The 55,917-nt window shown below is 63.1% G+C and carries 61 protein-coding genes; 14 read left to right on the top strand and 47 right to left on the bottom strand.

What is annotated here, in order from left to right; all coding sequences use genetic code 11:
• Positions 1-6 precede the first annotated feature (6 nt).
• Positions 7-2,424, top strand: a complete 2,418-nt coding sequence (locus HPY44_16185; protein NSW57549.1) for a hypothetical protein — start codon at positions 7-9, stop codon at positions 2,422-2,424.
• Positions 2,425-2,459: 35 nt separating this feature from the next.
• On the opposite strand, the gene HPY44_16180 is transcribed toward HPY44_16185, so the two are convergent.
• Both HPY44_16180 and HPY44_16175 read right to left on the bottom strand, forming a co-directional pair.
• Positions 2,460-3,617 (bottom strand): hypothetical protein, encoded by a 1,158-nt coding sequence (locus HPY44_16180; protein ID NSW57548.1) that lies wholly within the window; start codon positions 3,615-3,617, stop codon positions 2,460-2,462.
• Complete coding sequence (locus tag HPY44_16175) at positions 3,618-4,904, bottom strand: Gfo/Idh/MocA family oxidoreductase (protein NSW57547.1); 1,287 nt, start codon at positions 4,902-4,904, stop codon at positions 3,618-3,620. It abuts the gene before it with no gap.
• 1,065 nt (positions 4,905-5,969) lie between these two features.
• Here HPY44_16175 and HPY44_16170 point away from each other — a divergent pair.
• On the top strand, positions 5,970-7,415 hold the full coding sequence (locus tag HPY44_16170; GenBank protein ID NSW57546.1) for a hypothetical protein: 1,446 nt from the start codon (positions 5,970-5,972) through the stop codon (positions 7,413-7,415).
• A gap of 52 nt (positions 7,416-7,467) precedes the next feature.
• Positions 7,468-7,719, top strand: a complete 252-nt coding sequence (locus tag HPY44_16165) for a GlsB/YeaQ/YmgE family stress response membrane protein (GenBank protein NSW57545.1) — start codon at positions 7,468-7,470, stop codon at positions 7,717-7,719.
• 166 nt (positions 7,720-7,885) lie between these two features.
• Here HPY44_16165 and HPY44_16160 read toward each other — a convergent pair whose 3' ends face one another.
• From HPY44_16160 to HPY44_16150, 3 genes are all read right to left on the bottom strand, one after another.
• Positions 7,886-9,949 (bottom strand): DUF5107 domain-containing protein, encoded by a 2,064-nt coding sequence (locus tag HPY44_16160; GenBank protein NSW57544.1) that lies wholly within the window; start codon positions 9,947-9,949, stop codon positions 7,886-7,888.
• 226 nt (positions 9,950-10,175) lie between these two features.
• The gene (locus tag HPY44_16155; GenBank protein ID NSW57543.1) at positions 10,176-12,083 is read right to left on the bottom strand and encodes a carbohydrate ABC transporter permease; all 1,908 of its coding nucleotides are present in this window, start codon (positions 12,081-12,083) and stop codon (positions 10,176-10,178) included.
• A gap of 63 nt (positions 12,084-12,146) precedes the next feature.
• Positions 12,147-14,933 (bottom strand): extracellular solute-binding protein, encoded by a 2,787-nt coding sequence (locus tag HPY44_16150; protein NSW57542.1) that lies wholly within the window; start codon positions 14,931-14,933, stop codon positions 12,147-12,149.
• Positions 14,934-15,321: 388 nt separating this feature from the next.
• Here HPY44_16150 and HPY44_16145 point away from each other — a divergent pair, with 388 nt between their 5' ends.
• On the top strand, positions 15,322-16,602 hold the full coding sequence (locus HPY44_16145; protein NSW57541.1) for a DegT/DnrJ/EryC1/StrS family aminotransferase: 1,281 nt from the start codon (positions 15,322-15,324) through the stop codon (positions 16,600-16,602).
• A gap of 54 nt (positions 16,603-16,656) precedes the next feature.
• Here HPY44_16145 and HPY44_16140 read toward each other — a convergent pair whose 3' ends face one another.
• Positions 16,657-17,001, bottom strand: coding sequence for a hypothetical protein (locus tag HPY44_16140; GenBank protein NSW57540.1), 345 nt, complete (start codon positions 16,999-17,001; stop codon positions 16,657-16,659).
• Between the two features lie 175 nt (positions 17,002-17,176).
• Here HPY44_16140 and HPY44_16135 point away from each other — a divergent pair, with 175 nt between their 5' ends.
• Complete coding sequence (locus HPY44_16135; GenBank protein ID NSW57539.1) at positions 17,177-18,424, top strand: anaerobic sulfatase maturase; 1,248 nt, start codon at positions 17,177-17,179, stop codon at positions 18,422-18,424.
• Between the two features lie 12 nt (positions 18,425-18,436).
• Here the strand turns inward: HPY44_16135 and HPY44_16130 are convergent, their stop codons facing one another.
• The 5 genes from HPY44_16130 to HPY44_16110 all read right to left on the bottom strand — a co-directional run bounded on the left by HPY44_16130 (position 18,437) and on the right by HPY44_16110 (position 25,304).
• A complete protein-coding gene (locus tag HPY44_16130) occupies positions 18,437-19,297 on the bottom strand; it encodes a dienelactone hydrolase family protein (GenBank protein NSW57538.1) in 861 nt (286 codons plus the stop codon).
• A 1,130-nt stretch (positions 19,298-20,427) separates the two neighbouring features.
• Complete coding sequence (locus HPY44_16125) at positions 20,428-21,630, bottom strand: radical SAM protein (protein ID NSW57537.1); 1,203 nt, start codon at positions 21,628-21,630, stop codon at positions 20,428-20,430.
• Positions 21,627-23,195 carry a uroporphyrinogen-III C-methyltransferase gene (cobA, locus tag HPY44_16120; GenBank protein NSW57536.1) on the bottom strand — a complete coding sequence of 523 codons (1,569 nt, stop codon included), beginning with the start codon at positions 23,193-23,195 and terminating at the stop codon, positions 21,627-21,629. The genes HPY44_16125 and cobA overlap by 4 nt, the downstream gene beginning before the upstream one ends.
• Positions 23,192-24,007, bottom strand: a complete 816-nt coding sequence (ccsA, locus tag HPY44_16115) for a cytochrome c biogenesis protein CcsA (GenBank protein ID NSW57535.1) — start codon at positions 24,005-24,007, stop codon at positions 23,192-23,194. Before ccsA ends, cobA begins: the two co-directional genes overlap by 4 nt.
• The gene (locus HPY44_16110; protein ID NSW57534.1) at positions 24,000-25,304 is read right to left on the bottom strand and encodes a glutamyl-tRNA reductase; all 1,305 of its coding nucleotides are present in this window, start codon (positions 25,302-25,304) and stop codon (positions 24,000-24,002) included. The genes ccsA and HPY44_16110 overlap by 8 nt, the downstream gene beginning before the upstream one ends.
• A gap of 181 nt (positions 25,305-25,485) precedes the next feature.
• On the opposite strand from HPY44_16110, the gene HPY44_16105 reads away from it, so the two are divergent.
• The 9 genes from HPY44_16105 (at position 25,486) to HPY44_16065 (ending at position 33,446) form a co-directional block, all read left to right on the top strand.
• Entirely contained in the window at positions 25,486-26,124 is a 639-nt protein-coding gene (locus HPY44_16105; GenBank protein ID NSW57533.1) for a bifunctional precorrin-2 dehydrogenase/sirohydrochlorin ferrochelatase, read from the top strand.
• 22 nt (positions 26,125-26,146) lie between these two features.
• Complete coding sequence (hemB, locus tag HPY44_16100) at positions 26,147-27,133, top strand: porphobilinogen synthase (protein ID NSW57532.1); 987 nt, start codon at positions 26,147-26,149, stop codon at positions 27,131-27,133.
• Positions 27,127-28,140 (top strand): putative heme d1 biosynthesis radical SAM protein NirJ2, encoded by a 1,014-nt coding sequence (gene nirJ2 / locus HPY44_16095; GenBank protein NSW57531.1) that lies wholly within the window; start codon positions 27,127-27,129, stop codon positions 28,138-28,140. Before hemB ends, nirJ2 begins: the two co-directional genes overlap by 7 nt.
• A complete protein-coding gene (locus HPY44_16090; GenBank protein ID NSW57530.1) occupies positions 28,133-28,594 on the top strand; it encodes an Lrp/AsnC family transcriptional regulator in 462 nt (153 codons plus the stop codon). The genes nirJ2 and HPY44_16090 overlap by 8 nt, the downstream gene beginning before the upstream one ends.
• On the top strand, positions 28,591-29,085 hold the full coding sequence (locus HPY44_16085) for an Lrp/AsnC family transcriptional regulator (GenBank protein NSW57529.1): 495 nt from the start codon (positions 28,591-28,593) through the stop codon (positions 29,083-29,085). Before HPY44_16090 ends, HPY44_16085 begins: the two co-directional genes overlap by 4 nt.
• On the top strand, positions 29,072-30,373 hold the full coding sequence (gene hemL, locus HPY44_16080; protein NSW57528.1) for a glutamate-1-semialdehyde 2,1-aminomutase: 1,302 nt from the start codon (positions 29,072-29,074) through the stop codon (positions 30,371-30,373). Before HPY44_16085 ends, hemL begins: the two co-directional genes overlap by 14 nt.
• On the top strand, positions 30,366-31,322 hold the full coding sequence (gene hemC / locus HPY44_16075; protein NSW57527.1) for a hydroxymethylbilane synthase: 957 nt from the start codon (positions 30,366-30,368) through the stop codon (positions 31,320-31,322). The genes hemL and hemC overlap by 8 nt, the downstream gene beginning before the upstream one ends.
• 519 nt (positions 31,323-31,841) lie before the next feature.
• A complete protein-coding gene (locus tag HPY44_16070; protein ID NSW57526.1) occupies positions 31,842-33,092 on the top strand; it encodes a DegT/DnrJ/EryC1/StrS family aminotransferase in 1,251 nt (416 codons plus the stop codon).
• A gap of 108 nt (positions 33,093-33,200) precedes the next feature.
• Positions 33,201-33,446 carry a hypothetical protein gene (locus HPY44_16065; protein ID NSW57525.1) on the top strand — a complete coding sequence of 82 codons (246 nt, stop codon included), beginning with the start codon at positions 33,201-33,203 and terminating at the stop codon, positions 33,444-33,446.
• Between the two features lie 82 nt (positions 33,447-33,528).
• Here HPY44_16065 and HPY44_16060 read toward each other — a convergent pair whose 3' ends face one another.
• The 36 genes from HPY44_16060 to tuf form a co-directional block, all read right to left on the bottom strand.
• Complete coding sequence (locus HPY44_16060) at positions 33,529-35,547, bottom strand: hypothetical protein (GenBank protein ID NSW57524.1); 2,019 nt, start codon at positions 35,545-35,547, stop codon at positions 33,529-33,531.
• Positions 35,548-35,804: 257 nt separating this feature from the next.
• A complete protein-coding gene (gene rpsI / locus HPY44_16055) occupies positions 35,805-36,197 on the bottom strand; it encodes a 30S ribosomal protein S9 (GenBank protein NSW57523.1) in 393 nt (130 codons plus the stop codon).
• Positions 36,198-36,260: 63 nt separating this feature from the next.
• Positions 36,261-36,674, bottom strand: coding sequence for a 50S ribosomal protein L13 (gene rplM / locus HPY44_16050; GenBank protein ID NSW57522.1), 414 nt, complete (start codon positions 36,672-36,674; stop codon positions 36,261-36,263).
• Between the two features lie 90 nt (positions 36,675-36,764).
• Entirely contained in the window at positions 36,765-37,505 is a 741-nt protein-coding gene (truA, locus tag HPY44_16045; GenBank protein ID NSW57521.1) for a tRNA pseudouridine(38-40) synthase TruA, read from the bottom strand.
• A 72-nt stretch (positions 37,506-37,577) separates the two neighbouring features.
• Positions 37,578-37,931, bottom strand: coding sequence for a 50S ribosomal protein L17 (rplQ, locus tag HPY44_16040; protein ID NSW57520.1), 354 nt, complete (start codon positions 37,929-37,931; stop codon positions 37,578-37,580).
• Between the two features lie 70 nt (positions 37,932-38,001).
• On the bottom strand, positions 38,002-38,973 hold the full coding sequence (locus HPY44_16035) for a DNA-directed RNA polymerase subunit alpha (GenBank protein ID NSW57519.1): 972 nt from the start codon (positions 38,971-38,973) through the stop codon (positions 38,002-38,004).
• Between the two features lie 123 nt (positions 38,974-39,096).
• Positions 39,097-39,732, bottom strand: coding sequence for a 30S ribosomal protein S4 (rpsD, locus tag HPY44_16030; protein ID NSW57518.1), 636 nt, complete (start codon positions 39,730-39,732; stop codon positions 39,097-39,099).
• 102 nt (positions 39,733-39,834) lie between these two features.
• A complete protein-coding gene (rpsK, locus tag HPY44_16025; GenBank protein ID NSW57517.1) occupies positions 39,835-40,224 on the bottom strand; it encodes a 30S ribosomal protein S11 in 390 nt (129 codons plus the stop codon).
• Positions 40,225-40,338: 114 nt separating this feature from the next.
• Complete coding sequence (gene rpsM, locus HPY44_16020; GenBank protein NSW57516.1) at positions 40,339-40,722, bottom strand: 30S ribosomal protein S13; 384 nt, start codon at positions 40,720-40,722, stop codon at positions 40,339-40,341.
• Between the two features lie 27 nt (positions 40,723-40,749).
• Positions 40,750-40,863 (bottom strand): 50S ribosomal protein L36, encoded by a 114-nt coding sequence (gene rpmJ, locus HPY44_16015; protein NSW57515.1) that lies wholly within the window; start codon positions 40,861-40,863, stop codon positions 40,750-40,752.
• An 83-nt stretch (positions 40,864-40,946) separates the two neighbouring features.
• Positions 40,947-41,195 (bottom strand): translation initiation factor IF-1, encoded by a 249-nt coding sequence (gene infA / locus HPY44_16010; protein NSW57514.1) that lies wholly within the window; start codon positions 41,193-41,195, stop codon positions 40,947-40,949.
• Between the two features lie 55 nt (positions 41,196-41,250).
• Positions 41,251-42,039 carry a type I methionyl aminopeptidase gene (map, locus tag HPY44_16005; GenBank protein NSW57513.1) on the bottom strand — a complete coding sequence of 263 codons (789 nt, stop codon included), beginning with the start codon at positions 42,037-42,039 and terminating at the stop codon, positions 41,251-41,253.
• Positions 42,039-42,707 (bottom strand): adenylate kinase, encoded by a 669-nt coding sequence (locus tag HPY44_16000; protein ID NSW57512.1) that lies wholly within the window; start codon positions 42,705-42,707, stop codon positions 42,039-42,041. The genes map and HPY44_16000 overlap by 1 nt, the downstream gene beginning before the upstream one ends.
• A 37-nt stretch (positions 42,708-42,744) precedes the next feature.
• Positions 42,745-44,079: a preprotein translocase subunit SecY gene (gene secY, locus HPY44_15995; protein ID NSW57511.1), complete on the bottom strand. Its 1,335-nt coding sequence runs from the start codon at positions 44,077-44,079 to the stop codon at positions 42,745-42,747.
• A 2-nt stretch (positions 44,080-44,081) separates the two neighbouring features.
• Entirely contained in the window at positions 44,082-44,531 is a 450-nt protein-coding gene (rplO, locus tag HPY44_15990) for a 50S ribosomal protein L15 (protein ID NSW57510.1), read from the bottom strand.
• 43 nt (positions 44,532-44,574) lie between these two features.
• The gene (rpmD, locus tag HPY44_15985) at positions 44,575-44,766 is read right to left on the bottom strand and encodes a 50S ribosomal protein L30 (protein NSW57509.1); all 192 of its coding nucleotides are present in this window, start codon (positions 44,764-44,766) and stop codon (positions 44,575-44,577) included.
• A 37-nt stretch (positions 44,767-44,803) separates the two neighbouring features.
• The gene (locus HPY44_15980) at positions 44,804-45,172 is read right to left on the bottom strand and encodes a 50S ribosomal protein L18 (GenBank protein NSW57508.1); all 369 of its coding nucleotides are present in this window, start codon (positions 45,170-45,172) and stop codon (positions 44,804-44,806) included.
• Between the two features lie 111 nt (positions 45,173-45,283).
• Positions 45,284-45,832: a 50S ribosomal protein L6 gene (gene rplF, locus HPY44_15975; GenBank protein ID NSW57507.1), complete on the bottom strand. Its 549-nt coding sequence runs from the start codon at positions 45,830-45,832 to the stop codon at positions 45,284-45,286.
• 52 nt (positions 45,833-45,884) lie between these two features.
• Entirely contained in the window at positions 45,885-46,280 is a 396-nt protein-coding gene (gene rpsH, locus HPY44_15970; GenBank protein NSW57506.1) for a 30S ribosomal protein S8, read from the bottom strand.
• A gap of 107 nt (positions 46,281-46,387) precedes the next feature.
• Complete coding sequence (locus tag HPY44_15965) at positions 46,388-46,573, bottom strand: type Z 30S ribosomal protein S14 (protein NSW57505.1); 186 nt, start codon at positions 46,571-46,573, stop codon at positions 46,388-46,390.
• A gap of 56 nt (positions 46,574-46,629) precedes the next feature.
• The gene (gene rplE / locus HPY44_15960; protein NSW57504.1) at positions 46,630-47,196 is read right to left on the bottom strand and encodes a 50S ribosomal protein L5; all 567 of its coding nucleotides are present in this window, start codon (positions 47,194-47,196) and stop codon (positions 46,630-46,632) included.
• Positions 47,197-47,274: 78 nt separating this feature from the next.
• On the bottom strand, positions 47,275-47,619 hold the full coding sequence (locus tag HPY44_15955) for a 50S ribosomal protein L24 (protein NSW57503.1): 345 nt from the start codon (positions 47,617-47,619) through the stop codon (positions 47,275-47,277).
• 51 nt (positions 47,620-47,670) lie between these two features.
• A complete protein-coding gene (gene rplN, locus HPY44_15950; GenBank protein NSW57502.1) occupies positions 47,671-48,039 on the bottom strand; it encodes a 50S ribosomal protein L14 in 369 nt (122 codons plus the stop codon).
• Between the two features lie 76 nt (positions 48,040-48,115).
• Complete coding sequence (locus HPY44_15945) at positions 48,116-50,203, bottom strand: elongation factor G (protein ID NSW57501.1); 2,088 nt, start codon at positions 50,201-50,203, stop codon at positions 48,116-48,118.
• A 39-nt stretch (positions 50,204-50,242) separates the two neighbouring features.
• Positions 50,243-50,497: a 30S ribosomal protein S17 gene (rpsQ, locus tag HPY44_15940; protein ID NSW57500.1), complete on the bottom strand. Its 255-nt coding sequence runs from the start codon at positions 50,495-50,497 to the stop codon at positions 50,243-50,245.
• A gap of 12 nt (positions 50,498-50,509) precedes the next feature.
• Complete coding sequence (gene rpmC, locus HPY44_15935) at positions 50,510-50,749, bottom strand: 50S ribosomal protein L29 (GenBank protein ID NSW57499.1); 240 nt, start codon at positions 50,747-50,749, stop codon at positions 50,510-50,512.
• A gap of 2 nt (positions 50,750-50,751) precedes the next feature.
• The gene (rplP, locus tag HPY44_15930) at positions 50,752-51,165 is read right to left on the bottom strand and encodes a 50S ribosomal protein L16 (protein ID NSW57498.1); all 414 of its coding nucleotides are present in this window, start codon (positions 51,163-51,165) and stop codon (positions 50,752-50,754) included.
• Positions 51,166-51,172: 7 nt separating this feature from the next.
• Positions 51,173-52,039 (bottom strand): 30S ribosomal protein S3, encoded by an 867-nt coding sequence (gene rpsC / locus HPY44_15925; protein ID NSW57497.1) that lies wholly within the window; start codon positions 52,037-52,039, stop codon positions 51,173-51,175.
• Positions 52,040-52,075: 36 nt separating this feature from the next.
• Positions 52,076-52,426: a 50S ribosomal protein L22 gene (gene rplV / locus HPY44_15920; protein ID NSW57496.1), complete on the bottom strand. Its 351-nt coding sequence runs from the start codon at positions 52,424-52,426 to the stop codon at positions 52,076-52,078.
• A gap of 62 nt (positions 52,427-52,488) precedes the next feature.
• On the bottom strand, positions 52,489-52,773 hold the full coding sequence (gene rpsS / locus HPY44_15915) for a 30S ribosomal protein S19 (GenBank protein NSW57495.1): 285 nt from the start codon (positions 52,771-52,773) through the stop codon (positions 52,489-52,491).
• A gap of 65 nt (positions 52,774-52,838) precedes the next feature.
• On the bottom strand, positions 52,839-53,669 hold the full coding sequence (gene rplB / locus HPY44_15910) for a 50S ribosomal protein L2 (GenBank protein ID NSW57494.1): 831 nt from the start codon (positions 53,667-53,669) through the stop codon (positions 52,839-52,841).
• A 51-nt stretch (positions 53,670-53,720) separates the two neighbouring features.
• A complete protein-coding gene (rplW, locus tag HPY44_15905; protein NSW57493.1) occupies positions 53,721-54,017 on the bottom strand; it encodes a 50S ribosomal protein L23 in 297 nt (98 codons plus the stop codon).
• Positions 54,018-54,024: 7 nt separating this feature from the next.
• Positions 54,025-54,669, bottom strand: a complete 645-nt coding sequence (gene rplD, locus HPY44_15900; GenBank protein NSW57492.1) for a 50S ribosomal protein L4 — start codon at positions 54,667-54,669, stop codon at positions 54,025-54,027.
• 21 nt (positions 54,670-54,690) lie between these two features.
• Entirely contained in the window at positions 54,691-55,311 is a 621-nt protein-coding gene (gene rplC, locus HPY44_15895; GenBank protein NSW57491.1) for a 50S ribosomal protein L3, read from the bottom strand.
• Between the two features lie 66 nt (positions 55,312-55,377).
• Positions 55,378-55,704, bottom strand: a complete 327-nt coding sequence (gene rpsJ, locus HPY44_15890; protein ID NSW57490.1) for a 30S ribosomal protein S10 — start codon at positions 55,702-55,704, stop codon at positions 55,378-55,380.
• An 86-nt stretch (positions 55,705-55,790) separates the two neighbouring features.
• On the bottom strand, positions 55,791-55,917 hold a 127-nt coding region (tuf, locus tag HPY44_15885; GenBank protein ID NSW57489.1), incomplete at its 5' end, for an elongation factor Tu.

Raw genomic sequence — 55,917 nt, 5'->3', positions numbered from 1 at the left:
ACACCCATGAAAACCCGGCTTGCACGAACGCTCGCAGCCTTTGCAGTCACTACCGTCTTCACACCTGCGATTGCCCAGGACGATCCATCCGCCTTCTGGCGTCCCGGGCAGGTGCGCGAACTGTTCATCTCGGGCCTTCCGGCGGATGCAGGGGGCCTGGAGATGTGGGCGCAAAACGGCGTCAACTGCGTCACCGGCGTCAACCCGGAACTGGCCCATGCGGCAGGCCTGAAGACCCGCACCTGGTTCACCATGAACTACATGGACAGCCGCTGGCTGCCCGAAGAGCGCATCAAGGCCATGGCGGCGGTTCACGCGGACGGATCCTTCGCCCGCCCCTTCGACCCCCTCTTCCCTACCGTCGGGCAGTACGGCTGGACCGCCTGCATCAATAACCCCCTGTGGATCGAGCGCTCGCAGGAAGAGTTCCGCAAGAAGGCCCGCGACGGTTACGACGGCTGCCACATCGACTTCGCGTCCCATTACGAGAACTGCTTCTGCGACCACTGCAAGGCCGCGTGGGCAGACTGGGCGCCCAAACACGCCATCGAAGGTCTGGACCTGCTCGCCGCTTCCAATTCCGGTGATCTGCGGGTGCGCATGCTCCTGCGGGAGTTCCGCATTCAGCGCGTCATGGCGTTCCTGAAGGGCCTTGAGCGCGCTGCGCGCGAGATCAACCCCGCTTTCGCCAATGACGGCACCTGGCACCACGACAATGGCAGCACCTACCAGTGGGCATACGGCGATCACTTCGACCTGATGTGCATCGAGGGCACCACCTGGGGGCCGTTCCCTCCCGCCAGCACCCAGATTCCGTGGCTCAAGCTGGCCCATGTTCTCTCTCGCCGCCCCGACCGCGAACCGGTTGCGATGTCTGTCACCTACCACCTCCTGCCCGACGAGAAGGGCACCATCCACCACGGACGCATGGCTGCCGACCGGGTGCGCGTGGCACTCAGTGAGATCATCAGCGAAGGCGCGGTCTCTTGGCTGGGACTTGGAGGCCCCGGCACCGGGAATCTTCTCAAAGAGCACCAGGAGCTCGTCAAAGCCTACTTCCGCACCGCGCGAGATCTGCAACCCGCGCTCACGGGCGCCCGGGAGATTGCCGAAGTCGGCCTGCTCTTCTCCGCGAAGTCGTACCTCCTCAGCAGCGCCTCACGCACCCAGTTGTACGCCTTCACCCAGGCGTTGATGAAGCGCCACATCCCGTACCGGATCGTCTCCGATGTGGGCCTGACCGCTGAAGTCTTGGGCGACCTGCCGGCCCTGGTTCTCCTGGACAGCCGCGTGCTCAGCGACGAAGCCTGCGCCGCCGTGAATGAGTACGTCCGCGATGGAGGGCAGGCTCTTGTTCTCGGCGACAACGCCGCCACTCTTACCCCTGACTGGCAGCCCCGCGAAAACCGCCCCGAGTTCGCCATCGCCCCGGCTACCGATGAGCCTCGCGCTAGACGCGACCTGGGCAAGGGCAAGGTGTACTACTCCCTGGAGAAGCTGTTCGAGGTCAAGCAACTGGGCGCTTCGCAGAATGTAATCCTGAACCACACCGAGCCGGTCAAGTATGCCATTGAGGGCTGGTCGAAGTCCGAGGGCGTCACGGGCACTCGGGACAGCAACTACTCCCTCTATGTGGACTTCACCCGTGCTGACGGCTCCAATCTCTGGGGCCAGGTGGCCACCTTCGACACCGGCACCCACGACTGGCAGTTCTCGCGCACCATCATCGCAGACGAGCGGCCCATGCGCAGCGCCAACGTGCACATTCTCTTCCGCGGCCATGGTGGCACCGCGTGGTTCAAGGATGTGCGCTTCGGCGTCTGGGACGAGGAAAAAAAGCAAATCACCGAGAACCTGCTGGGCAACCGCTTCCAAGACAAAGAAGGCAAGGTCTTCGGGGCAGCGGAGTCCGACGGCGCCGGTGTCTGGTACCCATACCAGGAGGGCTACGAACTCGAGAATATGCTGGAGCAGGGCTGGTGGGTGAAGACCTCCGCTGCACGCGGACTAAGCGTCGCCCCGATGAACCAACCCTTCGGCCCGGATGAAGAGGCCATCCTTGGGCTGCTCCAGCCGCTGCTCCCCGAAAGTCGCTCCCTTGAGATCTCCGGCCAGGGCGCCGATCTCGTCTGCGCCAATCTCACCCGCAGCGGCAAGCGAATCGCGCTGCATCTCATCAACTACGCCGCCGAGCTTCATCCGGACCTGCCCGAGCTCGAGCAGCAGGCCCAGGAGCACAGCGTTCCGGCGAAGGACCTGGTCATCCGGCTCAGCCTGCCGGGGGTCTCCCTGCGGGCCGAAAGCGCGAAACTGCACTGCCCGGAGGGCGAACCAGCGGTGGAGTTCCACGCGGTGCCCAACGGAGCGGAAGTCCGCTTGAGCGAACTGGCCCAGTACGCCGCCCTGACCTGGGAGGCCGAGTAGTCCGAGGCCAATTGCGGCGACAGTATGTCTCGCGATTACACCCGCGGGAACTCGCCCTCGGGATTGTTGCAGACCTCATGCAGCAATGTCATGAACCTGCACAAGGCCGGAAATGTGACCAGCGGCTGGATGCCGTGGTCTCCATTGGGGAAGTAGCCTCCCCGTGCCAGCAGCGGCGGCACTTTGCTCATGATCTCCGCTTCGATCATGGCTTCATTGCCCTCGTTGACGCTCTCCTTCTCAAGCCATCCAAACAGAACGAAGTCGGGGTGTCGCTGCCTCAATGCGAACAGGTCGTTGCCCGCTTTCACCTCATACGGGTACATGCCATTCACGCCGTATGAGGCCGCGACGCCGGTGAACTCCATGGCATTTCCGTCAGTATCAACCGCAACAAGGTCCGCGCCGTTCGCATGGGCGCAGTCGCACACTGCCTGGTAGTGAGCGCCGAAGAACTCATGGAACTGCGTGGGGGACAGCAGCATCCCGTGGTTGTAGCACAGGTCTTCGCCTATCGCCACGATCTCCGGTCGCAGGCGCTCGATGAGCGGGAACACATCGCGTCGCAACTGCTCCAGTTGCCAGCCCACCATGTCGTGCACCAGTTCCGGGTCATCGTAGAAGGCCAGGCTGGCCGCCGCCGGGCCCATCAATCCGCGCACCATCCCGTATCCGCCGCCGGCCCCGATGCACAGCGGCCTATCCCGCTGGTCGAACCGCCGGCAGTTAGCTTCCATGTCCTCGCTGGACATGAACTGCGTCGGCGTGTGTCGCTTCTTGTACAGCTCCCAGGAGTCACGGTCCCGCACCGGGTAGCGCACGAACTCCGGCATGCTGTAGGTGATGTCATTGTCGATGACCTGCCGGGTCACTGACCCGTCCTCGCACTCGATGATCTCGAACCCGTCCTCCACGCGCTTCGTAGACCGAAACCCCTCGGCACCCCAGGAAAGCCCAAAATCGATCCCGATCGGCCCCGTTGTGCCCCAGTAGCGCATCCAGCCCTCGGGACTGTGGTACTGCCAGCCGTGGAAGCTTCCGCCTATGTCGGGCATGCCGGTGGCGAGAAGCCGCTCATAGGTCAGGCGCATGCAGCCCCAACTCATACCAGGCGCGCCGGGGAAGCCGAAGATCGGCACGTAGTCGGGCTGCTCGAAATGCGCCACCGCCTTGAAGCGCTCGAGATCAGTCATTCACTGCCCCCCGTAGCCGTGCTTCTGCCAGACCTCGCGCGCATGGGCGAGGGCTTCGAAAGACGGTTCGATCAGACCGCGGATCGACGGCGGCGGCTGGCCCGGTCCGGCGTCTTCCGGGTACGGCGACCAGTGGTCGTCCTCCACTGCCGTGCGCTGCTCTTCGGATCGAAAGTCCGGTAGTTGGAAGGGCTTGCCGTCTTCCAGGCAGGAGCGCCAGCCGAGGATTCCCACCGCAGCCATCGCGACCCCGCGATACACGTCGAGATAGGGTGGCTCGCCGGAGCGGATGGCGTTGGCGAAGTGGAAATTCATCCAGAAATCGCCGCCCCCGTGCCCTGCTGCCCGCGCAAGATCCCCATGCTCCGGCCAGTCGGCCTGATAGGTCCTGTCACCCTCATCCTCAGCCCTGCGAAGCCAAGGCTCGTGGTGGACGCGCACATGGCTCCAGTGATCAGGCTCGGCGGTGGCAATGTATCCCCGGTCTCCGTGCACCTCATACTTGACCCGGTGGATGGAGCTCATCGACAGGCCCCAGATGCGGAACACCGCGCCATTGTCCATGCGCGTCAGGATCACGCTGCCCACATCCGAGACCCTCACGGTATACGGCGACTGTGTGCGCTCTTCGGTGATAGCCAGCGCATTGACACTCACCGGCATGGTGTCGGTGATGCACATGAGTGGCGCCAGGGCGTGGGAGCAGTAGTACGTGGAGGGGAGCCAATTTCGCCAGTGTTTCGCACCCGGCGAGATAGACAGCCGCCAGTCCTCTTCGCCCGGGTGGTTGTACTCGCCCTCGGCGTAACGCACATCGCCGATTTCCCCGGCGCGGTACAGCCTGCGAAGCTCCTGGTTCGCCGCGGAATACGGGTAGTTCTCTGCGAACATATAGATGCGCCCGCTCTTTTCAACCGCCCGGCACAAAGCCGCTCCCTCGCCGAGGGTCTTGCAGGCGGCGGTTTCGCTCATCACGTGCTTGCCGGCTGCAAGGGCCTTGATTGCGAAAGGCGCGTGCTGGTGGAAATAGTTCGCGAGGACCACCGCGTCCATGTCATGTTCCAGGAACCGGTCATAGTCCGTGTACGTGGCCACCCCGTAACGCTTGCCCACCTCCAGGAGCCGCTCTTCCCAGGTGTCGCACAGGGCCACAAGTTCCATCCCAACCGTCTCGGTAGCTCCCCCAGCGAAACTCTGTCCCCGGCCAACACCTAGCACCCCCACGCGAATCGGCCTCGCACCTTTGTGCACCGCGGCGTTTCCCCCGGCATTGGAGCCATCAGTCATCATACAGTCTCCCGTTCTCGTGTGGTTGTCAGTCAGAGCGAGACCGCTCTGCAGGTCGCCGCTCCCCAACACCCGCAAGTGACCTGCGCCGCCCCGGGCGTCGGGCGGTCTGCTAACAATTCGCCACGTCCGCCTGCACTCCTGCCTGACAACGCCAAGCGAACGCCATGTCGGGCCTTCCGGTTCAATACTCAACGGTGCAGATGGCCCGAAGTGGTTTTTCCCTTTGGGAACGGGAGTTCCGCGAGACTGGAACGTTCTGGTATTTGCCACAGTCATACTCTCAAATTACACTTCGAACCTGATTCAGACTGAAAAAGCAGGACTGGATTGGCGGATTATGGGGTAAACATGAATTTGCAGTACGGTCCGCAAAGTCCGCCGAGATCATTTACACCTCGAACGACAGTATCGAAGAAGCCGGCTGTGAGGCGATCCAACGGCCCCGACAGACGGCGGGGCATCGTGTGCCTAAGATCAAGTGGCAGAAGGCGCGCATTCATAAGCACGCGATCCGATCGTAGGAGGTCACGCTTCTTGCCACCTTCCTGCTCCATCAGTGACCTGTTACCGGTTCCTGCCCTCGCGGCTGTTGCGGGCGGCGGAACCGAAAGAGCAATGCAGGGGCGGCGCGTTTCGGGGACATAGGGCGTGTCCCGGCGCGCGGGGAGAGAAGGGGCTGTGATATGGATGCCGCAGTATGACGATTCGGCGTGGTTGCGGGAGATCAAAGAGTATTGGGCCCAGGTCAGTGCGAAACCGAGTAGCTTCCCGGTCATGGTGAAGGAGCCGGCGTCACCCGGCTCAGCTCAAAATCATTCGTCGCTGAAGAGTGAAGTAGCGCCCGAACAAGGTGAACCTGCCAGCACGTGATTCGGAAGGGCCGATCCAGCGCTCAAGGGGAGCAGTCGGATCGGCCCTTCTGCCTGTCTGCCCGACAGGACGGAGTATACCACGCATCGGTCCACGTCGCCCGAACTCGCGAAGGAATCTGCGCCGGTCGCAGCGCATATCACGCAGACTGTTCAGTCCAGAGCGCTCGACGCACCCCAGGAGGACCGGCGCATGCCCGGGAATGTGACCGACCCGACCACGCACGACCCATACCAGTACCGTATCGCCTTCGGCTGCTGGATCAATGACATGCGCAACTCCGCCCTGCCTCTGCAGAATTGGCCTGCCCCTCACTGCGACGATCGCACCGTGGAGGGTGTCGTGCGCACCCTCGATGTCATCAGCGAAGCCGGATACCAGTTCCTGGACTCTTTCGGGCTGTATGCGACGGGGGAATACCCGCCGGACATCGTCAGTGCCTTCGGCGACGAAGAGCGCAACCGGCAGCTCGACATCATCTTTCGGGCAGCGGAAAGCAGAGGCATTCGCATGTCTCTGCCCCTGGGGCTCATGACCTGGGGCTACGACCGCATCATCCGCGAAGACCCCGCGGTGCGCGGACTGGATCAGACAGGCAACCCGCATCCACACGCCATGTGCGGTGCGAAAGAAAAGTCCTGGCGCTACGTGGAAAAGATCATCGACACCATGTTCCAGCGCCACGACTTCGGAGCCGTGCATCTGGAATCAGCAGACCTGGGCTACTGCATGTGCCCCGAATGTACCGGTCAGTACGGCGTTGTCGGCTACAACGCGCGCATCAACGCCCGTGCCGCCGACTACATCAAGAGCCGGCACCCGGGAGTCGTCGTCTACAGCTGCCCCATCAGCTGGGCGCCATTCACGATCGACGAGACAGGGCAGCAGCCGAAGCTCGCCGGTGATGATCTGGCCCATATCATTGAACTGAGCGATCACATCGACATTTTCATGGATCAGGGCCACCACGGCCGGCACATCTCCTGGGATGATGTATCCCGTCTGAACTGCGCGTACGGGACATCGGGCGGGCTGTGGTCCTATCACGGCTCGCGGCAGGACCGCCTGTCCTACTTCCTCGCCTACCCGTTGCGCGCGGCGAACCATCTCAAGGACCACCACGCGCACGGCACACGCGCATGCCTCTACTATCAGGGCCCGATGGTGAACCCGGCCGTGGAAGTCAACAGCTCAGTCGCCGGACGAATCATGTGCGATCCGGGGAGGGACGCCAGAGACGTGCTGGAGGAAGTCATCGAGGTCTACTACCGACCTCACAGCGCCGACGTCCGCCGCAAGCTGGCGGAAGTTTTCATCGCTGTCGAGGAGGCCTACTTCGGCCAGTGGAAGGCGGAAGCGTTCCACCACACCTGGCACCTGGAGATGCCCGGCGAGTTCATCGTCGGCAACCTGTTCGGCACCCAGCCCGACGCCGCCACGTTCCTCGCCGAGCCCTACCTGGATGCTCCCGGGCGGGTGGCCTGCGGGGCCGGCATCCGAGGGGCGCTGGCCGAACTGCAGCCCCTCCTTGGCCAGGCGGAAGACGAAGGCCGCATAGAGCGCATGATCCGCGCCCTGTCAGTCATGCACCACCTGCTGGCCACCGTCATGATGGCACGCGGTGAGCCCTGGTGCTGACCAAGGCGCCGGGCCGGGCAGGAACTGGGGATGCGCGGAGAGGTGGATGATTATGAGCATCCTGGGCTGGATCATACTCGGGGGAGCAGCGGGCTGGATCGCCGCCCTGATCACCGGTGCACGCTCCGGCCTGCTCGCGAACATCGCCATCGGCATCGTCGGCGCCTTCATCGGCGGCTTCGTTTTCTCTCAGCTTGGGGCAACCGGCTTCACCGGGTTCAACGGCTGGAGCCTGTTCGTGGCGGTAGTCGGCGCCGTGATCTTCATCCTCATCGCAGCGGCCATCCGCGGGAGAAGGCGCTGAGCGTCCGGCCGCTCATCCACTGCCCCACTCTTCAACGCGCTCTTCTGGCGGCAATCGTCTCATGCCCCGGCCTGCGCGCAGCGTGCCGGGTTCTCGAGGCCGAACCCGCATCAGAACCAGACGCAGGTGAGGGCTTTCATCATCGCCTCCAGGCCGAACACCAGGCTCACTCTGGAGTTCTTCCGCAGGCGCCCGAGCAGCGCTGCGCCTGTGGTGGTATGTACTTATCGTCACCCTCGGCAGACATACGGAAATCGATGGCGTACGGCGGTGGGAAGTCCCGCCTCACTCGTGCCCTGAGCTCGTCGTCGATCTCAATCCCTTCGGACAATGCCAGCTTGCGCTCCTGCAGCCCGAACCACAACTCGCTGAGCGTCAGTTCGCCCTCCTGGATCGTGGCGAATTCGCCCGACAGAATCTCCTCGACCTCCCCGAACCTGCCCGCGTGGAGCGCTGCCCAACCGGCTGCAAGTCTCAACCGTTCGGCCTGCCTGACCTCCTCGGGCAGGCTCCGCAGCAGAGCGTCGATGGCCTCAAAATCCTTCCGGCGCGAGAGAACCGCGACATACTCGGCCACAAGCGCGGGAACGGCTGGACCGGTCTTCACCGCTCGTGCCAGCAGCTCCGCCGCCGCATCGTCTCGACCGGCGCGGGTCTCGATCACCGACAGATTGCGTAATGCCCAACCGTTTGGGGTGCGCTCGAAAGAGGTCTCCCAGGCTGCCTTTGCCTCTTCGGTGTCGCCCGCCTCCATGGCCATGACGCCCAGATGGAGCCAACCCAACCAGTGGTCACTCGCCCCCTCGTCCACCGACTTCCGCAGCAACGCTTGCCACTCGGGCTGAATCTGAAACTGGCCGGGGTCTTCCTTCGGGTCGCGGGCCGGAAAGGTGCCGGTCCGCAGAAGCTGAAGCCATGGCTCTTGATCCGGGCCAAGGTCGCCTTCATCGAAGGGCAATTCCGGTGGTATGCCCGTCTCATCACCTGCTGCCTGTGCGCGCAACTGCTCCAACGCCGCCCAGCCGTGACCCCGGAACAGCACTTCTTCCGGCACTCGCTCCGCAGTCCGGGCGAACTCGGCGTCAAGACGTTCAAGTTCGTCGCCAGGCAGCATGGCTTCGAGTACCCGCTCGCCCTCTGAGTACGCCTCTTGCCAGTTCTCGGAATGCAGCCGCGTCGCGTCGCCCTCGAAGTACCCCATCGCTTCCGTCCAGGTCCACTGGGTCCTCGCAGGCATCCGGGCGCTGTGGGACTGCGTGTACATGAGCCCCGCCTGGATCTCCATGTGGGGCTTGCCTGGAACCGCCAGGTACTCGCTCCAGCGCCGTCCGCCCTGAGCCATTCCCCAGGCAAATAACTTGCGCCCCTTGAGCCGCGCGGTGGATGTGTGAACATAGCCGCACCCGTCGCGGTCCACGTAAATCTCCCATGGGCGGCGCTCCGGCGGGATGCGGAAGAACAGGTCATACGCTCGGCGAACCTGGGTCGGATAGCTGTAGTCCAGGCCCTTGATCACCGGGCAGTCGTGCACGGTAATTCCGTGGTAAGTGGTATCCGCGGGGGCGATGACCCGTCCGCCCTCAAGCTCAACCATCCCGGTGTTCGACCACCAGTACATGGGCAGTTCGTGGTCGTGGGGATTGATGAGACGCACCCGAGCGAACAGAAAGGGCGAGTCCGGCGGCAGGTGCAGGTCGATGTGGTACGGGAACCGCTTCACCCGCTCCCAGGCGTAGATGCGCAGCACCGGGCTGCCGTCGGGGCCATCGACTCGCGCGCAGTGCACCGGAGAGCAGGCCAGGTAATGATGCCCGATCTGCGCGGTGTTCCACTCGATCCCGCCGCTGGTCCAGGCATTGCGCAGCGCCAGGTTTCCTGGCTGGAACACAGGATTGCGGTAGATCAATTCCCGCTGCAGCGGCTTGTGGTAAATGTCTGCCACCTTCCCACCCACGCCCGGCAGCACCCTTACCCTCAGGACCTCGTTCTCCAGCACGAAAGAGGGCAGTTCACGGACCTCGCGGCGGCGCGAGTACCCGTCCTGCATCCGCCACGGTAGCACGCGAAAACCCGTGGCATACCCCAGGCCGTCCAGGTCTTCCGGCGGGATATTGTGGGCAGCGGGGTCGATCTTCGAGTCGTGTTGCGGCGAGCGGAAGTTGGGCAGCGGATTCTCCGGCCCGACCTCGGCAGCTGGGAGGCGATACGGCTCAAAGCGTAGTTCAGTCATTGTCTGGTCTCCGACGGAATTCGTACGTCGAACGTCATCGCGCACCAGGCACATTGGCGTCGGGCGGTATATCCCCCCGCATGCTTTTCGCCTGCTTGCGAGGCATTTGGTGAATCGCCGGGCAGTTCCTCAAACCGACGACCGGCACGAATACGCTTCGGCCCGACGTGTCTGCCACACGCGCGCCGGGACGCAACGCTTCCGGAAGACCGGGCCGGCCTGTCCCCTATTTTTCCACCGGCACCACGATCCCGCGCATGATCACATTCTGGCACAGCGCGAAGATCACAAAGGTCGGGATGGCGGCAATCAGCAGGGACGCGAAAATCACGCCCTGACCGCTACGTTGCTGAAGCTGGTAGAGCCATGGCATGAGGGTCCACATGCGCTCGTCCTGGCAGATGAGCAGTGCCATCATGAAATTGCTGTAAGCGTGGGTAAAGGCCTGCAGGGCGATGACCGCCAGGATCGGCTGGCTTAGCCGGATAGTGATCTGCCAGAAAATGCGCAGCTCGCCCGCGCCGTCAAGCGCTGCACTCTCGTACAGCTCTTGGGGCAGCGAATCGAAGAACCCCTTGAGCAGGAAGATCATATAACCGTTGGCAAGTCCGGGCAGCAGCAGTGCCCAGAAAGTGTTGAGCAGGTTGAACTCGCGCAACATGAGGAACACGGGGATCTGCGTCACCATCGGTGGGAAGGCCATGGTGAGCATCAGAAACAGCAGCACCTTGTATGACCAGGGTGGTCGGTACCGGCTCAGTGCGTAGGCAGCTAGCGGGTTGACGATCAGCGCTGCGAGAATCGCCAGCGTGCAGTAGACCACCGTATTGAAGATACCACGGCCGTGACGGATCACGTAGTCGCCCACGGTCACGAAGTTCCGAGTCATGAACTCCTTGCGCAGGGGCCTTTTCATGGCCTGGAAGGCCTCCAGGTGCCAAGCCTGCTGCGGGGGCAGGATATCCAGCCAGGAGGCTGCCCGAAGCCCCAATTCGGAATTGGCGCGTTCAAGCGTCCCGAACTTGCGCTCCAGGTAGTCGCGGAACATGAAGTCCACGCTGTGGACGGAGATCATCGACACCGGCAGCTTGTGCTCCTGCCCGGTATCCGGGTCTTTCCAGCCCTGCACGAAAGCGTCCCAGTCCGAGAGCACCAGGCCCTCAGTTGGCAGCTCATCAAACAGCCGCACCTCCGCGAAGGACTTATAGTTCGTCTCGTAATTGCGGTTCAGGTGCGCGATGTCCTGGTACTTGCTGTGCAAGAAGCGCTGGTAGAAAGGTTCGGCCTCGGGGTCCGCTTTGATCCAGAGCATGTTCAGAATCGTGCGGACGAAGGTCTCCCAGTCCTCGCGCTCCTTTGCCGTGCCCTGGGGCAGGCGTCTGCTCAGGTGAATCTCGTCCCAACTTGCGTACTTCGTCCCGTGCTCCTTGTTGTAGGCCTCAATGTCGTCTGTGTACTGGCTCTTGAGGAAGGACTTCTTATAGAAGCCTTCGATGCTGAAGTAGGTGCGCTGTTCCACAGGGAGGGTCTGCTTGAACTCGCGGAAGGCCAGATCAAGCGGCCCATTACCCGGCTTGTTGCGCCGTAGCGTGTAGTCCTCTGGGAGCATCCAGAAGGCATTCCAGTTGACGAACTCCGTCCCCAGCTCCCGGTTCATTTCGGTGATGTCATCGTTGAAGCGCTCTATGAGCTGTGCCTTGAACTGGCGCAGTGCGCTTGGCAGCACCCCGCGGGAGACCGGAGCGTGCAGGTAACCCACGGCGTACGAGTAGAACGGTGGCTTCTCCTCGTCCAGGAACGCCCGCCACTCAGAGACCAGCTTGGTGTTCACGTCCGTCGGCATCTCCAGCGTGAGAAATGAAGTCGCCGGGACGCCATAGGCGATGAGCATCTGCTCCAGGGACTCATTGAACAGTCCCTCTATGTGCTTGCGGTAGAGCGCTTCGTCATCCACCAGGAACCTGGGGATAATCACGTTGTGCGGAAAGTCCACCGCGCTCTTCGTGCTCCCCGCGAGCATGAGACCGAAGGGGTACAGCATCGTCACTGCCCCGGCGCTCAGCACTATGTAGATAAAGCCGATGAGCAGCCGGGTCTTGGGGCTCTTGCGGTCTATCTTTGAGATGATTGGCATGGGTATGTTCTGACCGTTCTAGGTTGATTGCTAACGATGGGCAGGCCGATCCTCCGGCCAGTCTTACTCCTTGGCGCCGGTAGTGCGGAACTCCAGGCGCGACAGCATGCGAAGCTGATGCAGCGTGAAGCCGATGAGCATGAATCCCAGGACCCACGCCATCGCCGTGGCGGGGCCGAATTTCAGGAATGTGAATGCCTTGAACCAGATATGCAGGTCTACCACTTCAGTCCCCGCACCACCGCCGGTCATCACCAGGATATTCCCGGCGCCGGAGTACCAGGAGGCGATAAAGGCGCCCACGAAATTGATGGTGATCAGCGGGCGCAGGATCGGGAACACCACGTGAATGATGCGATCCATGAAATTGCCCCCATCGATCTCCGCCGCTTCGAAGTACTCATCCGGAATGCCCTTGAGAGCCGCAAGGTAGATGAGACAGCCGGGGCCCATCCCTGCCCAGACCATGGGGATTACACACGACAGCATCGCGGATTTTGGGTTGCTGAGCCACCGGTACGGCTCCGGCACCACCGCGAGCAGGCGCGAGGGAATCAGCAGGATGCTCTGCATCAGCGTCTCGTCAGATCGGAACAGAATCGGGGCGGCCAGCGAGACACAAGTGGCCAGCAGGAGAAGGCCCGCGGCCACGAAACACGCCGCACCCACACGCATATCGTGATACAGCAGGCGGCGGGCGAAGGTTACCGCCAGAGCGAGGATAGTCAGCCCCACGGCCAGGTACACAATCGCCGGGATGTGCATCACCACGGCATTCAGCGTCCCGGTCTCCGAAGGTTCATAAAACTGCTTCCAGAGCAAAACGGTAACCAGGCCGCTGATGACAGCCGGCAGATAGTAGATGGTTCGGAACAGGAGCGTTGCGCGGGGGACTTCCTGCAGCATGATCGCCAGCACGATGGGCGGCAGGAAAGTCAGCGCCAGCACCAGGAAACTGTAGCGCACCGAGTTCCACACTGCGGTCCACCAATATCGGTTGAACAGCAGGTCGCCGAAATTGTCCACCCCCACCCAGGGCGAGTCCCCCAGCAGGCGGTAGTCGTAGAAAGCCATCTGCGAGCCTTTGAGCACGGGCACGTACTGCCAGACCAGGATCGTGCCCACCGCCGGAATAAGCAGGACCATGGGCCAGCCGTAGCGGGCAAGATTCAGTCCCTTGCGCTTTTGCATGTCCGCCGTGTCCGGTGTAAATGCCTGGAGGATCTTGCGGAACACCAGGATCATTGTGACCGCAAGAGCCAAAAGCATGACGGTCGCGCAGATGCGGCGTTTCAGGCGCTCGGCCGGGGTAATCAGGCCGATCATCTCTTCGTTCGCCCGGGCGCAGCCCTCCTTGAGCAGTTGACCCAATACCTTGAGCCGCTCCTTCTTATCCGAGGGAAGCTGATCGTTGATCGCCATCTGCTCGGCCTTCTGGATCGGGAAGGTCATCAGGTCGTAGGCCACGTTGCTGTTGCGGCCGTACGGCTCGGGGCGACCGGTGGCGATGGCGATATTGAAGGTCTCGCTCCAGCCCTTCGGCGCCAGACGCTCCACTTCCGGGTACCCGAACATCCGCAGGTACTTGGGGTTCACGAAGCGCCCAAGGCCTCCCTCCACCATGATCCGCGTCTTTATGCGGACAGCATCCTCGCTCTCGTAAAAGCGCATGTACTCCCAGGCCGCGTCACGGACCGCCGGGTCCTTGATCTCGCTGAAGAGGGACATCATGCGGCTGTTGAGCTCCCCGCCGCGCTTGCCCGTGGGGCCCTTCGGCACCGGCACCATCCCGGTGACCTCGGGGTTGATGGTGGCGAAAACCTTTTCGTCGATGTACGACAACATCATCCCAATCTGGCCGCGGTCCCACTTCTGGTAAGCGTTCTCCACGTCCTTGGATGAGTATCCCCGGCGTACTTTGCCCTCGGCGTCAATCCACTTTTCAGCGCTCAGGCGCGTGTAGAAGTCCAGCGCTTCCGCTGCCTCCGGGCCGTCGAAGGTGCAGCGCCACTCGTCCTTCTCCTCGTTGTATACCATGACTTCGCCGCCGGCGGACCACAAGAAGGTAACCCAGTACCAGCTTTCGTGTTTTCCCCGTCCCAGAAGCATGCCATCGATGCCCTTGGCCGGGTCCGTAATCTTCTTCGCGGCTGCAATGAGGTCGTCCCAGGTCCAATCAGCGGTGGGATACGGGATGCCCTTGGCGTCGAAGAGGTCCTTGCGGAACAGAAGGACTTTGCCCAGCGCGCCGCCATATGGCAGCGCCCAGACGTGCTTCTCGCCATCCGGCCCCTTGCGGTGAATGACCGGCATGAGCTTGGGGTGGATGCGGAAGTCGATCTCCTCCTGGGTCATGCTGGTGAGGTAGTTATCCTCAGGCTTGTCCAGGGGATACAGGAAGCGATTCTGGATATAGTTGTCCGAACGCCGAAAGTTGAGATACAGCACGTCAGGAGCCATTCCGCCGGCAATGGCCAGCAGGTCGTTCTCCACGCCCTCCACCTTGATGCCGGAGAACTGCTGAAGCTCGACCTCAACCTTGTCCCAGTTGTGGTTCCCGTACTTGGCAGGATTAGCCTTGTACTTTTCGCGATAGCGTTCCGCGAATATCTCCGGGAACCGCTCCTGAAAGGCGCGAACGGCCGCCACCTCTCCGCGGTTGAAAGTGTCGGTGTTGCTCGGGTCCGGCAACCCGAATACGGTGACGTGAATGACCGTAGTGCCATCGCGGTCCTCGATATACCCGGCAGTAACGGGGGAGCAAGCGAGCGCCAGCAATAGCACGATGCCCGCCGCACAGACGGCCTGCAAGCGGGCGCTTCGAATGGCAATGGCTAGGAGTGTCAACATCGTCCTCCTGTAATGGGCAGGTATGGGTCCGGTATTCGCCTGAAATGAGCGGCTGCCCTTCTTATAGCCGGCGCCGCCGTTGTGCGTTTCTTGGCGCGAGACCTGCGCCAGGTGATGCCAGAAGAGTACTGCCCGACATCTGATGGGGGTTCCTGACTGCGCCCGCGGAGCCGCAAATATGGGGACGGGCGAGAGTTTACCAGACACGGCGCCCATGGACAACGAACTTCACTCCATGTGCGCTGTCCGGCTTGGCAAGTCCGCAACCCGGTAACGCGTCCGCGCCCGGTCCGGAAGGTGCAAGGCCACCGACGGCGAATATCCCGACGCACAACCGACGAGCAAGCCCGAACCGCATCTGCGCAGAGGGCTTCAGGAGGACACAGACATGGCATCCAAGCTGGCACTCGATGGCGGCACAGGGGTCGTTACACCGGGATCGGTCAAGAGCTGGCCGCCGCTGACACAGGCAGACCGTGACGCGGTGATGGCCGTCTTCGACAGCAACCAACTCCACGGCACTTCCGCACCGAAGGCATTGGAACTCCAGGAGAAATGGGCCGCCTACGTGGGCACCAAGTACGCGCTCACCACCAACAGCGGCACCGCTGCGCTCCACATGGCCGTGGCCGGAGCCGGTATCGGCCCCGGCGATGAGGTTATCACCAGCGCCTTCACCTACTGGTCTACGGCCGCCGCCATCTTGCACCACAACGCAATCCCAATCTTCGTGGACATCGACCCGAAAACCTACACTATGGACCCCGCGCTCATTGAAGAGCGTATTACCGAGCACACCCGTGCGATCCTCCCTGTCCACATCCACGGCATGGTCGCGGACATGGACCCGATCAACGCAATCGCGAAAAAGCATGGTCTGGTGGTTATCGAAGATGCCTGCCAGGCGCACGGGGCCGAATACAAGGGGAAGAAAACAGGCTCACTCGGAGACATCGGCTGTTTCAGCTGCAACCGCTCGAAGAACCTGTCCGGCGGCGAAGGCGGCCTTTGGACCAGCGACAACGAAGTCTTCACTGCACGGGCATCAAGGCTCAGGGAGTTCGGCGAAGTCGTTCTGCCCGACCAGCAGCGGGAGTACAACGCCTACGGGCTCGGCTGGATGTACCGTCCGCATGAGTTCATCAATGCCTTCATCCTCGCCCAGCTCGAGCGTCTGGACGAGTACAACGCCATCCGCCGGGAGTTCGCGAACTACCTCACGTCCGAACTCGCACAGATCCCCGGTTTCGAGGGCCCGTACACCCCAGACTATGCGAACCCGTGTTACTTCAGCTACGTGGTCACCTTCAAGCCGGAAGAGGTCGGCCTGGACGTCACCCCGGCCCAATGGAAAGCCGCGGCACAGAAAGCCCTGGCTGCCGAGGGCGTGGGACTTGGCCAGTGGCAGACCCGCCCGGTGCCCGGGCAGGATGTGTTCAAGGACCGAGTCGGCTACGGCAAGGGCTGCCCCTGGACCTGTCCCTTCGGCCGCGGCGATGTGTACTACGACGGGGACGAATATACGAACACGGTGGAGTTTATTGACGCCCACTCCTACCTTGGCGGGGTATACCCGCCGAACACCATGGACCTGATGCGGCAGTATATCGAGGCATTCCAGAAGGTCAGCGAGAACGCGACGCGGGTCTGGGAACTGGCCGGGGAGTGATCTCGTTCGCCTCCCCAGTGACTCTGGGAAGGGACGGGGTCTTCCTCTCAAATCTCACAGCTTGGGTTTCGGGTCGGCGCGCCCGGTGAACGCGAACGCTCCACCTGTGGCCTCGAATTTGACCACCAGCACCCAGGTCCGGCCCGCCTGCTCAACCTCGATCTTGTGGGCCGGGGAGCCAGTCGCGAAGCCCACAATCATCGACTGCTCCAGTGCGCTCCGGTCATCCGGGGTATCGGGCCGAAACTCACCGGTGAATCTCACCCGCATAACGCGCAGCCGATCCTTATGCGGCACGAACCTGACGTCCATGCGACCGGAAGCGATCAATTCGCCTGAGTTGAAGTCGTGCACCGTGCAAGCCGCATCGCTCAGTTCATCCGGGAAGCCGCCGGGCATGTCGTGCCTCCGGGGTCAGTGGATCCACTTCACTCTTTGACTTCGCCGCGAGGTGCCTTACTTCCTGCGCGAATATGTCGCAGTGCCGAGAATGGGTCCCCTGCCTCGGCAAACCTGTCCCAGGGCGTCGGCGCGACATCGCCGCGCTCCAATCGGCTGTACCAGGAACAGACTGATGGCCACCGCATCCCGCGATTTTCAGGTCTTCGCAAAGCCGGCTGGCCCGGCCTGCAACCTCGCTTGTCACTATTGCTACTACCTTGAGAAGGAGCAACTCTTCCCGGGCGACATGCCTTTGAAAATGCCCGATGATCTGCTGGAATTGTACATCGCCCAGCACATCGAGGCCTCGCCCGGACCGGTCATCCGCTTTTCCTGGCACGGGGGCGAACCGACCATTCTGGGTCTGGACTACTTCCGCAGGATCGTGGCAATCCAGCGCCGGCACACACCTGCCGGGCGACGCATTGAAAATGGGATCCAGACAAACGGAACGCTTCTCAATGAGGACTGGTGCCGGTTTCTGGCGGACGAGAACTTTGCCGTGGGCATCAGCATTGACGGACCGCGGGAACTGCACGATCTGCACCGCGTCACGCGGGACGGTGAGTCCGCCTGGGAGCGCACCATGCGTGGCTACGAGCTCCTGCGCAGCCATGGTGTGGACTGCGACGTCCTCTGTGTAGTCGGCGCCCACAACGCCGTCCACCCCACTCGCGTGTACCGGTTCCTCAAGAGCATCGGCGCCCGCTACCTTACATTCCTGCCCCTGGTCGTGCGACAGCCCGATTCCGGGACCGGCGCCAGCGCGCTCTCAGTGCCACCCGCGGCCTGGGGCGAGTTTCTGTGCACGATCCACGAGGAGTGGCAGCGCCAGGATATTGGCAAGGTCGGCATCCAGATCTTCGACGAGGCGGTCCGGCCGGCACTCGGGCAGGATCATGCCCTTTGCATCTTCAGCAGGAAATGCGGAAACATACCGGTGGTCGAACACAATGGCGACTTCTACTCGTGCGACCATTTCGTGGACCCGGAGCATCTCGTCGGCAACATCCGGGAGCAACCCCTGGTTGAACTGCTGGAGAGCCCGGCCCAGAGGGCTTTCGGCCGGGCGAAATCGAGCACATTGCCCCGTTACTGCCGGGACTGCCCGGTGCTGGAAATGTGCAATGGAGGGTGCCCGAAGGACCGCTTTCTGCTCACCCCGGACGGTGAGCCCGGCCTGAACTACCTCTGCGAGGGTTACCGCCGCTTCTTCACGAGCCTCAGGCCCTTCCTCACGGCACTGGCAACACTCAGGCGCCGGCAGCTTGCCCTGAAGGAACCCACCCCGGAGGACGACCGCAGAGCCGAGCCCAGACGCAATGACCCCTGCCCGTGCGGCAGCGGGCGAAAGTACAAAGCGTGCTGCATGCGCAAGTAACCCCGCCACGCCCTACGTCCGCAGCTTCCTTTTCAGGAAAGCCACGGTACGTCGCCAGGCACGCCGGGCGGCTTCGGCGTCGTACCTCTCCGGGTTGCTGTCATTGTTGAACGCATGCTGGGCGCCCTGGTACATGTGCAGCCTGTACTCCACACCAGCCGCCTTCAACGCCGCCTCGAAGGCCGGGATCCCGCTGTTGATGCGCTCATCGAGCCCGGCATAGTGAAGCAGGAGCGCCGCCTTGATCTTCGGAACATCCTCAACCGCAGGCTGGCTCCCGTAGTAGGGCACCGCGGCGGCAAGATCCGGCGCATGCACCGCCATCTGGTTAGCCATCCTCCCGCCCCAGCAGAACCCCACGACTCCGACCTTACCCTCAAAGGACGGATGCGCCTTCAGATACCTGATGGCCGCCAGAAAGTTCTTCAGTGTTGCTTCGGGGTCCAGCTTGCCGATGAGTTCGCGCGCCTCATCCGCATCTTCGGGCGTCCCCCCGAAGGGCGACAGAGCATCCGGCCCTACCGCGAGGAAACCCTCGCGCGCGATACGCTCCGTTACGTCCTTGATATGCCTGTTCAGGCCCCGGTTCTCATGGACCACGATGACGCCGGGGAACTTCCCATCGCCCTCGGGTCGCGCGAGGTAAGCAATGACCGCACCCGTTTCGCCGGGATACTCGATGTCCTGTGTGTGCAAGGGTCTAGCCTCCTTTGGGGCTTCAGCTTCACCATCGGCGCCCGCTTCGAGCAGAGGTGACATCGCAGATGCCGCCGCGATCCCCCCGGCGATGCTTGCCACTTTCACCAGGAACTCTTCCCGCGTAAGCACACGCTCACGATGCCGATCGTACGCGTCCCGCAGTTCACTTGACATGCTCTCTCCTCCCATCCGGGTCACGGTTCACAACACCCATGTCAGAGATTGGCGCTACGAGCCCATGAGGACCAGTAACGCGTGTAAAACGAGCACGCCTGGGTTGTGGCATAGAACCTTCTTCAAAGTTCAGTCACAGTATCTCCCAAAGACTCGGTCTGAGACGCCGTGAAAGGAGAGAGCCACGACTCGCAGGCAGTATACGAAGAATCTGGCCGGTGTCAAACGCGTAGGCCGCCCGTCCCGGTCGGGAAGCTCCTCGGCCCTTGCGTCCCTCAGGACGCCCGGCCGAAGGCCTCTAGCCCCGGGTTTCAACCCGGGGCGTCAACCCGGGGCACCGACCCGGGGCGTCGACGGACGCGCCCGCAGGCGGAGGTCGGATTTCTGCCGCCCCCCTCGGGGGCTCTTATAATCTCGAAGGAGGGGCCTGATTCCACCAGCTTACGCTGGTGGCAAAGGGCTTCCGCCCCTGCGGGGCTGGACGGCAACGGCCTGTCGGGCGGGACGCTCGGCCTTTGCGTCCCTCAGGACGCTCGGCCGAAGGCCCCTAGCCCCGGGTTTCAACCCGGGGCGTCAACCCGGGGCGTCAACCCGGGGCGTCAACCCGGGGCACCGACGGACGCGCCCGCAGGCGGAGGTCGGATTTCTGCCGCCCCCTTCGGGGGCTCTTATAATCTCGAAGAAGGGGCCTGATTCCACCAGCTTACGCTGGTGGCAAAGGGCTTCCGCCCCTGCGGGGCTGGACGGCAACGGCCTGTCGGGCGGGACGCTCGGCCTTTGCGTCCCTCAGGACGCCCGGCCGAAGGCCCCTAGCCCCGGGTTTCAACCCGGGGCGTCAACCCGGGGCACCGACCCGGGGCGTCGACGGACGCGCCCGCAGGCGGAGGTCGGATTTCTGCCGCCCCCCTCGGGGGCTCTTATAATCTCGAAGGAGGGGCCTGATTCCACCAGCTTACGCTGGTGGCAAAGGGCTTCCGCCCCTGCGGGGCTGGACGGCAACGGCCTGTCGGGCGGGACACTCGGCCTTTGCGTCCCTCAGGACGCACGGCCGAAGGCCCCTAGCCCCGGGTTTCAACCCGGGGCGTCAACCCGGGGCGTCAACCCGGGGCGTCAACCCGGGGCATTGACTCTCATGACCCCGATGGCGTGTCACCTTTGATAGCGATCTCGTCATCCGTCAGATAGCATGCCGGGTCCGCCCCCCAGATGTCGCCTGTGACTGCTTCGGCCCGAATCCGGCAACCTCCGCAGATCGCCTTGCGACCGCAGCTGCCGCAGCGCCCTTTGAGATGCTCCTGCTTGTTGCGCAGGCCTTTCAGGAGTTCATTGTCCGGGTCCTTCCATATCTCACTGAAAGGCCGTTCCCTGACGTTGCCGAGGGTAACGTGTCCCCAGAACTGGCAGGGATGCACGTTGCCCTGTGGGTCGACGTTGGACATCTTGGTACCGGCGGAGCAGCCACCGTGCATTTCGAGAAGGCGGTCCACCTCAGCCAGCCTTTCCGGTTGCTCGGATGCGATCCGGTTTCGGATGTACACCCCATCGGCGTGGTTATCCACGGTGAGAATCTCGATCTCCACGCCGCCGTCCGCGAACCTCTGCGTCATCTCCAGCACGAGCTCGATGGTTCTGCGCTTCGTCTCGAGATCAGTGTCGCACGCGACCATGCTCGAGCCGCGCCCGGCGTACACAAGATGATACATGCAAAAGCGCGGAATGCCCGCCTCGGCCACGAGGTTCATAACCCCCGGCAGGTCCGCGACATTGTCCGCATTGACCGTGAAACGCGCGCCAGTCTTCAGACCTGCGGCGGCTGCATTCTGCAGGCCCTGAATCGCTTCGCGGAAAGCACCTTTTCGGCCTCTGAAAGCGTCATGCGTCTCCTCGAGACCGTCCAGGCTGACGCCGACGTACCGGAACCCTGAATCCACGAGCTTCTCGGCGATCTCGGGTGTGATGAGCGTCCCGTTGCTGGACAGCACCGGGCGCAGGTCCAGGGAGCTCGCGTGCGCCGCCAGTTCAAACAGGTCGGGACGCAGCAGCGGCTCCCCACCCGAAAACAGGAGCACCGGACACTTCATCTGCGCGATGTCTTCGATGAACGCGAGGGCTTCCGCGTGGGTCAACTCGTTGCTGTAGTCGCGGTCTTCGGCACTCAGGTAGCAGTGGCGGCAGCGCAAATTGCAGCGGTTCGTGGCGTTCCAGACCACCAGCGGACGATAGTCTGAAGAGAACTGCAGCATATGTGGCGGAAGCTTGCTACTGTCGCGGCCGTGACGAAGAGCTTCTGAGACGGTTGCGGTACCACAAAGCAGCTTGGTGCAGCCAATCACTCGGCGGACCTCCTGGTCTCCTGGGCAAAGTGAGCAGCCAATCCCGCCACCAATCCGGGGATGGTGTGCTCTTCCGCTACCACCGCGGGCTCGACGCCCAGGCCGCGGACAGTAGCGGCCGTGATGGGGCCGATGCATGCGACACAGACGTTCAACAACAGTTCGCGAGCCTGTTCAGGGCCGACGGCCATGGCGAAGTAGCGGGCGCTCGAGGAGCTTGTGAAGGTGACGAAATCCACGCGACCGTCCGCGAGCATACCGATAGCCTCAGGGTCGTCGGGCGACGCCGGCAGCGTCTGGTACACGGGCACGCCCACGACATCCGCGCCGGCAGCCGCCAGTTTCTCAGCCAAAGTGACCCGAGCCTGGGCGGCCTGCAGGAGAAGCACCCGCTTCCCATCAATCCCCTCATGGATCAGTGCCTCTGCCAGGGACTCGGCCACATACTCCTCCGGGCAAAGAGACACCCGAAGTCCCGCGGCCCGGGCAGCTGAGGCCGTGCCGGGTCCAACGACGGCAATCCGAGGCCCCTTGAGCGTCCGGATATCCGATTCCAGTGTCTCGAGCCGTTCCTGGAGCTTCGCGATGCCGTTGGCACTTGTAAAGACAACCCAGTCGAAGCCTTCAATCTGCGAGAGCGCGTCGTCCAGAGGCGCCCAGCTTTCAGGCGGGGCAATGCGTATCACAGGGAACTCCACCACTGAAGCGCCTGCGTCCTCCAGCGTGGCGCTCAGTTGTCCAGCCTGCTCTGCGGTGCGGGTTACGAGGCCTGTCTTTCCGAACAGCGGCCGGCCATCGAACCAGCCCAATTCGGGGCGTAGTCTGACGACATCACCGATGATGACGATGGCGGGGGGACGGATGCCTGCTGTCTCCGCTTCCCTCGCCGCTGAAGCCAGGGTCGTAATCAGCGTCGTCTGCTCGGGGAGTGTACCCCGGCTGATGATCGCAACGGCCATCTGCGGGTCCCGTCCGCCCCTGAGCAGACCGTCAGCGATTGAGGCGAAATTGCCCACTCCCATCAGAACCACCAGGGTGTCGGCCGCAGTGGCGAGCTTCACCCAGTCCACCTGATTTACAGGCTTTTCGGGATCTTCGTGCCCGGTCACTACGGCGACGCTTGTCGAGATACCGCGGTGTGTTACCGGTATGCCTGCATACGCGGGCACAGCGATAGCGGATGTTACGCCGGGGACGATCTCGAAAGGAATGTTGTGTTCCGCAAGAGCCAGCGCCTCCTCACCACCACGTCCGAAGACGAAGGGGTCCCCGCCTTTCAGACGACAGACCCGCTTGCCCTGCAGCGCCCTGTCCACGAGAATCTGGTTGATCTCATCCTGCCGCATCTCGCGGCCTTCCGGCGATTTCCCGCAGTAGATCAACTCAGCGTCAGGCCGCGCCATGGCAAGCAAGCGGCGGTTGACCAGCCGGTCGTGAAGCACGACGTCGGCGTCAGCAAGGCAAGCCTGCCCTTTGACGGTGATCAGGCCAGGGTCGCCCGGGCCTGCGCCAACCAGAAAGACCTTTCCAATGTTGCCGTTCTTCACGGTCGGGTCGCCCTTCATACAAACCGGTGAGGTCCGCCTGATACTGTGGGCGCCAGCAAGCCTGCGATCACAACCACATACCCTCCCACCAGCAGCCAGGCACACAGCCTGCCGCTCCTCTTGGCCAGGCGGGCATACAGGTGGGTAGCGTAGATCGCCCAGCTCGCCAGCGCAATCACCTGCTTCGGGGACCCGGGAATCAACTCTCCCCACGCTTCCTGCGACCAGAGCATTCCCGCGATCAGTCCCCCGGTAAGGAACGGGAATCCTATGCCGGCCATCTGGTCTGAGAAGCGACCGAGGGACTCAAGGGTGGGCATCCTGCCCGGCAGTGCAAACGGTCTGCGGGATTTCAGCGTGCCACTCACAACCAGATACATCACGCTCGCTGCCCCCGCCATTCCGTACATCAGGTAGGCAATGATGATCAATGGAACGTGGAGGAGTAGCCAGGGGCTGGTCAGGAGATCGGAGACAGGTGCGGGGTGCGTCGGAAGAGCGAGGGCGCCGGCTAGTAGCGCAAGCCCCGCTCCCCAAAGAATCGGACCTGAAACCCCGGAACCGCGCAGGAAAGCCGCGGTCAGCAGGTACGCACACACTGCAAGCCAGGAGATCAGCACGAGCAGCTCCCGCGCACTGGTCAGCGTGCCGGCCGGCTGGGAGTGGTGGCGCACCACCATGAGCGTTGCGTGAATGGCTGCACTGGTCCACACCAGCACTCGCGCCCACCCAGGTGATCGCGCGGCCGGGCGCTTTCGCGAGATTCTGAGGAGCATACCGGCGACGAGGTAGCCGGCCGCAGGGATCACCAGCAGCAGGACTTCACTCATCCGGACCATCCTCAAGCTCAGACATGCCGCCCGTTGCTGAATCGAGGTCCAGCAGTTCAGCGATCAGCCGGCAATCGTGCTCTGACAGGCCGTCACAGGCGAGTTGCCTGATGCGCTCCAAAGGCTGCCCCAGCAGTCGCCGGACAAGCCGCTTGCTCATCAGGTGGATCGCTCGGTCGGTCTTCCGGGTGAGGTTCGGGACGGTCTGCTGAAGACGGGCTATCTCTTCTCGGCGGATTGCCTCGGCCTGTTCGCGTATGCTCAACAGCAGAGGGTTGACCTCCTGCGACCTGAGCCAGACCATGAAGTCGCTGGCCTCCTGGGCGGTGATCTCCTCGACCAAAGGCAGTTCGCACACCCGCTGTTGTTCAGCCTCCTGCACGAACTTCTGCAGATCGTCCAGGTCATACAGGTACAGGTCCCGTAGTGCGCGCACCGCAGGGTCGACGTTGCGCGGAACCGCGAGGTCAATAATCACCATTGGTTGCCCCCGCCTGCGGGCCGTGTTGCGTTCGAGGAGCTCTGCGGTGATCAGTGGATGGGGTGCACTGGTGGAAGTGATTACAACGTCGGCTTTCGCCAACTCATCCGGCAGATCGCTCAACTCGACAGGCCGCGCTCCGAGGTCAGCCGCGAGAACCTCAGCGCGCTCCCGCGATCTGCTGGTGATGGAAACCTTCCGCGCCCCGCAGCTGATCATCCGCCGCGCAACCAGTCGCCCCGCTTCGCCGGCTCCCACCACCAGTATTTCGCGCGCCGAAAGGTCGTCGAAAACCTGCAAAGCAAGCTCTGCCGCTACTGACGGCACAGACATGCAGCCCTGGTCGATCGAGGTCTCTGTGCGTGCGCGCTTGCCAGCGGCCAAAGCCTTCTGCCCCAGGCGTGTGAGGGTTCTGCCCGCGGTACCGGCTTTCCGGGCGCTCTGGATGGCCTGCCGAAGCTGACCGATGATCTCGGTCTCACCCAGGACCAGCGAGTCCACCCCCGCGGCTACGCGAAACATATGCACAACGGCCTCAGCGTCTTCGCGCACGTAGTAGCTTGACTCGATTAGCCTGGGGTCAATCTGGTGAATCTGTGCGAAAACGTCCTGGGGCCGGGGGCCGGGAACACCGTTCGACAATGCAAGATAGAGCTCCGATCGGTTGCAGGTGCACAGGATGAGGGCCTCATCGACCCCCTCAAAGGCTGTCGCCGTTCTCAGGCACCGTGATAGCTGATCGGGCGCGATCGCGACCCGCTCACGCAGGGACACACTTGCCGTCTGATGATTCACTCCAACCAGAGCGATCCGCATGGCGTCTTGTGCTCTCGAGCATCGTGTCGTTGCTTCAAAACGGCCGCCTTGACGGCTGGAGGAGTGCTAAGTACACTTCCGTTCAGGCCGGCTCCGAATCAGCAGGGCCCCGTCTGTGACCGCAGTAGACCCCTCAGGCGCCGCTTGCCGGCGGGACCCAGCCGGCTTCGGATGTGGAATCATGAGCCATGGCTTCCCCATAAGTCTTCGTGTCGACGGCCAACGATGCCTCGTCGTTGGTGGGGGCCGAATTGCGGAGCGCAAGATCAACTCGCTGCTCAGAGCCGGAGCCATGGTTCGCGTGGTGGCGCGTGACCCGTCCCCGATGGTGCGACAACTGGCCGGTGACGGAACCCTCGAGCTGCACGTGCGCGATTACAGTCATCCCGATCTCGACGACGTCTTCCTGGTGATTGTGGCCACGGATGATGCGGCTCTGAATGCCACTGTCTCCGAGGAATGCAGGCGACGCAGACTGCTCGTGAACGTGGTTGACCAGCCGGCCCTTTGCAACTTCTATGTCTCCGCCCAGATCGAACGGGGCCCGGTGTCCATCTCCGTCTCCACAGGCGGCACCGCGCCGGCCCTCGCCAAACATTTGCGTATTCTGCTTGAGAGCGTGGTCGGCGAAGAGCACGGGCACCTGGCCGAACTCATGGGTGAGCTCCGCCCTGAAGTGCTGGCAAAGTTTGACCGGCAATCCGACCGAGCCGCCGCCTGGCAGCGTCTCCTGCAGTCTGACATCCTGGACCGATTGCGGCAGGGCGTCACCGACAGCGCGCGGGAGCATGCCCGGGAACTGATGGGTCTCAACAGTTAGTTCAGCAATACGGAGGTGCACTTTGTTCCCCCGAACTCGCTTGCGCCGGCTCAGGCGCACCCCGGCTATCCGCACCTTGGTCCGAGAGACACAGCTGCAGGTGTCAGACCTGGTCCTGCCCCTGTTCGTGGTGCCCGGTCGAGGCGTTCGCAAGGAAATCAGTTCCATGCCCGGCAACTATCACCTGTCTGTTGACGAACTCGGGCGGGTCGTCGAGTGCGTCACGGAAGCGGGAGTTCCCGCCGTGCTGCTGTTTGGTCTCCCGGAAGCGAAAGATGACCTCGGGAGCGAAGCCTGGGCCGAGACAGGCGTGGTGCAGCGGGCAGTTGCTGAGATCAAGCGACTTGCGCCCGATCTGTGCGTCATCACCGACGTCTGCCTTTGTGAGTATACGAGCCACGGACACTGCGGACAACTCGATGATCAGGGCAATCTGCTGAATGATGCCACCCTGGACTTGCTTTCCCGCGTCGCAGTCTCCCACGCTCAGTCCGGTGCGGACATCGTGGCTCCCTCTGACATGATGGATGGACGTGTCGGCGCCATCCGCAGCGCCCTGGACGACGCCGGGCTGACACAGACCGCCATCCTGTCCTATGCGGTCAAGTACGCTTCCGGCTTCTACGGACCGTTCCGCGAGGCGGCAGACTCCGCCCCGCAGTTCGGTGACCGCAGCGCATATCAGATGGACCCTGCCAATGCCCGCGAAGCCCTGCGCGAGGCAGCCCTGGACATCGACGAGGGCGCCGACCTGATCATGGTCAAGCCGGCTTTGTCCTACCTGGACGTTATCCGCACCGTCGCGGACACATTCCCGGTGCCTGTCGCCGCGTATAATGTTAGCGGCGAATTCGCTATGGTCAAGGCCGCTGCGGAACGAGGTTGGATCGACGAGCGCAGAGTGGCCCTCGAGATACTGACATCGATCAAACGGGCCGGCGCCCACATCATTCTCACATACCACGCGCTTGATGTTGCTCGCTGGCTCAAGGAGCAGGCCGGATGCTGATATCGTGGAACACCACGCGCCAGTGCAACCAGTTCTGCAGGCACTGCTACCGGGCAGCGGGAGCCGAACCGGACCCCGACGAACTGACCACCGATGAGGGCAGGCAATTGCTGGAAGAGATAGCCCGGGCCGGGTTCAAGATCATGGTGCTCAGCGGCGGCGAGCCGCTCATGCGCGAGGACATCTACGATCTGTGCCGCCATGGCACGGAGCAGGGCCTGAGGGTGGTCCTTGGGACCAATGGCACGCTCATCACTCCTGCAGTCGTCGCCAGGCTCAAAGCTGCCGGACTGGCGCGCGTCGGTATCAGCCTCGATCACATCGATCCCGACATACATGATGAATGGCGCTGCATGCCCGGGGCGTGGGAAGCCTCTGTGCAGGGCATGAAACACTGTCTGGAGGGCGGCCTCCCCTTCCAAATCCACACCACCGTCACCGAGCGCAATGCACAGATCATCACGCAAATGACCGATCTCGCCGGGGAACTCGGCGCGGTGGGGCACCATATCTTCTTCCTTGTGCCCACCGGCCGGGGCGAGGACATCGAGGCGGAGAGCCTCAAAGCGCGCGAGTACGAGCGCCTTCTCAGCTGCATCCTCGACAAGCAGCGCGAGGTTGAGATCGAGCTCAAGCCCACCTGCGCTCCGCAGTTCATGCGCATCGCAAGACGCAAGGGCATTCCCATGCGCTACACCAAAGGGTGCCTGGCTGGGACGGCGTATTGCGTCATCATCCCCAACGGCGACGTACAGCCCTGCCCATACCTGCCGCTCAAAGTGGGCAATGTTCGCGAAACACCATTCTCAGAAATCTGGGCCACCAGTCCCGTCTTCAGCCGGTTGCGGACAGAGAAACCGTCCGGGCGCTGCCAGGATTGCGACGCCGAGACGATCTGCGGTGGGTGCCGGGCACGCGCATACTACTACTCGGCGGGCGACTACATGGCCGAGGACCCCTGGTGTCTGTATAGATCGCCCGGACGGAGGGGTGCCGCCGGTGGATAGTTTCGATGCCCGTCTACTGGAAGCAGCGCAGGAAGGCCTGCCCCTGGTCACGCGCCCCTTCAAGGCGCTGGCCGAGCAACTGGGTGCTTCCGAGAGGGAAGTGATCGATGCCTTTGACCGGTTACAACGGGAGGGCATCATCCGTGAGTTGTCTGCCTTCCTAGATCCGCGCAGCCTGGGCTATCATAGTACCCTCGCCTGTGTGAGAGTCCCTCCGGAACGCGTGGACGAAGTCGCCGCCTTGCTTGCCGAAATGCCGGAAGTGACCCACAACTACCTGCGCGACCATGAGTACAACATGTGGTTCACACTGATTGCCCCCTCGGAGGAAGAGATCAACGAGAAACTGGCCACAATCGCCGACCGCGCGGAGTGTGGGCCCATTCATAATCTTCCAGCTGAGAGGGTCTACAAGATTCGGGTCGCTTTCCGCGCAGACGAGATGGCGTCATGATTGACCCGGCCGACTGGCTCGTGATCGAGCGTCTGCAGCAGGGCATCCCGCTGACCGAGCGTCCATTTCAGGAAATGGCAGGCGACACCGGGATGTCTGAGGATGAGTTTCTGTGCAGGATGCGGCGTCTCCGCGATGAAGGGGTTATCCGCAGGCTGGGGCCCCGACTGAGACATCGTCAGGCGGGGATCGCGGGGAATGTCATGGTCGTGTGGAAAGTGCCACTCGCGCGCCAGGATGAGGTCGGCCGGCTGTTCGCCGGCGACAGTCACGTGAGCCACTGTTATCTCCGCCCGGCCTTCGAGGGCTTCCCCTACACCTTATACACCATGATCCATGGCCCTGATGTCGACACCGTGCATCAGGTCATACGTCGGCTTGCGCAGCAGTCCGGCCTTTCCGAGTTCCTGCTGCTGAGTACCGTGCGCGAGTTGAAGAAGACCAGTCCTGTATATCGAAGACCGGAGAGCGAGCGAGATGAACACGAGTAAGTCCGCAGTCCTGTTCGAAGAGGCCCAGAGACGGTTGCCCGGAGGCGTAAACTCTCCGGTCCGAGCGTTCCGATCGGTGGGCGGAACCCCTCGATTCATCAGCCACGGCAAGGGCGGCCGGCTATGGGATGTAGACGGTAATGAGTACGTGGATTGGGTGATGTCGTGGGGACCACTCATCCTCGGCCATGCAGATCCCCGGGTGGTCGCTGCGGCGACCGAGGCAATCTCAAAGGGCGCCAGCTTCGGCGCCCCGACATCCGCCGAGGTCCGTATGGCCGAACTGCTTCAGGAAGCCATGCCATCTCTCGAACTCGTCCGCATGGTCAACTCCGGCACGGAGGCGACGATGAGCGCTATCCGGGTGGCGCGCGCCTTCACTGGTCGAGACAAAGTGATCAAGTTCGACGGCTGTTGGCACGGTCACGCCGATGGGCTCCTCGTCAAAGCCGGCTCAACCGGCCTCCAGTACGGCGTTCCCGACAGCGCCGGCGTACCTGCCGGCTATGCGCGGGAGACTCTCGTCGCTCGGTTCGGCGATCTCGACTCCGTGCGGGCGCTGGTCTCCGATCACCCGGACCAGATTGCGGCCGTGATCGTCGAGCCGGTGGCCGGCAACATGGGCGTCGTGCCGCCGGCGGAAGGTTTCCTGCAGGGCCTACGCGAGATAACCGCTGCCGCGGGGATACTCCTTATCTTCGACGAAGTCATCACCGGTTTCCGGGTCGCCCGGGGAGGTGCACAGGAACGGTACGGGGTAACTCCCGATATGACCACCCTGGGGAAGATTATCGGAGGAGGTTTCCCGGTCGGGGCATACGGCGGAAGGCATGACATCATGCAGTACGTATCTCCCCTGGGACCGGCTGTGCAGGCGGGCACTCTCGCAGGAAACCCTGTAGCCATGGCGGCCGGGATCGCCACCCTGGAGGCCCTGCGCGAGCCTGGCGTGTATGAGCTGCTGGAGCGAAAAGCCGCCACTCTTGAGGCAGGCATCAGCTCCGCCGCGGCGAGAGCCGGCGTCAAGATCACCTGTAACCGGGTCGGCTCAATGATGACCGCGTTCTTCTCACACCGACCTGTAACAAGCGCGGATGACATCGCCTGTGCAAGTGCCACTGCGTACGCCGCCTTCTTCCACGCGATGCTGGAGCGAGGCGTGTATTTCGCGCCCTCATACTGCGAAGCGGCGTTCATCTCAACAGCCCACGACGAAGAGGATTTGGAGAAGACCATCGCCGCGGCTGGCGAAGCGTTTGCGGTCGTGAAGGATGGGGGCTATGCCTGATCGCCTTGTGCTCGCCACGCGCGGGAGCAAACTCGCGCTGGCGCAGTCGCAGCTTGTGGCGGAGCAGTTGAGCCAACATGCTCCCCATCTGCAGATAGAACTCCTGGTCGTGAAGACCACGGGCGATAAAATCTCCGATGGATCACTGTCCGAAGCCGGCGGCGTGGGCCTGTTCGCGAAGGAGGTCGAAGAGGCGCTGCTCGACGGGCGCGCCGATTTCGCCGTCCACAGTCTCAAGGACCTGCCCACCGAAATGCCTTCCGGCCTCACACTGGCTGCCATGCCGGAACGCGCCGACCCCCGTGATGTGCTGGTCTGCAGAGATGCAGACGGGATCGATGCCCTTCCCGAGGGCGCGGTGATCGGCACATCCAGCCCCCGGCGCATGGCGCAACTTGCCCACTACCGGCCCGACCTGCGCTTCCACCCGCTTCGCGGCAACATAGATACCAGACTGCGCAGGCTGGAGAGCGAAGGCCTGGATGCCATTGTCCTTGCAGGTGCGGGCCTCCTCAGACTGGGCATGGCCGACAGGATTACTCAGTGGCTGCCGCTGGAGATCTCCTTACCCGCCGCCGGGCAGGGCATCCTGGCAGTCGAGGCGCGAGCCGACGATACCAGGACGATCTCCGCGCTCTCAGCGATTGACTGCCGGACCGCAAGGGTCTGTGCCCTTGTGGAGCGCGCCGCTCTCGCTGCGCTTGGGGGAGGATGCCGTCAGCCAGTCGGAGTACTCGCCCGAGTGGACGCCGGTATGTGCCAGGTTCGGGGCGTGATTCTCGAACCTGACGGCAGAGACTGCTGCCGTGCTTGCGTGACAGGCGGCCTCGATGCGCCGGAAGACCTCGGAAGAGAGCTTGCTCGCGAACTGCGCCAGATGGGAGCCACCCGCATGCTGGAACAGAACAAGGGATCCTGGTCGACGGAGCACCCACGGGGGAAGCAATAGAAGGCCTGGGCATCGATTCAGTGGCACTCGAGTCTGCTCCGGTCTTCTTCCGTTCGTCGGTGCTCGCAACCCGGGAGCCACTGGGCACCGATGCCAAATCACACTGACGAACTGCCGGCGGTCTTCCAGCTGCGGATTGGCCCGGATCGGGATATGCGCAATCGGGTAAACGGGCCCATCATGCCCGAGGCCAGTGTTGTCGGCGCCCTTGACGCAATCCCTGCGGCCCCCCAGGGGCTGGCGGAACGCCGTCGCAAGCATCGCAGACGCAGTGCACGTGCATGGGTGGTGGGGATACGCTCTCGCGGTGCCGGTGGCGGTGTCTGCAAACGACCAACGGACGCTTTGATCGGTTATTGGAGGCCCACCGGATGAAGCACCGGGGGCAGTTACCCCGTCGGCTCGCATCGATCCTTCTTCATCGAAAAGCAACTCTTCCACCCCATGAAGGTCCCGGAACGCCTCCGACGAACAATCCATCGACGTTCACAATCCGCAACCAGGCAGGTGCCTCCTTTCATGCCGAACCTCGCGATCAATGGCGGACCGAAGACTATCGACCGGCCCATAGGGAAACAGTGGCCGATCTACGGCGATGAAGAGCGCCAGGCGCTCACCAGCGTGCTGGAGTCGGGAAAGTGGTGGCGCGGCGCATATCAGGATAGCGCGGAATCTCAGGTGGGGCGCTTCGAAGCTGCCTTCGCCGAGTATCAGGGCGCCAGGTTTGGGGTCGCCTGCACCAACGGTACCCAGGCCATCGAGCTCGCCCTCAAAGCCGTCGGCATCAAGCCGGGTGATGAGGTGATCTGCCCCGCATCCACCTTCGTCGCCACCGCCACCGCAGTCATCCTCGTCAACGCGATTCCCATCGTCGTGGACATCGAGCCCGAAACCTACCAGATTGACCCCGATGCCATCGAGGCGGCGATCACTCCGCGCACTGCCGGCATCATCCCGGTCCACTATGGCGGCTATCCATGCAATATGGACCGCATTATGGACATCGCCGCTAAGCATGGCCTGTTCGTGATCGAGGACTGCGCACATGCCCATGGCAGCCAGTGGAAGGGCAAGGGCTGCGGCACTTTCGGTCAGTTCGGCACCTTCAGCCTGCAGGCCGGCAAGAACCTCACAGCCGGTGAGGGCGGCATTGTCCTCACCAATGACGAGGAGCTCGCCGCCAAGGCCTTCAGCTACCACCACATCGGGCGCATCGCCGGGCGGCCCTTCTACGAACACCACATCGTCGCCAGCAATCTGCGCATGACCGAGTGGCAGGGCGCCATCGCCCTGGCGCAGCTGAGCCGTCTGCCTGAGCAGAACCTCACCCGCATGCGCAACTTCCGGCATCTCGAAGCCGGTCTGCGCGAAATCCCCGGTGTGGAGCCCATCGAGTGGGATGAGAACGTGGTGACCCGCCGCGGATGCTACTTCTACCACTTCAAGTTCAAGAGCGACCAGTTCGCCGGACTCTCCCGGGCGAAGTTCGTCGAGGCAATGGCTGCCGAGGGCCTGAGCATCGGCAGCGGGCACCTGCACCCGATCCAGAAGAACCCGCTCTTCACCAACCGCAACTTCGGCCCTGTTTGCTGGCCCAGCGGCTGCGAGCCTCCGGATTACTCGACCGTTGAGACGCCCGTGGCAGACCGTGTCCTGGCCGAAGAGGGCTGCTCACTGGGCCACTCGGTGTTCCTTGGCGACACCAGCGACATGGACCTGATCCTCGCGGCAATCCGCAAAGTCCGTGACAACGTGGATGAGCTACTGTAGCAGCTCGCGAACCGTTGCACAGGCGCCGTGGGGCATGTATACTCGAGACAGGAACAGGCGGGGTCAATGTTCCTACCGATACCGGCACGTGAACAGGAGGAAGTGCGAGTGACGAAGTGGCTGCTCGCAGTGGGCCTCATCGCCCTGATCGTAGCCGTCGCCGGATGCGGCTCGGATAGCGCCGTGCCCTCGGGTAATGGTGACAATAATGGCAACGGCAGTGGGAACGGCGGGAGCACCACCCCGGACCTGCCTCCCCCACCGCCACTGGGTGGAGGCGGGAGCGTGGTCATGCCGCCCACTCCCCCCACTCCCGGCAGTGACGGCCTGCCGCCACCGCCACCCTTCCCCTGATAGGCCACATCTATGCGCAATCGGAAACGCCCGGCCGCTGTCCGAGAGGACAGGGCCGGGCGTTATGGTCTCCACCGAATACCTACTCCGACGGGGTTTCCGCTGGTTCCGCGGGTTGCCCCACCGGTTCCCCACCCGTTGGCTCAACCGGGGCCTGTGGAGAAGTTAGAGGCGCCAGCGCTTCGGCCACATTCTGGCCGGGCATCAGACTGAACGCCGGGGTGAGCCACCACTGCTGGCCGCCGATTGCCACCCCGTTCGCAGTCCGGCTCAGCACCCGCTCATTGCGAATGTCCTCAACCAGCACAAAAGTGTCCCCTCTGCCCCTCAAGTACGAGTACTCGATGGTGTGCAGTGAGACCGTCCGCGAAACACTTTTCCCCTTGGGCTGGGGTTTGTTCCGATCAAGAATCGGGTGGGTCTCCCGCGGCTGGTAGGTTCGCTCGGTTGTCGAGTTCTCGCGCTGGTTGATTTTCGAGCGCGCCAGCCAGTTGTCCACGTCCGCACTGGAGGGGAACTGCGCGGCGTCCCACACTTGCACCACCATGCCGGCCTTCAGGTCGTCGGCAGGCCGCCGCAGCCGGTATTCCTCCTGCCGCGCGTACACCGTCAGGGTGAGCTCCGCGTTCTCACCCACCCCATCCCATTCCAGGACCCCCGGTTTGCGGCGGGAACCCGCTTCGCTGTCGGCGGTGCCCCCATCCAGCAAGGTGATCGCCATGTACACCCCGGCGCGCTTGACCACAACCGTCGCCCGGGCGCCGATCGCAATCGGCTCTCCATTCCACATCTGGCCCATGGTGAAAACTTCTTCGATGTCATGCACGCTTCCCAGCGCACCACGCACGTAAGCCTGCAGCCTCTGGCCCACTCCCATCCGGTCGAAGTTCAGCGAGCAGATCACAAGGTTCCCGAACTGCAACGAGCTGACGTGCGCGGGAGTGCCGTGGACCTGGAACCGGGCAGTGGGCCGCCTTTGCGCCGCCGCGAACGTCGCCATCACTGGCAGTGTCCCCGGCAGACACCAGCCGCTCATACTCCCCAGCGTGAATTGCGGGGCAATGTAGGTGTCTGTCTGATCCGGCACCAACTCGCGCTGGGCACGAGTGGTCAGCTGGTAGGGCTGAAATGCCGGTTCCGGCCTGGAAACAAGATCCGCCGGCGGCACATAGCTGCTCAGTGCCAACGTCGCTGCGAAAGGTGTGACTCGTTCGGGCAGGGGACCAGCAAGATCGCGGTAGATCAGGCTCGCGGCAAAGCCCGGAGTGGCTGTGTAATCCTCGGGGGTTGCGCGGAAGACGGCCCCGGCCGGGATGCCGGCGCCCGGGGGCACCCGCTGCGCAAAATCCAGGAGGCACAGTCGCAAGAGTTCGTCCACCGGCGCACGGGCTTCAGGACTGCACGCGTCCCACAGCCACTGCAGGTAGAGCAGCCGCAGAGCGTCGGCACGCGGCGACGGCCCCCAGGTTCGTCCGCCACGCGCGATCTCCGCCAGCCATCTGCGGACCATCGCCACTGCGGCCTCGGTGGGGGCAGGATCTCCAAGCGCAATCCCCGTCCGTGCCGCGGCTGCGTGCAATGCCAGGGACTCGTCTTCATCTTTCGTCTGCCTCAAGAGCGCTGCAAGTGCGCGGGCACACAATTCCACGGATGCGCGAACCGTGGCCCGGAAATCATCTCCCAGCTTGTCCCCATGCGCGCTGATCGCACGGGACAGCAGGACTGCCGCGATCGCAGTCGCAGAAGGGGAATACTCAGTCGAGGCCGTGGTATCCCTGAACTGGCCCACAGTGGGCGATTTTGGGTCAACGTCCTGGGTCGCAATGCATGCCTGCAGCACCGCCTTCGCCCGAGAGTTGCTGAGGCCAAGCTCGAGCAGCGCGATGGCGTAAGGAAGGCTGTATTCGGGGATATCCGCGTACCCTCTCTCAGTCAGGACGAGGTTAGACGCGAAGTCCAGATGGCTGTCTCCATAGGCGACCGCAAGCTCCAGGAGATGGCCGTCGCGCTCGCCGCCGGCCGCCACTGCCGGGGCGCAATACGAAACCACGACGAACCCGAGAATGAGAACGGCGGCCCAGCGGGACATTACAACCGCCATGAATCTTTCCACCTTGAGTAGAACCTCCCGGCCTACCGGGACGGTGCTTCGAGGAGACGCATCATAAAGCCATGTCAGGGCCGCGCGCACTGCCTTGCACGCCAACACCCTTACCTGTTGGACATTCGCAGGTCCGGATATGTTTCCCGGCCCCCGACTTCAGGGCTTCCTGGGTCGACGGGCAGACGACACGAGCCGGCCGCTCCCCCGGGGAGCAAGGCCGGCTCGATCAAACCCTTGCGAAGGACGGAAGTGCCTTACCGCTTGGAGAACTGCTTCGCGCGGCGGGCCCGGCGGAACCCGGCGTGCTTGCGCTCCTTGACGCGCGGGTCACGAGTGAGCAGCCCGGCAGCGCCAAGAAGGGTGCGCCGGCTTTCATCCTCCGCTACTAAAGCCTTGGCGATGCCGTGACGGACTGCGCCAGCCTGTCCGCTGATGCCCCCGCCCTTCACGAAAGCCCGCACATCGTACTTGTCGACACCGTCGATCAGCTGCAGGGGCTGCAGAACGATCTGCTCAAGCTGCACGCGGTGCAGGTACTCAGCGTAAGGCTGCCCGTTGATGGTGAATTCTCCGGTGCCGCGAGCCACCCAAACGCGCGCAACTGCATCCTTCCGCTTGCCGGTGCCGTAGAACCTGTCCTGCTCCAAGATCAGCGCCTCCCTCGACTTATGGGGCTGAGAGTAGTTGTTTGGATAGACGGCGAGCCGCAGTTAGATCTCCAGCGGCTTGGGCTGCTGCGCGTCGTGGCGGTGCTCAGAGCCGGCGTACACCTTCACGCGACCGATGAGCTTGCGGCCCAACGCGTTGTGCGGGAGCATCCCCGCAATGGCTTTCAGGACCACCTTCTCGGGGGCCCGGGCGAGGAAGTGCTCATAGGACTCTTCTTTCAGATGCCCCGGGTAGCCCGAGTGGCTGTAGCGCTTCTTCTGCGCCGCTTTCCGTCCCGTCAGGACGACCTTGCTGGCGTTAGTGACCACCACAAAGTCGCCGCAGGCAGTGTGCGGGGTGTAAGTCGGCTTATGCTTCCCGCGCAAAATAGCCGCAACCTTGGCGGCCAACCGACCGAGAACCTGACCGTCGGCATCCACATGCCACCAGTCTGCCTGGGCGTCCTCGGCTTTCATCGACTTGGTCTTCTGGTTATCCATCACTGACCTCCGAATATGCGAACCCGGCGCTTCCACTGCAGTCTGTGAACGGCGGGGCATCGGCATTTACTCGTAGATGACCTCGCACAGACACAGGCCGTGAGCTGGGGCCGTTGCGCCGGCAAGACCCCTGTCCCGCGACGCCAGCACCGCAGGCATACTCTCCGCGGAGCGACGCCCCAACCCCACTTCCACCAGCGTCCCCACCACATTGCGAACCATCATGTAAAGGAACCCGTTCCCGGTGATCCTGATCTGCACAAGGCCCTCATCCAGGCGCCGACAACTCAGTTCTGTCACCGTCCGAACTGTGCTGCAGGCCGACCCACCCGAGGCCGCGAAAGCTGCAAAATCGTGCTCCCCCACCAGCACATCCCCCGCCTGCTGCATGGCGTCCACATCCAGCCGTTGGCGGATGTGCCACGCCCACAATTCCAGGAAAGGTGAGCGCGCGTTGCGGTTCATGATCTGGTACGAGTAGGTCTTCGCGATCGCACTGTACTGCGGATGGAACTCCTCGCCGACCTCCTGGCCACCGCTGACGCAGATGGCGCGCGGCAACGAGTCGTTCAACGCCTCCACAAGCCGCTCACAGGGGATCGGCTTGTCCGTGGAGACTCGGATCACCTGCCCGGTTGCGTGGACCCCGGCATCGGTGCGCCCCGCCCCTACTATTCGGGACGGCTCGCCCAGTATGCCTTCCAGCGCTTTCTCGATCTCACCCTGCACCGTGGGCCGGTCAGGCTGTCTCTGGAAGCCCGCATAGCCGGTCCCATCGTACTGCACGACGAGCTTGAAGTGTCGCATGGACGGGCTTTCGTGCGCCCGCGTCGGCGCTCACCTGTCTGTCAAGGTGTGTGCGGTCCAGCGCGTCTGCTCCTAGTCCGTCAGCTCAAGAATGGCCATCTCGGAGCCATCGCCCTGGCGCTGTCCGGCCCGCGTGATCCGTGTAAACCCACCGGAACGATCCGCATAGCGCGGGGCGATCTGAGAAAACAGGTGGGCCACTACATCCGGCTGCGGAAGCTCCTGCAGCACCCGACGGCGTGCTGCGAGGTCGCCGCGCTTCGCCAGCGTGATAAGCCTTTCTGCGAAACGGCTGGTCTCGTGGGCCTTGGTGACGGTGGTCTTGATCCGGTTGTGCCGGAACAAAGAGCCCGTTTGGCTGCGCAGGAGGGCGATCCGCTGGTCGGCTGCCCTGCCCATGCGCTTATGGTCTTTGCGGTGTCGCATTGCCGTCTCCTTCGCATCTCCGGGGCCAGGCCGCGCACCACGCCGCCAAAGGCCCGGGTCAGAACCGGTTTTAGCCCCTGTCTTCGCTGGGCTCGGCCAGGGACAGGCCGAACTGTGCAAGCTTTTCGATGGCTTCCTCGAGCGAGCGCTTCCCGAAGTTCCGGATACCCAGCAGGTCCTCCGGAGACTTGCGGACAAGCTCGCCCAGGGTGTTGATGCTTTCCTTCTTCAGGCAGTTGAAGGTCCGGACGCTGAAATCCACGTCCTCAATCGGCGTCTCGAGCCACTTGTTGCCCTCGTCGGCAGTTTCTGCAGCTGCTTCAGTCAGGGCGTGGTCCTCTTCGACGTCGCCCAGGAAGATCGCGATGTACCCCTGCATGATCTTCGCGGCGATTTTCAATGCATCCTCGGGCAAGACAGTGCCGTTTCCGAAAAGTTCCAGGACAAGCCGATCCAGGTCGGTCCGGTGCCCCAGACGGGTAGGCTCAACGGCGTACGTCGCGCGCTTGATCGGAGCGTACAACGCATCAACGGGGATGATGTCGCTGCCGCGTCGCGGCCGAGTGCGCTCCTCCGTAGGCTCGTAGCCCGTGCCGATCTCCACCCAGAACTCGATTTCCAGCCGCGCGTCCGCATCGCTGAGCGAGGCGATGTGGATTTCGGGATTTAGGATCTCCACACCCGCAGGGGTCACCACATCCGCGCCCAGAACCTCGGTCTCTCCCGACGCCGAAATGCGGCAGATACGCTCCTCATGTTCCTCGTCCGACGGTAGTGGCGAGACCTTAATGGCCAGTTCTTTCAGGTTCAGGACCAGTTCCATCACGTCTTCGACAACACCCGGGAGCGTCGTGAACTCATGCAGCGCTCCCTCGATGCGCACATCAGTTACTGCCGCGCCCGGAATATGGGCCAGCAGAACCCTGCGGAACGCGTTCCCCAGCGTGTGCCCGAAACCGCGCTCCAGCGGTTCGATGGCAAACTTCCCGTACTTCGGGTCCAGTGCCATTGCGGTGATCTTGGGGTCAAGTTCCCCTATCATTCTCTGCGCTCCCTTGGGCGAATGTCCTGGCGGCAGACCGGAAAAGCATGGCGGCGGCCAAAAATCGCACAGGCCGACGCCCGGTCATCTCCCCTAAGCCTGTCCCGAACACGGGACAGCACTTTACCGAGAGTAGAACTCGATGATGGTCTGCTCGTCGATGTCTACGTCAATGTCAGCCCGCTCGGGCAGGCTGAGCATGGTGGCGGTCCGATTTTCCGGATCCGCCTGCAGCCACGGGAGACTGGGGCGGCCTCCGGCCGACGCCACAGCACCGGCAATCGGCTGAATTTCCCGGCTCCTCTCGCGCACGCCGACAACGTCACCCGGCCGCATCCGGAAGGACTTGATGGTGACCTTCCGGCCGTTTACGGTCACGTGACCGTGGGCGATCAGCTGGCGGGCCTCGGCGCGGCTGGATGCCAGGGAAGCGCGCACAAGCACGCTGTCGAGGCGACTCTCAAGCAGCTTGAGCAGATTTTCGCCCGCGACGCCCTCCATCCGCTCAGCCTCCATCACGTACTTGCGGAAAGGCTTTTCGAGCACCCCGTAGATGGCCCGCAACCGCTGCTTCTCGCGAAGCTGCATGCCGTAGTCGCTGATGCGCCGGCGGCGCTGGGTTGAATCGCCGAACTGCCCGGGCGGGTACGCTTTCTTCTCAATCGCGCACTTGGGGCCATTGCAGCGCTGGCCCTTCAGGAAAAGCTTTTGCCCTTCGCGGCGGCAGATCCGGCACACGGGGCCTCGGTAGCGTGACATGTGGCTTGGTCTCCTCCAAAGCGTCCTGCGACGCTCTTTCGTTCACACAGTTTGATAGTCTCAGCTTGGCAGGCGCTCTCACACGCCGCCCATCCGTGGAGCTTAGACGCGCCGGCGCTTCTTCGGCCGGCAACCATTGTGCGGGGCGTTGCTGATATCGCGCACAGAGGCGACCTCCAGGCCCGCAGCCTGCAACGCGCGCACAGCCGTCTCGCGGCCCGAACCGGGCCCCCGCGTGAACACCTCGACCCTCTGCATGCCGTACTCCTGGGCCTTGCGGGCCGCATTCTCAGCAGCGAGCTGAGCGGCGAACGGCGTGCCCTTCTTGGTCCCGGAGAAGCCGATCGTGCCGCCGCTTGCCCAGCACAGAACGTTGCCCTGCTGGTCGGCGATGCTCACGATGGTATTGTTGAAAGTGGACTTGATATTCGCGCGGCCATACGGAACCTGGCGCTTGGCCTTGGCCTTGCGACCGCTCTGGGACTGACGCATGAGTATCCTCCAGTATCCGAACCGGCTGTTCGATGACGTCGACGGCACCAGGCGCGAGGGTCCGGGCGATGCCGTGCCTTTGCACGGCATGCCGAGGGACCTCCAGAGCCCGCATCAGGTCTTGGCGCTGGCCTTCTTCTTCCCGGCAACGGTCTTCCGCTTGCCCTTGCGCGTGCGTGCATTGGTGCGGGTGCGCTGGCCACGAACCGGCAGACCACGGCGATGGCGCAGGCCACGATAGGTGCCGATCTCGATAAGGCGCTGGATATTCGTCTGCACCTCGCGGCGCTTGTCGCCCTCAATCACATAGTCGTTTTCGATGACCTCGCGCAGCTTCGCAGCCTCAGCCTCGGTGATGTCCCTCATCCGACGAGCGGTGTCGATGCCGGTCTTCTCCATGATCTCGGCGGCGGTGTGCCGGCCGATCCCATAGATGTAGGTCAAGGCAATCTCAACCCGTTTGTCTCTCGGAAGGTCTACGCCTGCAATACGCGGCATTTACGCGCCTCCTACGATATCTACCGTTTAGCCCTGGCGCTGCTTGTGCCGGGGATTCTCGCAGATGATGCGAACGACGCCATGGCGCCGGATGATCTTGCACTTGTCACAACGCTTCTTCACGGACGGATGTACTTTCATCGGGATGCTCCTCAAATGCCGGTCAGCAACTCCGCCGTCGGTGTGCTGCGGCTACGGTCGTGGCGAACCGGCTCTCTCGAAAGCTACTTGTGCAGCCAGGTGATCCGGCCCCGGGTGAGGTCGTAAGGCGTCAACTCAACCGTCACCTTGTCCCCCGCCATCACGCGGATGACCCGGGTGCGGATCTTGCCCGAAACGTGAGCCAGTACCTCGTGACCGTTCTCCAACTCCACACGGAAGACTGCATTCGGCAGCTTCTCCACAACGGTGCCACGGACCGGAATGGCCTTTTTCTTGTCGCTTTCGGGCGCCTTGTTCTCTTTTCTAGCCATGAAGTGCCTCTTGGCTCCTTATTGGCTGGCGGCTGGTACACATCAGTCGAACCGATCAGGGCAGCGTCAGAATCACCGGACCGTCCTTGGTTACGGCGATGGTGTGCTCGAAGTGCGCGGATGGGCTCCCGTCGGCGGTGCGGATCGTCCAATGATCGTCGTCCTGGGTCACCGCCCATCCCCCGGCATTCACCATCGGTTCAATCGCCAGCGTGTGGCCGGGGCGCAGGGTCAGGTTGTACTCCGGGAAATGCCCTTCGTCCACGAAATTGGGCACCTGGGGCGGCTCATGCATGGACCGGCCGATACCGTGCCCCACAAGGTCTCGCACCACTGAGAACCCGCGCGCCTCTACATGGTTCTGGATCGCAACGCTGATCGCGCGCAGCCGATTGCCCGGCACCGCGGCAGCGATCCCGAGATCACGCGCCTCTCGGGTCGCCTCCAGAAGAGCGAGCTTCTCCGGTGACACGTCGCCGACCGGCCAGGTCATGGCCGCATCGCCGTGGTATCCCTGGTAATGGGCGCCAACGTCCACACCAAACAGCATGCCCCCCGCCAGGACCATCTGTTCGCTGGGGATTCCGTGGACCACAATATCGTCGGGGTCGGCACAGATCGTTGCTGGATAGCCCCGGTAGCCCTTGAAACTCGGCCGTGCGCCCGAAGATACTATAATCTCTTCCGCCAGCTTGTCAATCTCCGCAGTGTTGATGCCCGGCTGAATAGCCTCTCCGATCGCCTGCAAAACCCGCCCGACGATCCTTCCGGCCTCGCGCATCAGTTCGATCTCGGCGTCCGACTTCCGCGGGACGTCCGGGATGCGTCTCACAAGCCGTGACATCAACCCACGCCTCGTGCCTTCAGGGCCGCGAATACGCCGGCGTTGACCTCTTCCACAGTCCCCACCGCGTCCACCCTGACCAGCTGGCCTTTGCCCTCATAGTACGAAATCAGCGGCTCGGTCTGACGCTTGTACACCTCAAGGCGCTGCGCGATCGCTTCAGCCTGATCGTCCGACCGCTGATAGATTTTCCCGGAACAGCCCTCCTGCGGGCAGGGGGCGCCCACGTCCACGCTGTCGCGGCTGATATGGAAGATCGACTTGCAGGTATCGCACATGCGCCGCCCCGAGAGACGGTCGATGAGCACCTGGTCCGGCACTTCCATGTTCACCACGGTCGGCGGCTCCAGTCCCAGCTCCGCAATGGCTGCATCCAGAGCTTCGGCCTGCGGGATGGTCCGTGGAAAGCCATCCAGCAAGAAGCCGTTGGCGCAGTCAGGCTCGGAAATCCGTTCGCGTACGATCCCCACGACCAACTCGTCGGGCACCAAGTTCCCCGCGTCCATGTACCGCTTGGCCTCGAGGCCCAGCTCGGTGCCCTTCGCAACTGCTGCCCGCAGCATGTCGCCGGTCGAGATGTGGGTAATCGCCAGGCGGTCCACCAGGAACTCGGCCTGCGTTCCCTTCCCGGCCCCCGGAGGGCCGAGGAGAATGAGATTGCTTGCCATCTGCGTATCTCCGTTCCAGGCGCCTGCGCGCCGTCGCCTACGCCAGGAAGCCCTGGTAGTGGCGCATCAGCAGCTGGGCCTCAATCTGTTGCATGGTGTCCAGCGCCACGCCGACCACAATCAGCAGGGACGTTCCGCCAACCAGTGTGAAGGTTTCCACACCCGTAATCGTGCCCACGTAATACTGCATCACGGCGATGACGCCCAGGAACAACGCTCCCGCCAGCGTTATTCGGAACAATATCTTGTCGAGGTAGTCGCGGGTCCGTTCCCCCGGCCGGATGCCCGGCACCGCACCGCCGTTCTTCTGAAGGTTCTCCGCTATCTGCTCCGGGTTGAAGGTGACTGCGGTGTAGAAGTACGTGAACAGGACGACCAGGATAAAGTACAGGAGCGTCGCGAAACCGTTGCGTCCCGGCGTCGTGAACTGAACCACCGCGAACAACGTGTTGCTGATGGCGTCCTCGCTGATCCCGATGCGGCTGATGCTCTTCACCACATCCGGGTTGCCGATGAATTGGGCGATGGTCGCCGGGAACAGGGCGATGGAGATCGCGAAGATGATCGGGATCACGCCCGCCTGGTTCACTCGGATTGGCAGGAAGCTGCTCTGCCCGCCATAGACCTTATTGCCCTTGATTCGCTTGGCATACTGCACCGGTATCTTCCGCTGCGCCTGCTGCACTTTGACGATACCGTAGATGGTGGCCACGAAGATCAGCGCGAGGAAAGCGATGTTCGCAATCCCGATCTGTTCGTTGGCCCACATAGTCATAGTCTGGGCCACGTCCTGCGGCATCCGGGTCATGATCCCCACAAAGATGATGAGGCTCACGCCTTGACCTATGCCGCGCTCCGTGATCATATCCCCCATCCACATCAGGAAGGACGTGCCCGCGGCCATCATCAGCACGTCGAAAACCACCATGAACGGGCCGCCCACGAACGCCTGTCCCGCGCGGAACCAACTGATCATCCCGAACGCCTGGAGCATGGCGAGAGCGACCGTCAGGTACTTCGTCCAGGCGTTGATCTTGCGCTGGCCGTACTCGCCCTCTTTCTGCAGTTCCTCGAGGGACGGGATGGCCATTACCAGCAGCTGGAAGATGATCGAGGCATTGATGTAGGGCATGATGCCCAGCGCAAAGACCGAGAACCGTTTGAGTGACCCGCCGGCGAAGGTGTCAAGGATCTCGCCCAGCCCGAACCCGCCGCCACTGAACAACTGCGCAAGGGCTTCCTTGTCAATTCCGGGAAGGGGCACGTGCGCGCACGCCACGTAGAGAGCAAACATCCACATGACGAACATGATGCGCTTGCGCACATCGGGCAGCTTCAGCGCCTGGGCAAGCCCGGCGAGTCGCTCTTTCATCGTCAGATCACCTCGGCGGTGCCGCCGGCTTTCTCAATCTTTGCACGGGCCGATGCGCTGAAGGCGTTGGCCTTGACGGTGAGGGCGCGGTCCAGCTCACCCTCTCCCAGAATCTTCAGGCCATCCAGCAGCTTCTTGACCACCCCGGTCTCCACCAGGAGTTCGGGGGTCACCTCGGTACCCGCCTCGAAGCCGGCCAGCGTCGCCACATTGACGATGGCGAACCGCTTGCGGAAGATGCCGATATTGTGGGACTTATTGCTGATACCGCGCAGGGTCGGCAGCCGCATGTACAGGGGGTTCTGCCCGCCCTGGAACCCCGGCGCCGTATTGGTCCGGGCCTTCTGGCCTTTCTGGCCGCGTCCGCTGGTCTTGCCGGACCCCGAGCCGTGGCCACGGCCGACCCGCTTGCCGTCTTTCCGCTTTGTTCCGTCGAGGCTCTGATAGTCCATGAATGTGCTCCCGTCTGCCGGGGGCGCTGTGCGCCACCGGGGGTTACTCGCTGATCGGATTGACCTCTACCAGGTGCTTAACCTTATCGATCATGCCCTTGACCACAGGCGTGAGGTTGTGCTCCCGGGAGTCATCCCGCTTCCGCAGACCCAGGGCGCGCAGCGTTGCGCGCTGGGGCTGGGTGCAGCCACAGTGGCTGCCTGTGAGGGTAACTTTCACTTTGCCGTTAGCCATCAGGTCCACTCCTGTGCTTGTACTACCAGAACGCCAGTTAGAACTTCAGACCGGCCTCGCGCGCGCTTTCTGCAACAGCCTTGATCCGGCCGTGATAGGGCCAGCCCGAGCGGTCAAAGACCACTGAGGTGATGCCTTTCTCCAGAGCGCGCTGGGCCACCAGCGCCCCTACCTTCGCAGCGGCAGCGATGTTCCCGGTCTGCCCGTTCTCATCACTCACCCCCGCCTCACGGGTGGACGCCGCACACAGCGTTCGGCCCGCGCGGTCGTCGATGATCTGGGCGTAGGTGTGGTCAAGACTCCGCGTAACGCACAGCCGGGGCCGCTCGGCGGTGCCGGCTACCTTCAGCCTGATACGCGCATGGCGCTTCATACGGCTCTTGGTGCGATCTCTTTCGGTACTCACTGTCTACACCTCTGATTTCCAGCGCCGCAGCAACGGCCGGACTAATCGGCCGCTGCCGCCGGGCCCCAGGTGCACCACAACAACCCGGAGCCCTGCCTGCGCGTATCTCTACTAGCCGCCGACCTTGGCCGACTTGCCGGCCTTCCGCCGCACCTTCTCGCCCGCGTAGCGAATGCCTTTGCCCTTGTAGGGCTCCACCGGGCGAACCTTGCGAATGTTGGCGGCCACCTGCCCCACGACCTGCTTGTCGCAGCCCTTGACAATGATGACCTGCTGGCCCTGAGTGCTGATCTCAGTGCCCTCCGCCGGCTGGACCAGAACCTCGTGACTGAAACCGATACGCAGCTTGAGGTTCTTGCCCTCCATGTCGCCCCGGTAGCCGACGCCCTGGATTTCAAGGCGCTTTTCGAAGCCCTCACTGACACCATGAACCATGTTCGCTACGAGCGCGCGGGAAAGCCCGTGCAACGCCCGTGCCTCGCGGGTCTCGTTCTTCCGCGTCAGGGTGATGGTATTGTCGGCGATCGTGAGCTCGATCTCGGGTGCAAGCTGCTGCTCAAGCTGCCCCAGAGGGCCCTTGACCTTCACCACGTTGCCGGCCTCAACCTCGACCTTGACCTTGTCAGGGATGGGTATGGGATTCTTGCCTACTCGAGACATCGAGACTCGCTCCCGATCCGAAGTTTCGTGTATTCCGCGAACGTACAGCCTACTACCAGATGAAGCCCAGCACTTCGCCGCCGATACCGCGCCGCCGAGCCTCGCGCGCGGTCAGCACGCCCTGGCTCGTGGAAACGATGGCGATGCCGAGACCGCCGAGCACCCGGGGAAGCTCTTCCTTCCCGCAGTACACGCGCCGGCCGGGCTTGCTCACTCGCTTGAGCCCCTTGATCACGGGCTGGCGATGATCATCGTACTTCAACCGGATGCGAAGATCCCGGCCCTTGCCCACGAGCTGGAACCCGCGGATGTAGCCCTCATCGTGGAGGATCTTGGCGATCTCCAGCTTGATCTTCGACATTGGCACACGCACGTTCGTGTGCCGCGATTCTGCGGCGTTTCGAATTCTCGTCAGCATGTCGGCGATGGGGTCGCTAACGGCAGCCATGCCAGTTCCTCCTGCTGGGCCCTATGCTGGGCATGCAACAAACGGCCTGAATCCGTCAAAGGTTGCTGCGGGAACTCCCGCGTCAGGGCGTATCGCCCACGGACCGACTACCAACTCGACTTCGTAATCCCCGGGATGTTCCCCGCCAGGGCGTTCTCCCGAAAGCATATCCGGCAGAGGCCGAACTTGCGCATGTAAGCCCGCCGGCGTCCGCACAGACTGCACCGGTTGTATGCTCTCACAGCGAACTTCGGTTCCCGCTTCTGTTTCGCAATCCACGATTTGCGTGCCACGCTGCGTGCCTCCTGATGGTTGCGCGGACGGTGCGCCCGCGCCGGCCTTGCTCGCTCTACCCCTCGGGCCGGGCCAGCGGAAGGCCAAGACCCTCGAGGAACGCCTGGGCTTCCTCGTCGGTCCGGGCCGTCGTTACGATGGTTATGTCCATGCCGCGCTGGGTCTTCACGTCGTCATAGTTCAATTCAGGGAATATCAGCTGGTCATTGATGCCCAGACTGTAGTTCCCGCGGCCGTCAAAGCTGTTCCGGGGCAATCCGCGGAAGTCGCGGATGCGCGGCAGAGCGATGTTGAACAGCCTGTCCAGGAACTCCCAGGCCCGGGCCCCGCGGATAGTCACGCGGCAACCGACCATTGCGCCGGCGCGAACCTGGAACGATGCGATGGACTTGCGGGCCCGGGTAATACACGGCCGCTGCCCGGTAATGAGAGCCATCTCCCGCATCGCCGTCTCCATGATCTGCCCGGCTTCGGGGCCCGACTTCGCCTCCGAGATGCCCATGTTCACGCAGACCTTCACCAGACGCGGCGCCTGCATCACGTTGCGGAAACCGAACCGCTCGATGAGCTTCGGGCGCAACTCGGTTTCGTACATTTCCTTGAGTCTAGGCTTTTCAGCCATCATGTTCCCCTGCGCTTTCACTTGCCGCCGTCGTCCGCGACGTTCTTGCGCCGCGCGAGCGGCTGGGTTCGACAGTGCTTACTCGTCGATTGCGGCCTTGCAGCGTTTGCAGTAGCGAACGGGCTGGCCCTTGTCATTGCGCTTGTTGGCAATCCGGGTCGGCGCGTCGCACGACGGGCAGATCAGCATCACGTTGGACACATGGATCGGGCCAGGGGACTCCACAATGCCGCCCTGCCGAACCTTCTGCGAAGCACGCACCGCGCGCTTGATGATGTTGACCCCGTCAACAAAGATGCGCTCTTTGTCGGGCATGACGCTGATGACACGCCCCCGCCTGGGGTGGTGCCGGGTCGAGCGGTCCTTACCCGCGATCACCAGCACTTCATCGCCCTTCTTGATGTTTAGCTTGTTCTTCTGCATCCTGCTCTTCTCCCTGTGTGCCGGCGGGCCAGTCAAGAGTAGTGCGCGCGGTCAGACGACTTCCTCGGCCAGCGAGACGATCCGCATGAACTTGCGGTCACGCAGCTCGCGGGCCACAGGACCGAAGACACGGGTGCACCGCGGGTTCCCATTGTCGTCCACGATGACGACAGCGTTGTCGTCGAACCTGATCTCGGTGCCGTCCGCCCGTTTTACAGGCTGCTTGCACCGGACGATAACGCCCTTCAGGACGCTGCCCTTGGCAATCGGGCTCTGCGGCGTCACCTGCTTGGCCGAACAGACGATCTGGTCTCCGAGAGAACCGTAGACGTTCTGTCCGCGTCCCATCACCCGGATGCAGCCCACTTCCTGGACGCCAGAGTTGTCCGCCACTTTTAGTCGAGTCATGTGCTGGATCATCGCTATAGTCCTCGTGGACGAATATATCGAACCGCTACTTGTCAGGCCGGCGGAAACGCCAACCGCACCAGCCCGTCTACTCGTCGGCTGCCTCGGCGACCTTGCGCCGCGCGACGATCTCTTCCTGCACCTGGTTCGGCACTTCCTCGTAATGCGAGAACTCCATGCTGAAGCTCGCGCGGCCTTGAGACATCGAAGTCAGGTCGGACGAGTATGTCGACATCTCCGACAACGGAACCAGAGCCCGGACGATCTGCATTGCGCCACCCGCAGCCTCGGTGCCCTGCAACCTGCCGCGCCGGCTGCTGAAGTCACTCATGACATCGCCCATAATGCTCTCAGGGCAGGTGACCTCGACCATGACCACTGGCTCCAGCAGCGTGGGGCCGGCTTCCTCCATGGCCTTGCGGAACCCGATCTGGCCCGCCAACTGGAAGGCCATATCTGATGAGTCCACCGGGTGTGAGCTGCCGTCATCAAGGATCACGCGGATGTCAACCACTGGATACCGCGCCAACGGGCCGGCCGCCATAGCGCTCCGGACGCCTTTCTCGACAGCCGGGATGAACTGGGTCGGAACCGTCCCGCCTTTGATCTCGTCCACGAACTCGAACCCTCCACCACGGGGTAGAGGCTCGAGCCGCAGCCACACGTCGCCGAACTGGCCGCGGCCACCGGTCTGCTTCTTGTGGCGACCTTGCACCCGAACAGACTTGCGCGCCGTCTCGCGGTACGGGATTTCGGGAGCGCCAAGGGTTACGTTGACCTTGAACTTGCGCAGGAGCTGGTCCTTGATGATCTGAAGGTGCAGCGGACCGAACCCCCGGGCGATCAACTCGCCAGTCTCGGCGATGCGCTCATAGGTGAAGCCGATATCTTCCTCGGCAATCTGGGCCAGGGCGCCGGAGAGCTTGTCCTCGTCAGCGCGGGACTCAGCGGACATTGCAGCCGAGTGCATCCCCTCGGGCAGACTCGGCATCTCCACGATGACCTGGGCATTCGCATCGCACAGAGTGTCGCCGGTCAGCGTCGTCTCCAGTTTCGCTATACACGCCATGTCGCCGGCCGCGACCCGATCCACATCCTGGGTCTGGTTGCCGCGGATCAGCGTGAGGCCCGACAGGCGGTCACGGCTGCCAGTGCGAACCGTAACAGCCTGCCCGTCGCTGCTCAGCGTACCCGACAGGACGCGCACCAGAGAGAGCCGCCCGACGAACGGGTCCCGCATGGTCTTCCAAACCACTGCGCGCATCGGCGCGGATGGATCCGCAGTGATCTCCACGGTCTCGTCACTGTTCGGCTTCTTACCTATCCAGGCCGGACGCTCCGCCGGAGAAGGGACCACGTTGCGGGCGAAATCGAGGAACGCCGCAACGCCGATGCACTTGGTGGCCGCACTCGCCAGTACGGGAACCAGGGATCCCGAGTTCAGGGCTGCTTTCAGACCACCAATGAGCTCCTCGTCCGTAAGGGAATCGTTCTCGAAGAACTTCTCCATCAGTTCCTCGTCGGTACCAGCGACTTCCTCGATCAATGCGGCGCGAGCGGCCTCCGCATCAGCAGCAAGCTCCGAGGGAATTGCCGATGGTTGAACCCCTTTGCCCTCGCCGATGTACGCCTTCATCGACACCAGATCAATGACGCCGCTGAAGCTGGCCTGATCGCCCACGGGAAGCTGGACCGGCACCGCACGGCAACCCGGCAGGCTCTCGTTCATCTGGTCGACAACCGCCGAGAAGCTGGAGTGCTCCTTGTCGAGCTTGTTCACCACGGCGATCACGGGAAGATTGCTGTTGACCGCGTTCCCGAAGACCTTGCGGGACATGACCTCGACACCGGCGACACCGTCAAGCACCAGCACCGCGGTGTCCGCGACCCACATGCACGGGATGACTTCCGAGTAGAACTCGGCGTAGCCGGGTGCATCGATGATATTTGTCTTCCCGCCGCCGTGCTGAACGTAGCACAGTGCTGGGGAGATGGAGAGGTTCCGTTCCTTCTCCTCCGGCACAAAGTCCGTGGTTGCCGTCCCGGCGTCCGTCGAGCCGAGGCGATCCACAGCACCTGTCAGGAACAGCGCGGCTTCAGCAAGACTCGTCTTGCCCGAACTGCGGTGTCCCACCAGGACAAGGTTTCTGATCTGGTCTGTGTTGAAAGCAGGCAACTGCTTTACCTCCAGAGACGCGGCTTTGGTAAGGACCCCTTACCTCGCGCGCTCCACAATCTCGATAACGCGCCACGACTTGTCCTTGCTCAGCGGCCGGCAGTGCTGAATCCGCACCCTGTCGCCGGTATGGCACTCATTGCGCTCGTCGTGTGCCTTGAACTTCCGCGTCCGGCGCAGAACCCTGCCATAAAGCGGGTGCCGGGTCAGGCGCTCCACGGCAACGACCACGGTCTTGTCCATCTTGTCACTGACGACGACGCCTTCGCGGGTTGCGATAACTTTGTCACTCATGGCCGGTACCCCTTAGCGGGACCCCTCTTTCTCAATCCCGAGAGCACGCGCCCGCAGGATGGTGTTGATTCGCGCGATTGCCTTGCGGTACTTGTTCACGCGCTTGGGGTCCTCGATCTGTCCGGAAGCCAGCCGGAATCGCAGATTGAACAGACTCTCCATGATGTGCGCCTTGCGAAGTTCAAGCTCGGCGTCGGTGGAGTCCCTCAGTTGGCCCAAAAAGTCTGTGGTGGTCTTGGCGTCATCAGGCATGGTTACTCCTCCTCCCGAGACACGATCTTCGCAGCGATCGGCAACTTGTGAGCAGCTTTCCGCAGCGCCTCACGTGCCAGTTCACGCGGCAAGCCTGCGACCTCGAACATGATCCGGCCCGGTTTCACCACGGCGACCCAGTAAGCCGGCGAACCCTTACCCTTACCACCGCGGGTTTCTGGCGGCTTCTCCGTCACCACGTGGTCCGGGAAAATCCGGATCCAAAGCTTACCGCCGCGAGCAGCGGTCCGGGTGATGGCCACACGCGCTGCCTCAATCTGCCGGCTGGTGATCCAGCCCGGTTCCAGCGCCTGGAGGCCGTGTTCGCCCTGGTTCAGCGTGGCTCCGCGTCGGGCAATCCCCGTGCGGCGGCCACGGTGGTGCTTCCTGTGTTTCGTGCGCTTGGGCATCAACATGTTTGGATCACTGTCCCTGTTCCGGCTCGGGTTCGGTTGCGGGCTCATCGGCCGGCGCAACGCTCTCGGTCGGCGCCTCAGCGGTCTCCGGTGCGGCTGGTGTTTCGGCCTCGACGGGCGTCTCGAAAGCCGCTTCCACCGATGGTGCCACATCCTCGATCGCGCCCTCGGCCACTACATCCTCGACCGGCGCTTCCGCCGTCTCTTCAGGCACGTACATGTCGGACTGTTTGACCTTGCGCGGGGGCAAAATGTCGCCCTTGTAGATCCAGACCTTTACGCCGATGTTGCCGTAGCCGGTCCGGGCCTCCGCGAAGCCGAAGTGCACATCCGCGCGGAGTGTGTGCAGCGGCACCCGACCCTCGGGGCCGAGAGCTTCGGTGCGGGCGATCTCGGCGCCCTGCAGGCGTCCGCTCACCGTGCACCGCATCCCCTGCGCGCCCATCCGGATGGCCCGGTCAATTGCCTGGCGCATCGCGCGGCGGTACGACACGCGCCGTTCGATCTGACGGGCTATGTTCTGGGCCACCAGCGCTGCATTGGTGTCGGGGTCCTTCGTCTCCTCGACGTTCACGCGCACACGCCGGCCGGCGACCTTCTCCACCTTCTGCCGCAGCTTCTCAACGTCACGGCCACCGCGACCGATGACGATACCGGGCTTGCCGGTCTCGATGGTGACGGAGATGTTATCCGCGGCACGCTCGATGGCGATGTTGGAGACGCTGGCGTTCAGCAGCTCCTTCTCAAGGAACTGACGAATCTTCAAGTCCCCAATCAGCTGCTCGCGGTACTTCTTGCCCTCCGCGAACCAGGTGCTCCGAGACTGGCGGATGATGCCCAGCCGCAGGCCGTATGGATGTACCTTCTGTCCCATTCAGGTCACTCCCCGATGAGGGGTACCGAGTCGAAGCTACGACTCGTCCTTTCCCTGTTCATCGCTCAGCACGACGGTGATGTGGCAGGTCCGCTTGCGGATACGGTCGCCCCGTCCACGGGCCCGGGCAATCATGCGCGGGATCGTGAAGCCGCCGTCCACGAAGGCCTTGCTGACCACCATGTCCTCCGGGTCGAGGTCATGGTTGTTCTCCGCGTTGGCGATGGCGGAGTTCAGAGTCTTCAGCAGCGCCTGGGCCGACGGGCTGGCCACAGCGCCCAGAATGGCCTGAGCCTGCTGCGGCGTCTTGCCCCGGATCAGTTCCGCGTAGCCCCGCACCTTGCGCGGGCCTTTGCGCACCCATTTGGAGATCGCTCGTACTTCCATCCTTGGGTAAACTCCTTTGCCAGGTCCGGTAACCGGACAGGTGAGCAGCCCGGACTCTTGTCCTACCGGCCGCTGGTCCGCTCAGAGCGCGACGGGCGCATGCCACGGTACGTGCGGGTCGGCACGAACTCCCCGAGCTTGTGACCCACCATGTTCTCCGTCACGTAAACCGGCACGTGCTTGCGGCCGTCGTGCACTGCGATAGTATGTCCAAGCATGTCTGGGAAGATCGTCGAACGCCGCGACCAGGTGCGGATGATCCTCTTCTCGCCCGCGTCGTTCATCTTCTCGATCTTCGCCAGAAGCTTGGGGTCGCAGTACGGACCCTTCTTCATTGAGCGTGCCATTGCTGATCCTCCAGGATACTGCCTGTCTCAATGCCCAGCGCTGTCCGGGCTCAAGACGCCCGCAATCAGGTCTTGCGGCGCCGAACGATGTACTTGGTCGATGGCTTGCGGTTGTTCCGGGTCTTGCGACCCAGGGTCTTCCAACCCCACGGGCTCCGCGGACTGTCCATACCGATAGGCGCCTTGCCCTCGCCGCCGCCATGTGGATGGTCGCGCGGGTTCATCACTGCGCCGCGGACGTGAGGCCGCCGTCCACGCCAACGGCGCCGACCGGCCTTACCATCCTGGATATTGCCGTGCTCAGAATTGCCCACACGACCGATGGTGCACCGACACTGCACCGACACCAGCCGTACTTCACCAGACGGAAGCTTCAGGTGGGCATACTTGCCTTCCTTGGCCACCAACTGGATCTCGGTGCCGGCGCTCCGCCCCAACTGTCCGCCGCGCTGCGGGGTTAGCTCGACGTTGTGGATAACCGTACCCACCGGAACGCTGGCGATGGGCAGAGCATTGCCCAGACGCGCCGGGACATTGGGGCCCGAAACCACGCTGTCGCCCTTCTTCAGGCCCTCGGGTGCGAGAATATAGCGCTTCTCGCCGTCCGCGTAATGCAGCAGCGCGATATGCGCGGTCCGGCCGGGATCGTACTCCAACGCTGCAACCCGCGCAGGGATACCGTCCTTGTCACGCTTGAAGTCGATCTCGCGAATCTTCTGCTTGTGGCCGCCACCGCGGAACCGCGTCGTCACGCGGCCCTGGTTGTTGCGGCCGGCCGACTTCTTCCGCGGGGACAGCAGCGCGCGCTCCGGCTTCTTCTTATCCAGATGCGAAGTGTCGACGGTGGCGTATTCACGCCTTCCCGGGGTAGTTGGGTTATGCTCTTTGATCGGCATCAGGAACACTCCTGTTGGACATCAAGCTGTCCGTGGTCAAGACGCGTGCCGCTAACCTGTCTCGATGACCTCGATGCGGTCGCCGGGCCGAAGCGTAACAATGGCCTTCTTCCAGCGCGCGGTCTTCCCGGTGCGGTAGCGGTAGCTCCGCCGCCGGCTCTTGCCACGCACCATCATCGTGTTTACGTCGGTCACTCGCACACCAAAAAGGGTCTCAACCGCGTGCCGGATGTCCACCTTGTTGGCGTCGGGGTGCACACGGAAGTGGTACTTGTGCAGCTCCTCGGACTGTTCCATGGACTTCTCGGTCACGATAGGCTGCAGGATGATGCTGCGGTAACGGTTCATGTCCTGGCTATTCAGCACTGTCCGCGCCACCCTTCATCAGCTGCTCCAGCGCAGCCCGGGTAATCACGATCTCGTCCGCCAGCACGATGTCTCGGGTGTTGAAATGCGGCACTTCCCGGGCCGTGAGATCGGCGACATTCCGGCAACTCTTATACAGCACCTCATCCCGCGCTTCCGCGCTGCTCAGCAGCATGAGCACCTTGCCGCTCAACTTGAGTGCGTTCAGGATGGACACGAACTGCCGGGTGCTGATGTTCTCAAGTTCGATCTTCTCAAGAAGGGTAACATTACCGTCCCGCACCTTCTCGGACAGTGCGACCGCCGCTGCCTTCCGGCGCATGCGCTTGGGCATCTTGTGGGTGCCCTGTTCGCCCGTGGGGCCGTGCGCTTTGCCGCCGCCCACGAAATTCGGAGCGCTGCGTGCGCCATGGCGAGCGCGGCCCAGGCCCTTCTGCCGATACCACTTCGCGCCGGTCATATCCACTTCGTCCCTGCGGATAGACTTGCCGCAGCGCCTCTTCCGCGCGTGGTCCACGGCCACGACGGCCTGACGCACCAGGTCTGGGTTGAACGGCAGGCCGAGAAGCTCATCGGGAACCTGCAAGTCCGCCGTCTTCGCCCCGGCCATGTCGTAAACTGCCATGTTAGGCATTGCCAACTCTTCCCTTCGTGACTACTCGCGGCCCGTGATGATCAGCAGACCACCGTTGCTGCCGGGAACTGAGCCCTTGATGACCAGCAGGTTCGCTTCGGGGTCGACTTCCAGAATCTTCAGGCCCTTGGCGGTGACGCGCGCATTCCCCATCTGCCCGGGCTTGCGCGTACCTTTGAAAACGCGGGCCGCGTCGGTCGCACCGCTGGACTGCGGAGCGCGGTGCACCTTGGAACCGTGTGTTGCGGGGCCGCCCTTGAAGCCGTGGCGCTTCATCCCACCGGCGAAACCTTTTCCCTTGCTCGTGCCCACGATGTCTACCACATCGCCGGTCTTGAAAATGTCCACCTTCACCTGGTCGCCGGGGGCGTAGCCCTCCCCGTCCTTCAGCCTGCACTCGCGCACATACCTCTTCGGGGTCACATTGCGGCTCTGGAAATGACCGGTAAGTGGCGCGTTAGTCCGGCTGCGCTTGCGTTCCTCGAAGCCAAGCTGCATGGCCTCGTACCCGTCCACGTCCGTGGTCTTGCGCTGCACAACTGTGCAGGGCCCGGCCTGAACAACGGTGACGGCAACCTCGACCCCATTGGGCTCGAAAATGCGCGTCATCCCGATTTTCTTACCGAGAATCGTCTTCGCCATATCAGTCACCGCTCGTATCGCCCATCGGCAGCGCCGGCTGATCCGGTGTCCGAGAGGGGCGTGGGCTTAGCCCGCTGTGGTCTTGATTGACACGTCAACGCCTGCGGGCAGGTCGAGCTTCATCAGGGCGTCGACCGTCCGCGCGGTGGAGTCGAGAATGTCCACCAACCGCTTGTGCACCCGCATCTCGAAATGCTCCATGGTTCGCGAACTCCGGCCAAGGGCCGTGGGGCGCACAATGCAGTGGACGCGCTTTTCAGTCGGCAGGGGGATCGGACCCGCCACGCGGGCGCCAGTCCTCTCGGCGGTCTCAACGATTTTCTGGCACGAACGGTCCAGGATCTCGTGATCGAACGCCTTTAGCTTGATCCGGATGCTCGAAGTCTTCGCCATGGTTGAAGCTCCGTTTCAGGTGTCCTGTGCTCCTCGCGGGGAGCGGCGCTGCATCGCAAGGCCGGAGTTTTCCGGCCCGCGGACTGCTACTCAATAACCTTCGTCACCACGCCGGCGCCCACGGTGTGGCCGCCCTCGCGAATCGCGAACCGCAGACCCTCTTCCATCGCGATCGGTACGATCAGTTCCCCCGTGATCCGAACATTGTCACCC

Source organism: Armatimonadota bacterium (assembly GCA_013314775.1).
In the GTDB taxonomy this organism is placed as follows: Bacteria; Armatimonadota; Zipacnadia; order Zipacnadales; family JABUFB01; genus JABUFB01.
This window is presented reverse-complemented; position numbering and strand designations above follow the sequence as displayed.

Excerpts from the sequence above, each read along its gene's own strand:
- HPY44_16185 (NSW57549.1), top strand. The coding sequence starts at position 7 with ATGAAAACCCGGCTTGCACGAACGCTCGCAGCCTTTGCAGTCACTACC.
- HPY44_16180 (NSW57548.1), bottom strand. The coding sequence starts at position 3,617 with ATGACTGATCTCGAGCGCTTCAAGGCGGTGGCGCATTTCGAGCAGCCC.
- HPY44_16175 (NSW57547.1), bottom strand. The coding sequence starts at position 4,904 with ATGACTGATGGCTCCAATGCCGGGGGAAACGCCGCGGTGCACAAAGGT.
- HPY44_16170 (NSW57546.1), top strand. The coding sequence starts at position 5,970 with ATGCCCGGGAATGTGACCGACCCGACCACGCACGACCCATACCAGTAC.
- HPY44_16165 (NSW57545.1), top strand. The coding sequence starts at position 7,468 with ATGAGCATCCTGGGCTGGATCATACTCGGGGGAGCAGCGGGCTGGATC.
- HPY44_16160 (NSW57544.1), bottom strand. The coding sequence starts at position 9,949 with ATGACTGAACTACGCTTTGAGCCGTATCGCCTCCCAGCTGCCGAGGTC.
- HPY44_16155 (NSW57543.1), bottom strand. The coding sequence starts at position 12,083 with ATGCCAATCATCTCAAAGATAGACCGCAAGAGCCCCAAGACCCGGCTG.
- HPY44_16150 (NSW57542.1), bottom strand. The coding sequence starts at position 14,933 with ATGTTGACACTCCTAGCCATTGCCATTCGAAGCGCCCGCTTGCAGGCC.
- HPY44_16145 (NSW57541.1), top strand. The coding sequence starts at position 15,322 with ATGGCATCCAAGCTGGCACTCGATGGCGGCACAGGGGTCGTTACACCG.
- HPY44_16140 (NSW57540.1), bottom strand. The coding sequence starts at position 17,001 with ATGCCCGGCGGCTTCCCGGATGAACTGAGCGATGCGGCTTGCACGGTG.
- HPY44_16135 (NSW57539.1), top strand. The coding sequence starts at position 17,177 with ATGGCCACCGCATCCCGCGATTTTCAGGTCTTCGCAAAGCCGGCTGGC.
- HPY44_16130 (NSW57538.1), bottom strand. The coding sequence starts at position 19,297 with ATGTCAAGTGAACTGCGGGACGCGTACGATCGGCATCGTGAGCGTGTG.
- cobA (NSW57536.1), bottom strand. The coding sequence starts at position 23,195 with ATGAAGGGCGACCCGACCGTGAAGAACGGCAACATTGGAAAGGTCTTT.
- ccsA (NSW57535.1), bottom strand. The coding sequence starts at position 24,007 with ATGAGTGAAGTCCTGCTGCTGGTGATCCCTGCGGCCGGCTACCTCGTC.
- HPY44_16110 (NSW57534.1), bottom strand. The coding sequence starts at position 25,304 with ATGCGGATCGCTCTGGTTGGAGTGAATCATCAGACGGCAAGTGTGTCC.
- HPY44_16105 (NSW57533.1), top strand. The coding sequence starts at position 25,486 with ATGAGCCATGGCTTCCCCATAAGTCTTCGTGTCGACGGCCAACGATGC.
- nirJ2 (NSW57531.1), top strand. The coding sequence starts at position 27,127 with ATGCTGATATCGTGGAACACCACGCGCCAGTGCAACCAGTTCTGCAGG.
- HPY44_16085 (NSW57529.1), top strand. The coding sequence starts at position 28,591 with ATGATTGACCCGGCCGACTGGCTCGTGATCGAGCGTCTGCAGCAGGGC.
- hemL (NSW57528.1), top strand. The coding sequence starts at position 29,072 with ATGAACACGAGTAAGTCCGCAGTCCTGTTCGAAGAGGCCCAGAGACGG.
- hemC (NSW57527.1), top strand. The coding sequence starts at position 30,366 with ATGCCTGATCGCCTTGTGCTCGCCACGCGCGGGAGCAAACTCGCGCTG.
- HPY44_16070 (NSW57526.1), top strand. The coding sequence starts at position 31,842 with ATGCCGAACCTCGCGATCAATGGCGGACCGAAGACTATCGACCGGCCC.
- HPY44_16060 (NSW57524.1), bottom strand. The coding sequence starts at position 35,547 with ATGGCGGTTGTAATGTCCCGCTGGGCCGCCGTTCTCATTCTCGGGTTC.
- rplM (NSW57522.1), bottom strand. The coding sequence starts at position 36,674 with ATGAAAGCCGAGGACGCCCAGGCAGACTGGTGGCATGTGGATGCCGAC.
- truA (NSW57521.1), bottom strand. The coding sequence starts at position 37,505 with ATGCGACACTTCAAGCTCGTCGTGCAGTACGATGGGACCGGCTATGCG.
- rplQ (NSW57520.1), bottom strand. The coding sequence starts at position 37,931 with ATGCGACACCGCAAAGACCATAAGCGCATGGGCAGGGCAGCCGACCAG.
- HPY44_16035 (NSW57519.1), bottom strand. The coding sequence starts at position 38,973 with ATGATAGGGGAACTTGACCCCAAGATCACCGCAATGGCACTGGACCCG.
- rpsD (NSW57518.1), bottom strand. The coding sequence starts at position 39,732 with ATGTCACGCTACCGAGGCCCCGTGTGCCGGATCTGCCGCCGCGAAGGG.
- rpsK (NSW57517.1), bottom strand. The coding sequence starts at position 40,224 with ATGCGTCAGTCCCAGAGCGGTCGCAAGGCCAAGGCCAAGCGCCAGGTT.
- rpsM (NSW57516.1), bottom strand. The coding sequence starts at position 40,722 with ATGCCGCGTATTGCAGGCGTAGACCTTCCGAGAGACAAACGGGTTGAG.
- rpmJ (NSW57515.1), bottom strand. The coding sequence starts at position 40,863 with ATGAAAGTACATCCGTCCGTGAAGAAGCGTTGTGACAAGTGCAAGATC.
- infA (NSW57514.1), bottom strand. The coding sequence starts at position 41,195 with ATGGCTAGAAAAGAGAACAAGGCGCCCGAAAGCGACAAGAAAAAGGCC.
- map (NSW57513.1), bottom strand. The coding sequence starts at position 42,039 with ATGTCACGGCTTGTGAGACGCATCCCGGACGTCCCGCGGAAGTCGGAC.
- HPY44_16000 (NSW57512.1), bottom strand. The coding sequence starts at position 42,707 with ATGGCAAGCAATCTCATTCTCCTCGGCCCTCCGGGGGCCGGGAAGGGA.
- secY (NSW57511.1), bottom strand. The coding sequence starts at position 44,079 with ATGAAAGAGCGACTCGCCGGGCTTGCCCAGGCGCTGAAGCTGCCCGAT.
- rplO (NSW57510.1), bottom strand. The coding sequence starts at position 44,531 with ATGGACTATCAGAGCCTCGACGGAACAAAGCGGAAAGACGGCAAGCGG.
- rpmD (NSW57509.1), bottom strand. The coding sequence starts at position 44,766 with ATGGCTAACGGCAAAGTGAAAGTTACCCTCACAGGCAGCCACTGTGGC.
- rplF (NSW57507.1), bottom strand. The coding sequence starts at position 45,832 with ATGTCTCGAGTAGGCAAGAATCCCATACCCATCCCTGACAAGGTCAAG.
- rpsH (NSW57506.1), bottom strand. The coding sequence starts at position 46,280 with ATGGCTGCCGTTAGCGACCCCATCGCCGACATGCTGACGAGAATTCGA.
- rplE (NSW57504.1), bottom strand. The coding sequence starts at position 47,196 with ATGGCTGAAAAGCCTAGACTCAAGGAAATGTACGAAACCGAGTTGCGC.
- HPY44_15955 (NSW57503.1), bottom strand. The coding sequence starts at position 47,619 with ATGCAGAAGAACAAGCTAAACATCAAGAAGGGCGATGAAGTGCTGGTG.
- rplN (NSW57502.1), bottom strand. The coding sequence starts at position 48,039 with ATGATCCAGCACATGACTCGACTAAAAGTGGCGGACAACTCTGGCGTC.
- rpsQ (NSW57500.1), bottom strand. The coding sequence starts at position 50,497 with ATGAGTGACAAAGTTATCGCAACCCGCGAAGGCGTCGTCGTCAGTGAC.
- rpmC (NSW57499.1), bottom strand. The coding sequence starts at position 50,749 with ATGCCTGATGACGCCAAGACCACCACAGACTTTTTGGGCCAACTGAGG.
- rplP (NSW57498.1), bottom strand. The coding sequence starts at position 51,165 with ATGTTGATGCCCAAGCGCACGAAACACAGGAAGCACCACCGTGGCCGC.
- rpsC (NSW57497.1), bottom strand. The coding sequence starts at position 52,039 with ATGGGACAGAAGGTACATCCATACGGCCTGCGGCTGGGCATCATCCGC.
- rplV (NSW57496.1), bottom strand. The coding sequence starts at position 52,426 with ATGGAAGTACGAGCGATCTCCAAATGGGTGCGCAAAGGCCCGCGCAAG.
- rpsS (NSW57495.1), bottom strand. The coding sequence starts at position 52,773 with ATGGCACGCTCAATGAAGAAGGGTCCGTACTGCGACCCCAAGCTTCTG.
- rplB (NSW57494.1), bottom strand. The coding sequence starts at position 53,669 with ATGCCGATCAAAGAGCATAACCCAACTACCCCGGGAAGGCGTGAATAC.
- rplW (NSW57493.1), bottom strand. The coding sequence starts at position 54,017 with ATGAACCGTTACCGCAGCATCATCCTGCAGCCTATCGTGACCGAGAAG.
- rplD (NSW57492.1), bottom strand. The coding sequence starts at position 54,669 with ATGCCTAACATGGCAGTTTACGACATGGCCGGGGCGAAGACGGCGGAC.
- rplC (NSW57491.1), bottom strand. The coding sequence starts at position 55,311 with ATGGCGAAGACGATTCTCGGTAAGAAAATCGGGATGACGCGCATTTTC.
- rpsJ (NSW57490.1), bottom strand. The coding sequence starts at position 55,704 with ATGGCGAAGACTTCGAGCATCCGGATCAAGCTAAAGGCGTTCGATCAC.